The sequence below is a fragment of the Algoriphagus yeomjeoni genome (genome assembly GCF_049821175.1).
GTDB classification, from domain to species: domain Bacteria; phylum Bacteroidota; class Bacteroidia; order Cytophagales; family Cyclobacteriaceae; genus Algoriphagus; species Algoriphagus yeomjeoni_A.
On record NZ_CP187512.1, the window covers coordinates 3,935,244 to 3,992,334 of the forward strand.

Below are 57,091 nucleotides of genomic sequence, written 5' to 3' on the forward strand. Positions count from 1 at the left end.
AAGCATGATCGCATTGCTCTCGTAAATGGATCCGGGCCTCAGTGGACTTCCTGCCTCCTGAAGCTCATTTCCTGTGACGATCAGCGTAATTTTGGGTTTGCTAATGACTAAAACCTCTGTGATTCCAAAACTGGTCAAAAAACCAATTATGGATTCATTGATCCTCGTCCCAGCTGGCAATACTTGGTCGCCAGCTTGAATTTGTTCGCCTACTTCCCGCACATTTGTGGATTTTTCAGGCATCTTTTGAATGGATATTTTCCCACCATTCACTTCCACATGCTCCTGTATGATTACTGTATCTGCCTGATCAGGCACACGGGCTCCCGTGAAAATGCGCACCGCTTGATTCTCTCGAATCTCAAACTCAGTCGCATCTCCTGCCTTACACTCACCGATCACTTCTAGCTCTTCTATTTCTCCTTTTCGAAAGGCATAGCCATCCATGGCAGACTGCCTAAATGAAGGTAAACTAATCGGAGCTAAAATTTCCTCCGCCAAATAACTGCCATAAGAATCCCTAAGGGGCCTTTTTACGCTTGGTAGTTGGTTTGCGTGAGTTTTGATTAAATCTAAAGCTTCAGAAACTGTAATCATCTTGCTGTGTAATCTTGGCTAAACTTATGAAAAAATACGTATAAATACTTACTTTTCTACGTATTTTATTGTCTGATCAAGTGTTTTTATGGTTAAAAGCACTAGCTACAATGAAGCTCAGGTAATTTTCTCGCAAAAAAAAACGCTAATCAAAGCGTTTTTTTAAAATATCAATTTCTATCCTTACCAACTTCCACCAGCTCCTCCGCCTCCGAAGCCGCCTCCTCCGAAACCACCGAAGCCGCCTCCACCTCCGCCGCTAAATCCTCCACCGCCACCGAAGCCACCAGAGGATCTACCGCCGCCACCAAGCATGTTGGCAAGCATAATCGTAGTCCAGAGATCTACTCCTCCACCTCTTCCACCCATGTGATTGTTGTTGTCGTTTCTATTTTTCAACAATGGAAGAATTACAAAAATGAAAATGAGGAACAAGATCATGAAAATTGCTCCTCCACTATTTCCAGTTGATTCAATATCCTCAGCCTTGTATTCTCCTGAAGCGAGTTTGAAAATCATATCTGTAGCCTCATTGAGACCTTCATAATAGGCTTCTCTCCTGAAATTAGGCAGGATCAAGTTTTCCACAATTCGTTTTGCCAAGGCATCAGGCACCGCTCCTTCCATTCCATATCCGGTAGCTATGAAGACCTTGCGATCGTCCATAGCAGCCAGAATCAAGATCCCGTTATTATTATCTGCCCCACCAATTGTCCATGCCTGAGCTAAGCGAATGGCGTAATCAGAAATGTCATATTGCCCCACAGATCGCATCATTACAATGGCTATCTGAGTGGATGTGCTGTCATTGTATGCGACTAATTTATTTTCCAACTGCCCAAGCTCGGATGCAGAAAGCGTGTTGGTAAAATCAGTCACTAACCGTGGCGGATTAGGAACAGGAGGGAAATCCTGCGCCTGAAGTCCAAGTGTGAATAAAAGGTAAAGTAAAGTGATTGGTAGGATCTTATGATCCAAAAGAAATCTCATCAGGAAGTTCGTTTATGTCTGAATCCCCCTGATAGGGGAAATGCTTTCCAAGTTGCTTGCCGGTCATTTGGATGCCGTCAATCAGACCTTGTGTAAATTGACCTTGCTTGAATAAGCCAGTCATGTGATCTTTTATTTTTTCCCAGAAATCCTCTGGCACTACTTCGTTGATGCCTTTATCACCTAAAATCGCAAAGCGATGATCAACTACTGCGAGGTAAAATAAAACCCCGTTTCGATCTTTGGTCTGATGCATTTTCAGCGTGTCAAACACCTTCACCGCACGATCGAGTACCTCGCCTTTGCAGCGACTTTCTATATGAACTTGAATTTCTCCAGAGGTGGAAACTTCAGCAGACCGGATCGCATTAACTATAGCTTCCCGATCTGCTGTTGAGAATAATTTCTCAGCCATGATGGATTGAATTAAAATTGAACTGAAGGTGCATTTTCGGCTCCTGCGGATGCCTCAAAGTAGCCTTTCTGCTCAAATCCGTACCAACCCGCAAAGATGTTGTTCGGGAAAGTTCGAAGATTTGAATTGTAATCCTGAACGGACTGATTGAAATTACGTCTGGCGACAGCAATTCTATTTTCTGTACCTTCCAATTGAGCTTGAAGCTCTAGGAAGTTTTGGTTTGCTTTCAATTCAGGGTAGCGTTCTACACTTACCAATAGTCGTCCCAAAGCTCCTGAAAGTTGATCTTGTGCACCTTGGAATTCGGCAAGTTTATCAGGTGTCAGATTAGAAGCATCCACGTTCATGGAAGTGGCCTTAGCTCTCGCTTCAATTACTGCAGTCAAGGTCTCTTGCTCAAAATCTGCATAGCCTTTCACTGTGTTTACCAAGTTAGGAATGAGGTCAGAACGACGCTGATATTGGGTCTCTACTTCAGCCCATTGGCCATTGATTACTTCTTCTGTTTGCACAAAAGTATTGTAGGTTCCTACGGCCTTAGTGTAAATGAAAATACCGAGCACCAAAAGGATACCAATAGGAATAAGAAACTTTTTCATGTGTTTATAATTTGATTTTTAAGGTCACATGGAATCTCGCATGGATATAATCATCGTAGTGTGTGACGTTTTTCGTCATGCTCGATTTCATCTGTTTATAATTGTTTTTTAGAACTTGAATACTCACGTAATTGTGATCAGGAGGTTTGATTTTTTCGCCTTCCCTCCTCCAAAATTACCGCTTTTATCTTACCGCAACCAAATGAGTTCTTAAATCTGCTGTTTAAGAGTCAGCGTGAACTTTAGATCTTTGTATTTAGTAAGATCATCGGACTCGTATCTACGAATCTCTAATTCGATTTTCTTTCCAGGTTCAGACCTGAGCATTTTGTTAATTTCTGAGAGTTCCCAGATGAAAGTTGGAACTTTATTAATAACAAGTATTTCATCATAGACTTCTATGCCGGCTCGCTGGGCTGGAGATCCGGCCCGAACTTCAGAGATATAAATTCGATTATCATCATCAAGAATTTTTTTCAGCGCCATTCCACTCATGTCATATTGAAAAGGCGCATAAAAATTACCTGCTTTCCGAACCATTAAGCGCTCTCTTGGATAATCAAAAATAAGCTTAGTGCGACCTAGTACTTCAGCTCCCAAGCTTCCCATGCGTCCAGATTCTTTAATCACATAGCTGTATGGAGTTTCATCAGGGTAGGAGGTGAGTACCTCATCCATTTTGAAATTCGCCAATTTCAAGAAATCTACTCTGCCAATGTATCCGTACAGAACGCCGCCTAGACTTTGCCCTAAAGCAGATTCTATAAAAAGAGGTGGCATGGTAATGTCATCTGAAGTCTCCCGGTTTAGCAATAAGCCATGATTGGCACCAGTATCGATCAGGAGTTTTGGATTGAGGATTGATCCATCTTTCTGCTTTACGGTAATATTTATATAGGGCTTATTTTCAAATACCTGCATGTTTACCTTTCTGTAAAAAGGGGGCTTCCACTTTAGCGCTTCAGACTTATAAAAAGTTAATTTTCCATTGTCATAATCAATTTTTACTGGATTATACTTGAAAAACTCATAGCCAATAATCCCATAAACCGGTACGCCTAACACTGATTCCAGTTCTACGAATTCTTCCTCCAAAACAAGTAAACTTTGAAATATTCCCTCGACAGGCCCTAAGTCAAACGAATTGATGGGAGAGACGGAAGCCATTAGATCATCGGCACCATCTGCGCCTACCAATTTTATCCTACGTGTATATTCCAGGTTTATCGCGTCGCCAAGCGTTTTACTAAATAGTATGTTCGATCGAACCCCTGTATCTACCAAAAAATTTAATGGAGTACTTCCATTAATCGATACTGGAAGTATGATCAAGCTGTTCGAAGAATAAAAAGGAATATTGACTTTGCGTTTATCCTCCTTCATAAAGAATCCAGGCACCTGACCATTGCACAGAAGCTGCGCAGCAAGAAAAAATAAAAGGAATAGGGGTAAGCGTTTGTACATAGATTATTGAAAACCCGGATCGTTCTAATAAGTTAATCTGTTTTGTGAATATTATAAGGAAACTTACAAAAACAACCAATCTCACTAGGTCTGTTTACGAATTAAATTGATTTTGTTTTAATTAGACTGAAACCAAATTACTGACTTTAGTTAATCCAGTTTGCCAAAAAAATGAGAATGACTCATCTTTATTTTAAATTATTTTGACCCCATGGCAGACAAGGCCCTCATAGAAAAGGCTAAAAAAATCTTCGAAAATTTCCTCACCAAGCAAGGAAGCAGGAAAACCCCGGAAAGATTTTCAGTAATAGATGAATTGTACTCCCTACCAGAAGATGAGCATATGGACGTGGAGGGGCTATTTCTCAGCATGAGAAATAAGGGATATACCATTAGCCGAGCTACCATTTACAATACCTTGGATCTATTGGTGGAAAGCGGACTTGCCGTCAAGCATCAGTTCAAAGATAAAGTTGCGCTGTACGAGCAAGCGCTTACCTATAAGCACCATGATCATCATGTGTGTAATCAATGCCGTAAGATCAGAGAATTCTCCGACCCTAAAATCAACGAGATCAAAGAGACAATAGGTAAATCTTTCCAATCATCCATCAAAAGCCACTCACTGGTACTTTATGGGGATTGTGAGATAGAGAACTGCGAAAATCTTCAGGTGATTTAAGCGAAAATCTTTTTGTAGATGGGTTTTCGATACAAAAACTGCAAATAAATCGCCGGGTATAAAAGTATAGTAGCCAATCCAAAAGGAGCTGAAAAATCGATTTCATCCCTGATGATAGTCTGATTTCCATTCTTGATTATTCTATGCTTGTGCCTCCATTTTTTTAGGAAAAAGGGAAGAATGGTTCCTATATCTACAAAGTAGTATTCTGATTCAGTAGTATTACTCTCAGAGATTTCGCTTGTCCATTTTTGCTTGAAAAATATAAAATTCAACTCCAATGATACCAAATCACCAACTTCTGATCCGTCAAATCTCGCCAGTTTCACCGGTGGGAAAGGAGGGCTTAGCTTAGTAAACAGCGTCTCGTCAAAGCCATTTTTTACTGACAGATAGTCTTGGTTGACCTGCGTAGATAGATTGATTTTCATTAGTTATTAGAAGCTAAGGACAAATAATAGGAAGAGAATCAGCCAGATACCATCCATAAAATGCCAGTAAAAGGTGAATAAACGAACCCGCATCTTCTCAAAAGGATTCGTGTGAAGGATTAGCCGTTGCACTACATCTTTTCTGCTTTTGTCCAGCTGAAAATAGAGAATCAAACCAAAAATCATCGCACCCAACAGGTGGAAAATATGAATGCCACTGAGGACATACAGGAAACTGCCACTTGGAATTCCTGTGAATTCTATGCCTTTACCCTTCAGTTCGTACCATCCAATTACTTGCAAGACTGTAAATGCCAAGCCAAGTATAACAGTGTTTCTCAGAGTGTTGAGTAGTTTGTCCGTATTTTCTTCTTGGTAAGCAATCCGAATAGATGTAGCCGAAAATCCACTGACTACCAACAAAAAGGTAGAAATAAGGAAAGCAGTAGGCACAGATTGATTCATACCTGCCAGGAGCTTTCTGGAGGAGACCAAAAAAGCAAAAGTTATAAACAAAAATATCAATCCACTACCAAGCATGCCCAGATAGAGCATAGTCTCATAGGGATGAAGTCGTTCAATCCGTTGGAAAAGGGTTAGCCGTTCGTTTTGCTGGGTCATCAATCAGAAAACAGTGAATGGAGTCGAAGGTTCAGAAAATTTTAAAACAACATGATTTTTATCGCGTGGGTATCACCCTTGCCTCCGTTCGTGTAGACACGAACATTGGCGTCGGTAAGGGATTATTTCTACCACAGAGCACGCTGAGATAACGCAGAGCGCACAATCCTTGCTTTATTGGAATTAGTTCAATTCCCTAGCCTCCGTTCGTGTCTCACGAACGGATGGTTGATGTTCGTGAGACACGAACATTGGCGGCGATTATATATCTATTCATTTTCGAAGCTTGGCTTTAATCGGATAAACGCAAGCTGATTCTCTTTTTTCAGATAAGAATAGATTGAGCCGTTGTGCACGAAGGTTTTTTCTTCGAAGTATTTACCAATAATAGGTATGTTATTGTCTAGCTTTTGCTCATGAATTTGATCGAGTTTTTCGTCAAAAACCGTTAGCACATAGAGATACTTGGGTCTTTGTGGATCGCTTTTGTCTAGCTCTCGGCTGTACCGGTAAAACCGCTGAGCATTTTGATCTTTGAGTAGTGGACCAAAGGTTACCTCGTCATTTTTGCGTTTGACCCAATACATAAAGAGACGTTGATCGGTAATGTCTTGTCTGTATTTTCCAGATTTCTTATCCGAAGTGATTTGGCTGTGGTATTTTTTATTGGTGACCGTGCCGCTCTCCGAATCGTAATACCACAATTCATTGCTGGCAGAAGTGGACAAAATGATATCTGGACCATTCAAGAGTAAAAACTTCAACTCAGGCGAACTGTTTCTCTTGCCGATATCATAATCTACCGTGATGGTATATTGCTTCAATTGGTCCCAAAAGTCAATCGGAATAAGCTTTAAAGACCTATCCACAAGACTTACTTTGGCTATCCCCAGTACGTTCCCCCCAATTTTGAAATTGCCATAGAAGCTTGCCAAATAGGAGCCGTCTGTCGCTATTTCTCCCAGGCCATCGATCTCAGTGTCAAAAGGCAAGCGATCTCCGGATAGTTCTCTGTTAATGAGTTCGTAGCTATCTATCTTCTTACCCTCCGAATTGAGCTTGTGGATTACTTTATATTCTTTAAAAAATGTATTGCCAAATAAGGTTTTCTTGAGGCCAAAGGGGAAATATTGCTTAACGCTATTGGGACCGTTGATCTTGTAATTGATTATACTGTCAAGTTCCAAGGTCTCCATGTTGATCACTTCCACTCTGGCGGTTTCTGGAGTTAGGTTGTACAGAACACCCTCTCTTGCAGAGTAATCTGACATGTTGAGGTCCATTTCCAAATAAATCTGCTCTTCCCCAGCATCGATAAAAACGGTATCGAGTACATAATTAAACTCAGGAGAGACATTGGCTACAGCAAGTTGCACTTCTACAGGTTTTTCCTCGCAGGAGGCAAGGAGGAGAAAAAAACCTAAGAGGTGGTGTAGCTTCATACGCTAAAAAGTAAGGTCAAAATTCCATAACACCAACTAAAAAGACATGATTGGTTGAGATCTATAGTGAAAGAGTGAATAATTGAAAAGATGTGATATTAGTTGATAATCACCACAGTAATATTTTTATCGTTAGCAATTAAATTTTCGGCTACACTTCCCAATAATAAATCCGAATCATCGGACTTCCCTTTCTTAGAAATGATAATCAAATCTGCCTTATACTCTTTGGCTTTTTTGAAAATGGCAGTACCTATAGGTTCGCTTTCTACCAGAAATGTTTCGAGCTGAGCAGATAGATTTACTTTTTTCTTGAGTTTTTCAAATTTTGAATGTGCTTCGCTCTCTAAGCTTTTTTGGATTTTTTTCTCACCACCTAGAAAAGGAAAATAGTGAATGCCAATCCTAAGCACATGAATAGGGATCAATACAGCATCCGTATTGCTTGCGATGAGTTTCGATATCTCAAGAACCTGGCTCGAATAGGAAGAAAAATCAATAGGTGAAAGGATTTTGCTAATTGTCGGCTTGGCAGTTTCAGGTACCAAAATCAAATTACATTGAAGAAGGCGAACCATCTTGCTACTGAATACGCCCGAACCTTCCAGCCCCATCTTTTTCCCCAAAAAGAAAAGGTCAAAGTTACTTTTGTTGATCCACTGAACCAGCTCGCTAAAGTCTGGTCTTGGGTGAATATAAATATGAATGTTACTGTTACCTGACCCAAAAATAGTATCAACACTGGATTGGATTTCTTTGTGAATCAACTCTACAAGCGTCATATTCTTTTTGTCCAATACGGCTTGCAATTCCGAAGAGACCGCTTCGATTTCTATTTGGTGGATGATACAAAGCTCATCAAAGTCAAAAAGTTTATCATACCCTTTTATAAACTGTAGGATCGTCTCATCCATTTCAGTCAAGTCTGCAGCTAAGGCTATTCTTTTTAGATTTTTCATCTCAAATTAATTTTATCATTGACAGATGCTGGAAATTTCAATGCTATTTCGGCTCTTGAGATTTCTCTTCGCTTTTTTTGATGCTTTTCTCGATTTTTTTCTCGTACCGTTGTTTATCAGTTGGTTTTTCAAGTTGTTCCATTTTCTGATACTCTGATTTTAATCCCTTATTTAAAGAATACACCATAAATAAGAGTATCACCAAAAACGGTAGGCCAGTCGTGATAGTCGCAGTCTGCAACGCACCCAATCCACCACCAACTAGTAACACTGCTGCAACTGCCCCCTCTGTTGTAGCCCAAAAAACCCGTTGTGCAACCGGGGACTCTAACTTACCTCCTGATGTAATGTTGTCAATGACTAAAGACCCTGAATCCGAGGAAGTAACGAAGAATGAAGCCACTAGAAATAAACTGATAATAGAACCCACAATACTCAAAGGGAACTGGTTAATAAATACAAAGAGCGCGGTGGAAGTATCTGAAACAATCTCATTGGCCAATAGATGGTTTCCCGATTGGGAATCCAAGTAAATGGCGGATCCACCCATGGCTGTCATCCATAAAAACGTGAGCAAAGAAGGGATCAGCAATACGCCAAAAATAAACTCCCGAATTGTTCTTCCTTTGGATACTCTGGCGATAAACATCCCAACAAAAGGAGACCAGGATATCCACCAAGCCCAGTAAAACACCGTCCAATCTCCTTGCCATCCTTCATCTATGAAGGCTTCTGTCCAGGTAGACACGGAGATGAAATCACTCAAATACGTTCCTACATTTTGCGGAAAGCCTCTCAAAATATAAAGTGTGGGACCAAAAATTAAAATGAAAAGAAGGAAAATTGCTGCAATTCTAATATTCCATTCACTCAAAAACTTGACTCCCTTATCTATCCCAGAAACTACTGAAATCGTGGCTATGGAAGTGACGGCTGCAATTAATAATACTTGAGTTGTGGATGTGTTTGGCAACCCAAAAAGGTAAAAAAGACCTCCACTAAGTTGTTGTACTCCAAATCCAAGTGAAGTGGCCAGGCCGAATAGCGTTGCCAAAACTGCAAAAACATCAATTACGTCTCCGATCCAACCATTGATTCTATCACCCAAAAGGGGATAAAATACAGATCTGATCGTAAGAGGTAACTTCTTGTTGTAGCAGAAAAATGCCAATGCTAACGCTACGATGGCATAAATAGCCCAAGCATGTAGTCCCCAGTGGAGGAAGGTCAAGTTCATCGCACTTTGCGCAGCTTCTACACTGTAGTTTTCGGAAGTCGGCGAGTTTGCATAATGACTAACTGGCTCGGCGACGCCCCAAAATAATAAGCCAATACCCATTCCGGCACTGAACAGCATGGCAAACCAGGCTGAAGTGGAAAATTCAGGTTGAGCATCTTTTCCCCCAAGCCTGATCTTACCGTATTTACTAAATCCTACGTAGATGCAAAAAAGGATGAACAGATTGACGGCCAAGATAAATAGCCAGCCCGTCTGATCTGTGATGAAATCTTTGATGCTGAGAAAGATTTGCTCCATAGGTTCCCCAACCCAAAGCGTAAGGGTAATGAAAAAGAATATGAGAAAGGTGGCCGGCCAAAAAACAGGTGGGTGGATATCGAAGTATTTGTTTTTCATGTGAAATGGTTTTAGAAATAATAACCGAGGTTAATGTTTAGTCTAGTGTTCCAAGGAGGATTGCGGTCAATGGGATTCGTATCACTGATGGGGTCTTGATAATTAATTCCTCTACCTGTCCCGATCGAGTTTCCTCCAAATGAATCAGTAAGCCAAGGCTGGTTGACTCCTTGGGCAACATCAAAATAGCAATATATTTTGCCTGCACTTACCAGAGCTCCGGGAACAAGCATATGCGTGGGAGCAAAGCGCTGGGTTTCTCCATTTAGGCGGATTTCACCGAATTTTTGCATGTAGGTATAGTCGCTGTAAAGCTGAACATTTCTGATAGGGCCCCAGTTTACAGGGATATCATAAGAAACTCCAATGGTGTACATCGCTGCCTCTGCGGCTACGTCGTAGGTACCAAAACCATATGCCCCCATTTGGACAAAATCCAGAATGGTACCGTTGTCGTCTTGGACATTTTTGAAATTATAATATAAGGCTTGAGTCTTTAAATTCCACTTCCCCCAGTTATTTTCAAAATGAATAGCCCCTGCGAATTGCCGACCAGTGTGCGTGGTTTGCTGATTGTAAATTTCATGGGATTGAAAGGAAAGGCCGATTTCACCGGATTTAAGGAGCTTTGCTGCTCTTAAGTTGATTTGCCTCCGCTCGATATTCCTATTTCCTGGGACTGGGACTACATCGTATGAATACCTGGCAGAAGCAGGGACGCCGAAACTCAGTTCGTTGGTTCCTCTTGGCTCTGATAGTAAAAAGTATGCGATATTAAATCGCCAGTTTTCAAACTCTTTAGTAAAGTTAAATCCGATTTGATGATCATCCTCCAGTCCAACATAGTAAGGGGTCGTAAACCACCAGCTGTGGGAGGCGTAGGTCAGTAGGCCAAAAGGTACTTGGGTAATACCTACCTGTAAGTTGGTCGTAGGATTGAAACGGTAACCTATCCATCCATATTTGATGAAGTGGGTATTGAACGTAGGGTAAAAGCGGTATTCAAAAGAAAGCTGCAGGCCATCACTATAGGAGTCTACATTGATTCGCCAGGTATCCCAAGTCCAATCGTTCCTGAGCTCTGTGCCCAAAGGGAAGGTTTTTCCCTCATAGTGTGCGTAAATGGTATTTAATCGTAGGGCTCCCCCTATTTTCAGCCAGGAAGTATCTTTTTTGGTTTCTTGGGCTGCAAAGTTTGCAAACTCCAGCGTGGCTTTGGAATGGCCATAATCCTTCTTAAAAATGTTTGATAATGTATATTCCCTCTTGACAGAATCTTCAGGTATATCTCTTGCCAAGATGGAAGTGGATACAAGTACAAGTTGAAAAAGTAAAAAGAAGCGCATCATTGATTGTAGATTTTCTTCCTTCAAAAGAAGTTGGTCTAAATTGCTGATTAGTAAGAGTTAATCGAAGAGTTTTAAATGAATGAAATCTAAAAACTCTTTGAACAACCTTTTTTAAAATAGCATTCAGCAAACGGATCTCCTAATACATGCTGATATTTTTTTACCAAAACCTAATTTTCTAGGACCATATAGCTGCTCATTTGGATCAAATTTCAGTTTCAACTTTGCTTTGGAAAATTTATTTTTCGGAGCTATTTCCAAATCGAGAAAGTAGGAATCTATAGTCCTAATCAAAGGTTGGTTTCAACCTCACAAAAGCCATTTCGTCATCGATGTTTAGAAACTGGTAGATAGCACCGTCTAGGAAAAAGGTATTGTTTCCGATTTCTAATTCCTCTTCGATCTGGGTTTCACCCAGCATATTCAGATCTTGGTCAAAGACGGTCAAAACTTTTGTTTTTCCTTCTATAGTGGTGCGCCAAAACACCTTTCTTGCGGGATCATGCATCAGCGGGTTGAATGCGACTTCACTTGATTTTTTCTTCCCTTCTTCTTGAAATCTCTCCATGGATTCTGTGGTGCGTTCATAATTTCCGGACTTGGCATTTGAGGTGAGTTTACTCTCGTAGACTTTATTTGTCAGACTATCGGTATCCAAATCATACATCCAAACTTCATTTTTTGCAGAAGTATTGATAATTAGCTTGTTAGCATGAAACTGCATTTTATGCTGCTCAGGAAAGGACATCCGCGTTCTTCCATCTTGAACCATGTAAATTTCCAAGTCCTTTAGGTATTGCAGGAAATCCGTTGGATGTAGACTCAATTCTTCGGTATCGACATTTAGCAATGCCAGTCCCAAGTAATTTCCTTTTGCTCCTACCTCTTGGTAGAGAGATGCTATCAAATTTCCCTCCTCAGAAATTGCCGCATCGATATCAATCATTGCTTCTGCCGGTAATCCTTGATTGCTCAGGTTTTCACCTTCGAACAGGATTTTCTTGATTTTCGTGAAATCAGGCGAGAGCTGGAAGATACCCGTTACATCGAAAAGAAATAGATTTCCATTCGATGGTTTGTCAAGGCCGATTACGAATCCTCCACCTACGCCGTTAGGGCCTTCTTTTTCCAGCTGCACGAGCTCCTTGAGCTCCAGCTTTTCTAAATCAATCACTTCAAGGCGTAGAGATTCTGGATTGAGATTGTAGAGAAGTTTACTTTCGGTATCGACATCAGAGATGCCTAACCGCCAATTCAAAAACAAGAACTCATCTTTCGCATCTACGAGTACTGTGTCGATGGAATAGGAGATTTCGACATTTTTTGTGGGCTCTTCTTGAGTTTCCTTCTCCGAAGAGCAGCTTGCAAAAGCTAGGACTGCTAGTAAATAACTTAGTTTTTTCATCTGTTAACAGTTGGTGTTAATACTTCAAATGCCATCTCGTCTTCAATATTTATGAAGCGATAGATTTTGCCGTCTCGGATGAATTTTCTCCCTAAATATCTCCCCATTCCTTCTTCTTCGTGAAGTAAGTTGAACTCTTCATCAAAAATGGATAGCACTCCTTTCCAATCGATATTTCCGTCAGGATTAAGGTCTTTCAAAAAGCTGATCCTGTAATAAAGATTATTCTCGGGATCATACATAAAATCCCCAAAAAGTGGCTCTTTGCTTCGTTGCGTTGAGGCCTCCTGAAAAGCTTCCATAGTCGCCACCTTTCGCTGGAAATTCCCCGGTTTGGCGGCGGGCAAAAGTTCTGTCTGATAATCGTAAGTCACTAAAGTGTCTTTTACCAAATCATAAACAGAAATACCGTTTATTGAACCCTGTGATATGATAAGTTTGGAGTCATTTAACAGCAAGTCATAACTATCACCTGAAGTGGTCTTCATTCCATCAATATCGAGTTCAATTTTAAATTCCTTGAGTGCGGAGAGCTTAGGAACTTCGATGCTTTTCAATTCTAAACTTTTTAGGTCAATAATTGCTAACCCATCCGCCATACTGGACCCGCCTCTTCCCTCAGCAGAGTAGGTTCCATAGAATTTGGACCCATCCCGGGAAATAATTCCATCAAAACTAATCAGCTTTCCTGTACCCAATTGATCTTGGATGCGCTCCTCGTTATCCCAGTTTATGAATCTTTTTAGATTCCCACTAGCATCCATTTGTCTCAGGCCGGTGAAAGATGAAAAGTAAAAATCACCTGATTCGGTAAGATTGATCATGTTTATCCCAAGTGCCCCTATTCCATTTGGCCCCTCCACTTCAAACTTCACGGTGTCTTTCAGTTGCTTTTTATCCAGATCAATAATTTCTAAACGTAACTGGGGACGATTAAAAATATAGAGTTCACCACTTTGACTCAAAGTAGAACCACTAAGTCCATTATTAAGAAAAAAGAATTCACCCTTAGAGTCGATATGTATCGTGTCCAATTCATAGGAAAACTGGAAATTTCCGATTTTTCCGTCGTTTTTTCTTTCAGTGGAGCAGCCGGCAAACGCAAGGAGTAGGAGTATAAGGAAGTGCTTATTCATAGGACATTGTTGGTTTGAGTCTCACAAAGGCCACTTCGTCTTCGATATTCAGAAAGGAATAGATCATACCGTCACGTATGAAGTATTTATAAGTTAGGATATATTCCGCTGGTAGGAGTGTTTCAGAAAGCTGATCAAAATTCTGGTCAAAGGCCGTGAGTACTGTTTTGTGCACGATGGTATCCCCTTTCATGCGATCCATTTCCTTAGTAAACCGCCAATAAACTTCCTGCTTTTCATCGAAAATCAACGGGCCGTAGCGTACATTTTTCTGGGTTTCCTTAACTAAATCCCTGTATTCCGCCTCCGAGTCCACACGCTCAGGAAAAGTTCTAGTGATCTCAAAACTGGTGTATTGACTGGAATAGGCTTTGGAGCTGAGAGAATCCGTCTTTAAATTATAGAAAAACAGTTCATTTGAGCCGCTATTGGATAGGATCAGGGTATCGTTCTTCGGCATTAGTTCAAAGTTTGAAAACATTGCTCCTACAGGATTATTATCTATGTAATAATTGATACGGTATTTCTCCATCTCCTTCAATGCCGGCAAGGGTTTATAAGAAAACTGCTCTTTTTCGAGGTCAAAAACCGCGATCCCGAGTGGTGCTTTCTCCAGCTTTTGGTCAGCATATAGGGTAAGTACACGCCTATTATCCCGATCAAGGACCTGGTCGAGACCTATACGAAATTCCTCAGGTAGATTTTCTCCCTCAAACTCATGATTTGCAAAAGTGAGCGATGAGAGTTTGGTTCCTTCTTGGTCAAATAGATACAATTCGTAACTATCAGAAAGATAAAATCTGCCATCAGGCAGCGAATACACATCGGACATATAGGGAGACCGGATTGCATTTGGTCCATCCATGCTCATGGGGATAACTCGTTCTAGCTTGAGGTTTTCTAGGTCTATGATCTCCAAACCGGGTTCATTGGATCCTGTTTTGAAGTTGTAGAAATACTTTTCGTCAGGGGATATATCCGAAGTGGTCAACTTCCAGTTTATGTAAATAAATTTATCGCTGGCATCTACCATCACGGTATCCAGTTCATATGAGATCTTTCCGGATGCGGAGGAAGTAGATTCACCACTTTCTTTAGTGCTGCAACTGGCTAAAACTGCCAGAATAATCGGGGTAAGAAGTTTGATTTTATTCATAGGTAGGTTTGATTCTGACGAAGCCAAGTTCGTCTTCCAGGTTGATGTAGGAATAGAGTGAGCCGTCTTTGAAGAAGGTGAGCGAACCGGTTTCTGAATAATCCACCTTTTCCTCGTGAAGCTGGGTGAGGTTCTGGTCAAAAATAGTTAGCACAATATTGTAGGTAGCTGAATCGCCAATCATGCGATCCAGAGTTGTACTGAATCTCCAGAATTTCTCATTATGATCATCGTAGTGAAACTTGAGGAAACTCACCTCTTTCACCTTCTCCTTTGCGTGGTCGAACAACTCTTTCTGTGAGCCTGCAGTTTTCTGATAATTGCCTTTCTTGGCATCAGGGGTAAGCTCAGAGTGAAACGATTTTTTCTCTACTGTGCCATCAGAAATGTCCACTAGATAGATTTCATTAAAGGCGCTGGTTGAAATATAAACCTTGTCCTCAATCGAATCAAAAAAGACTGTCTCTGTAACCGACATTTTGCTATTGCCATCAGGACTAAATACTATTTCAAATTTTTCGATTTTTTCAAAAATGTCTAATGGGACTTTTTTCAATTCCATAGAATTCAGATTGATCATTGCCAGCCCACTTTTTGCGCTATTATCCTGAGCACCATAAGCGCCAAAGTAGAAATCCTTATTATTTGACATAAACCCTTCAGGATATATTATTTCCAGTTCTGACAGAGCATCTGCCTCCAATGAATCTGGCGTAAACCAATACCTGGACATTTGATCACGGGTAGCATTTAGTTTGATCATGTAGCTAATCGTATTCAGGAAGAGTTCACCGCTGTCAGATACATCCATCATGGGTATGTAAGAGGTCGCTGCGTTAATTCCTGTAGGACCTTCATTCTCCAGCTTGATTACTTCCTTAATTGACAAATCATCAAGGTCTATTACTTCCAGTTCGGGTACGGTGGGGTTGAAATTATAAAGCGTTTTTTTGTCCGAGCTGAGGGAGGAAGAACGTAAAAATTTAGCCAGGTAAATAAAATGATCATCTCCGGGATCTACCTGCACAGTGTCTATTTCTACTGTGAAGTTTAAATTACTGGAGTTGGAGGATTCTGAATCAGTTTTCTCGGAGCAGGAAGCTATTAGGATTAGGAGGGAGGCAAAATATAGTGGTTTTTTCATTCTAGGAATATCGTTATAAATAGGCAATAGTTTTGGAACTAATATCGATTTGAATTAAAAATCAAAAGTGAAAACCGCGAAGCCCAATTCGTCTTCGACATTGACATAAGACCAGAGTTTGCCGTCTTTGAAGAAACCAGCTCTTGGGATAGTTTCAAGATTATCTAGTTTTGCTTCGCCTTTGAGGGTTAGCTCCTTGTCATAGACAAATAGGAAGTGTTCATATTTTTTTGGAGAATCAACGTTTGCCCTAGGAATTCCTATACTTGCAAAGCGAAAGTATCGCTCTGTTTTTTCATCCCAGTAGAATCCCCAATAGTCTATTTGGGTATGAAACTTTTCTCTTTCCGCTTCCAGCTCCTTGGGACTTTGCACTACATTTTTGACGTTTACGTCTTTTTCCAAGGGGGTTAATTCATGAGGGAATTCTTGATACATCAAGCTGTCCAGTTCTGGATTGTGGATATAAATACCATTTCCTACGGTAGAGGAAATTAAAACCAGATCATTTGGTTGCTCAAGTCTTACTAGTTCCCCTCTTCCATCACCTCCATCTCTACCGCTATTATATTCAACTTTATATTTTTCTATTTTATCAAACTCAGGGAGTTCAATTATTTTTTCTGTCTGACCCGAGGAATCCATCACAGCAAAATGTTTCCCCTCAACTTTAAATAAAAGTGGCAACGAATAGAGCTTTTTTCGCTCGAAATCCACTTGAAGCTCATATGTTAGATTTAGACCGAGAGGGAAGTCTTTCAAAAGCTCCTCTTCGTTAAACTCAAACTTTTTAATTCTTTTTCCAGTCTTGGAAAAAACCGAAGTAGATCCTAATAAATCCTGAACCCAAAAATTTCCATTCGGAAGACTTTTAAAATGATAAACAAACCTTCCTATTCCATCGGGTCCCTCTTCCTCAAAGGGATAATTATTGACTAATTTTAGGGAATTCAGATCAATTTCATGAAGGATGAATCTAGAGCGATCAAAGAAGTAAAACTGGTTTTTACTTGGTGAAAGTGAAACATAAATAGAGTTTAAATGCTTCAAATTAATAATCTCATCGCCAGGATCAACTACCACCGTGTCGATTGAATAAGTCAGATTCTCAAGAATATTCTTGGGCTCTTCTACGTCTGAAACTTCTTCGGAAATAGGCTTTTCACCACAAGCTGAAAGTAGAACAAGAAATGAAATCGCAAGAAGTTTTTTCATAGCCATCTAGAAATCAAAGGTGAATACTGCGAAGCCTAGCTCATCTTCGACATTGACATAAGACCAGAGCTTGCCGTCTTTGAAGAAGGGGTCTGATGGTTGGGACCTTAGACTTGGAAGTGATTTTTCACCGATTAGATTAAGGTCTGGGTCAAAGGCAAATAAATAGACATCGCTTTTTGTTTCTTCCTCCTCCGAAGATTTAGATTTTACAATTGAGGCAAACCTGTAGTATTGATTGGTTTTTTCATCTTTAAAAATCTTTCCAAAAGAAATATCCTCGCTGGTTTCTTTGGCAACTCTTCGAAACTCCTCCATAGATGTTAAATCATTGGTCACTGGTACCTTTTTGGAGTTGGGTACCAAATCAAACTGGTATGATTTGAAAGCTAAAGAATCAGTTTCAGGCAGGTAGATGTATAGACTGTTGGTAGCATTGGAGTGAATGATTGTTCGTCCTTCCTCTACATTGAGAACTATACTTCCGGTATTTGCGCCAGAATAGGAATTGCCTTCTCTATAAATAAGTGAGAATTTTGATAAAGGCTCAAATTCCGGTAAAGCGATAACTTTTCCCTTCAAATCTACTAAAGAGCCGACCGCTAGGCTTGTTACTCTGGTGGAGTCATTGACTGGCAGAGAATAAAGCTTTTGATATTTAAATGAAGGTGTGAGAGCGTATGAAATGGAATACTCACTGACCTTTTCTGTGTCTTCATATCCATCGATAGAAATTTTTAAGTCCCTTAATTTTTCTCCATCAAGATTATAAACCCCTGTGATTCTAAATCCATGAATAAATAGTTCATTTTCATTTAAAACTTTCAACGTTTGTGGAAAGTCAGGAACAGCATTTGGGCCTTCCTTGGCTAATGTTTGTTGTGATATCAACTTCAACTGATCCAGATCTATAACAGAAAAAACCGACGATGAAGGCTGAAGATGGTACAGGTATTTTTGATCCCTGGAAATATCTGATTTGATGATTCCATATTTCAAATCAATCAACTCTTCTCCAGGGTCCACTACCACCGTATCCACCAAATAAGTAAGGTTTTCGAGGATGTTTTTTTGTTCTGGAGATTCGGATTCTTTTGCGCCACAGGCAGCAAGAAGTGCTAGAAGGGAAATGGTAAGTAGCCTTTTCATAATTTTTAAAAATCAAAAGTGAATACTGCAAAGCCGAGCTCGTCTTCTACATTGACATAGGAATAGAGCTTGCCGTCTTTGAAGAAGGGAGATTCGAGTCTAAAATCAATTTGATCGAGTTTTGTCTCTCCAAGTAGATTTAAGTCTTCGTCATAGGCGAAGAGGAAAACCTCAGATTTTTTTTCCAATTCAGGGGTTTCTTGTGGGATTAAATTATATCCCAATCGGAAATATTGTTGTCGCTTTTTATCCCATAAGAAATCATCAAAGCTTGTTTGATATTTGAATTTGGCCCATTCGGCAAAAAATTCACTTTCATCCCCGACCTCATTTTTTACTTCTGCTGATTTTCTTAGAGAAACTAGTTGGTGAGGAAATTCATATAAACTAAGCGAGTCATTTTGATAGTCGTACACATAGGTATCTGAATTTGCACTGCTAGTGATGAAAAGCTTATCATTCAAACTCTTTACATAAATGGCCTCCTTTACTCCCAAATAATTCCCTCCTTGCTGCATATCTATCTTAAACCTTAAGGTTGAGACCATATTAGGCATGGAAATAGTTTTTCCTGTTTTGGTTTCTGGATCTATAATTATTAGCCTTACATCCGAACTTGTTTTGTAAGGACTGGTTAATGCAAAGAGGTACTTTTCATCATGAGAGATATGGGCTTGATAAGTGATCAGGCTTTCTTCATCGATGTCAAGACCCTCTATTTCCCTAAAATTGAATTTTAGACTTTTCTCCTTTTCTCCATTCATGTTGTAGATTCCGACATTGATACCAGAGGAAACAAATAAAAACCTGTCATCGCTCAATGGCTGGATGGTGGGAGGATTGAAACCTATAGAATTTGGACCCTCTTTTGAAAATTGATACCTATCTGTCAATTCTAATTTCTGAAGATCGATCTCGTTGATTACAGTTTTTTTATAGTCGTAATGGTAAAATTTCTTTTCGTCTAGTGAAACAGCAGAAAACCGTGTCCCGTGTGCTAAGTCAATAATTTCCTCACCTGGATCTACTACCACGGTATCCACCGAATAAGTGAGGTTTTCGAGGATATTTCCAGATTCGCTGGATTCAGAAGTTCCTTTTTCACCGCATGCAGCGAAAAGGACGAGGGATAGAAGAGGTAGTAGTTTTTTCATACTTAATTAAAAATCAAAAGTGAATACAGCGAAGCCGAGCTCATCTTCTACATTGACATAGGAGTAGAGCTTGCCGTCTTTGAAGAATTTCTTAGAAAAGGGATCTACAGAAACTTCAGTCTCTGCAAGCTGATTTAGGTCTTTGTCAAAGACCGTAAGTACATTTCTGAAAATCAATGAGTCTCCGATTTCTCTGTCAAGTTCACGAGAAAACCTCCAAAACTTCTCGTTATTCTTATCAAAATAAATAGGGCCGAACTTGACACTTTTTGAAGTTTCCTTCCTGATCGTCTCCATTTCATTGATGGTTTCGGCGGATGTTTTAGGAGGAATAGCCGTTTGGTCTTGGGTCAGTTCTGAATGGAAGGTTTTAGTATAGACTGTTTCACTTGCTAGGTCAAAAATAATCGCCTCGTTAAAATAGGCAGTGGAGATAATGAGTTGGTTATTTGCCAGTTCCAAATGGATGGGTTCATATGCTTTGTTGCTCAACCTTCCTTGTACAAAAAGCGAAAAGGTGAAAGGGTGGATTTTTTCAGCCAAATTGAGCTCGAATTTTTTCACATTTCTATTTTCCAAAGAAATGACCGCAAGCCCTTGAGGTACTTGTTCGAGTGTTTCATAAATGCCATAGAGTAGGTTACCATTCGTAATTTTTGGATTAAATGGAGCCAGTTTATGCGGCTTGAGACCTGTCAATGCATCTTCCGAAAGAGAATACTTCATCATAGAATTAAGGTCTGTCGGAAAGATTCTTACTTCCATAAATCCATAAAAAATAAAATTTCCCTTTTGATCCACCTGAATGGCGTAAGGCCATCCAGTGCCGAGATCTCCTTCTATTTCGGTGACGATCTTTTTAGACAAGCTGAGTTTATCCAGATCAATAATTTCTAACTCACTCTTTGGAGAAAAATTATATAATTTCTTCTGATCCTCAGAAAGTGTGGAGTGACTTAAGTCACTTTGAAGAAAGAGTATTTCCTCACCCGAGTCCACCATGACCGTATCTATCCGATAAGTAAAATTAAACTCTTCCTGATTGGATTGATCTGTTGGTTTACCGCAGGCCAGACAAATACTGAGTAAAAAAAGAGGAGTCAGTTTTTTCATACTTAATTAAAAATCAAAAGTGAATACAGCGAAGCCGAGCTCATCTTCTACATTGACATAGGAGTAGAGCTTGCCGTCTTTGAAGAAGGGAGAGGAAGGGATTTTGTCCACGTCTTCCAAAAATTTCTCGCCGATCAACTGTAAATCAGCATCGTAGGCGAAGAGGTAAACCTCTGCTTTTGAAGGGGATTCCTCATTTTCTTTTGGGAGGACTTTTCTACCAAACCTGAAAAATCTTTGGCTACTATCGTCCCAAAGCAATTTTTCGAAGCCTATCTGGCTGGAAGCTTTTTCCATTTCGCTTCTCCACTCATCTTCTGATGACACTTTGTTTTTGATAGTACCTGTCTTGGCTGTTGGGACTAACTGATGCGGGAAGGTGAACAGTTGTAACGTGTCTCTCTGGTAGTCGTAGCGGTAGATATCCGAGGTGACCGATGTGCTGATATACAGTTGTTCCTCGATCTCCTGAAGACGCACTTCCTCTATGTAGATAGACATCATTTTGTCACTTTGGAGCAAAATCCTGAATTCCGATGCTTTATCCATTGCGGGTATATCAAGGATTTTTCCTGAGCCATTTGCTGGGTCTAGGACCGCCAAGTCCCTGGATCCTTCCATAAAATTCCCTGGGAGCGAGAAAAGTAAGTTCCCATCAGCTGCCATGGTTAGGTTGTTAATCATAGGTGATTCATCTTCTATCTCTATCCCTTCGAAATCAGCAGGCTTGAGCTTGAGATCTTTGATTTTCAATCCATTTCTGTCATAAATCCCCGAGGTCTGAAAACTTGAAAACAAGAACTTTTCACCTTCCAGTTTCTGCATGGTTCCCACGTATTGACCAATTCCATTCGGGCCTTCCACTTCAAAGGGGAGAAACTCGTTTAGCTTCAGTCCATCCAGATCGATCACTGCGATTTTATGGTCTTTTTGGCCAAATAAAAAGAGCTTCTTCGAGTCTTCAGACAGACTGGAAAGCCTAAGTCCTCCAGACAAATCAATGATCTCTTCACCTGGATTTACCACCAGGGTATCGATGGAGTAGGTCAGATTTTCGAGGATGTTTCCTTGTTTAGTGGATTCGGAGTTGCCATTCTCACCGCATGAAGCGAGAAGGGTCAGAGCTAGAAGAGGAAGTAGTTTTTTCATATCGGTTTAGAAATTAAAAGTGTAAACAATAAAGGCGGGATTTTCATCGACCACCCACTCCATATAGAGTTTGTTGTCTCGGGCAAATCCGTAAGTAGGCATGAAATCAAGACCCTGAACTTCGGTTTCTCCAGTCAGATTAAAATCTTTATCATAGGTAAAGAGGTAAGTGTCAGACGAGTATCTTTTAGTTGCTTCGTTCAATTCCCTATTCATTTCACCCATTCTGAAATAAATCTGTTGGTTTTCATTCCAGAATAATTGAGAAAAGGATATTTGCTTTCGAATGTCATTTAGCACTTCTCTACGTCTTTCATTGGAATCAACTTCAGAAGGAAATTCTCCTGTCTTTGCCTTTGGTACCAGTTGATGAGGAAAGGTCACTAGTCGTAAGGAATCGCTGGCTTGATCATAGATATAGAGATCCGAGGTTGCTCCGCTATCTATGATAAATTGCCCGTTGATCATATAAAGTCTCTGGTTTTCACCTGAGGAAACGGCTCCATTTCCTTGTTTGAAAAGCACCCGGAAATTTTTGGTCATTTCTAAGGCTGGAAGCTTGAGAAACTTGGCACTCATTCCTTCCAAATTCAGAATTGCAAGACCCTCTGCTGTTCCCAAATTCTCATTAGGTAAAGTCAATACAGTTTTTTGGTCAGGACTGATTTGTATGGAGTTTCCCAGCACATAAGGAAATTCAGGATCAAGGCCAGAGTAATCTTCAGGTTTTAGAGAGATAGATTTTACTTTTTCTCCAGTCTTTTTGAATATTCCTGCTTGAAAAGAGTTCGCGAAAAATAATTCCGTTTCATTGAGATTCTGCATGTAGTTTAAATACATGGGTATCATATTTGGCCCGTCCTTTTCGAATTTGTGACGCTTCACAAGTTTCATCGCATTTAGATCGATCTCGTGGACCTCAAACTCTGGCTCAAAGTAGGTGAACACCTGATCGCCATCATCACTTAACTCAAACTTGTAATAAGCTCCCGGCATGAAAATTTCTTCTCCAACGTCCACCGTTACAGTGTCAACAGAGAAAGAGAAGTTTTCAAGTAAGTTCGGGGTGGCGGAGGATTCTGAGTTGTTTTTGGTTTCGCAGGAAGAAAACGAAACGATCAATGCTACAAAAAAAAATAGTCTCTTCATTTACAGTAGTGTTAGCTATAAAACTAAAAAATCTGTAATTGAAAACCGACCCTTATATGTTAAATAATCAAAAAATTAGTAGGGAATAGCAATAAATAAGTTGAAGATAGTTGGGTTTCAAAGCCAGGTTAATGGTGTTTTGAAGGAGCAAAATTTTCTTGATGATTGCTTGAGAAAGGAGTCTCAAGCTCAAATAGTCCTATCAGGTAGTTTGTACTAGTTTCGACCATTCTGGGCTTTTGAAAATCTCCTTAATTCTTTAACCCCGCACTTTGGTACGGGGTTATGAATGGTTCCGCTCCTGCAGAGCTACCTTCTTCCTTAATCCACCGATTCCATCAGCGTCCTGAATGGCATTGCTTTTTCACCATACCTTGCCTGGGTTTCGTACCGAAGTTCTTTTGCAAAACGGCTTTCGTATTCAATGAGCTTGCGGGTGTTTTCAGCAAAAAACTGGACAGAATAATTCGTAACACTATCGTCAGGACTGTTGAGTAAGCGGAAAAACTTGTGCTCTATAAATAAGCCAGTAGCAAAAATATCCGGGATGTGTGTGCCTTTCATCCAGCCTACAAAATCCTCTTCTATCTCATTTGATACGGTAAAAGTGATGTTGTAAAGAATCATATCAGGGGATTTTGGCTGGAATTTCGTTTTTTTGCAAACAGATTTGCGATTACAAAGTTAGGAATCCAAACCCGAAAAAGTGAATAATTATACATCAAAGCACCTTAATAAATGCATAAAATAGCCAAGGCACCCCCAAAGGCACAAAATAAGAGAGTGATTATTGCGAAGGTTGTAGTGGTAGCATTATATCTAGTAGGTGCTATAGGATTAAGCTTGCCGGAATACCGAGACTATTTCCTGATGCTTACTCCTGCACAGCTTTTAATTACGCTGTTGCTGGTTTTGGGCTTCCATAGAGGTTGGTCTGATGCTTTTCCGATTTTTGCTGCTGCAGCGTTTTGGATAGGCTTTGGAGCAGAACTTATAGGAATTCATACAGGATATATTTTCGGGGATTATGTCTATGGAGCGACGTTAGGCCCTATGCTTTGGCAGGTTCCTATAGTGATAGGAATTAATTGGTTTTTACTGGTTTACCTCACAGGAGCTGTCTTTTATAAGCTAACTGACAATGATTTCTTTGCTGCTTTGCTTGGAGCGGGAGCGATGACGGTGGTTGATTACATTATGGAACCAGTAGCAGTGGAGCTGGATTTTTGGTATTGGAATTCAGATACTATTCCTTCAAGTAACTACCTGACTTGGTTTATGGTAGCCTTTTTGATTCATTTGATTTATAGAAAAGGAAATTTCGAAAAGGGAAATCCACTAGCTGCGTTGATACTTACTGCGATGATACTTTTTTTCACCGTTCTTAATTTCACGTTGGGTGTTTAATTTTTCTATCGAAAAAGCCGTTTATTTTGATTTATCCTTAAACAAAATTTCACCACTTAGGTTAACAGAAAGATGATTGTAGCGATAGGGTTCAGCATTTTGGGATTTGTCTTGATGGAGCTGTCAGGTTGGGCAATCCACAAGTACCTAATGCACGGTCCGCTGTGGTCGATCCACAAAACACACCATGAGCATTCAGATTCATTTTTTGAGTTGAATGATCTTTTTTCTCTACTGTTTGGAAGCATAGCTATCGTATTGATTTTCCTTGGAGTTGGAGAGTTGGACTTTAGGTTTTGGATCGGGATAGGAATTAGCACTTATGGGATGTTGTATTTCTTTCTTCATGATGTGCTTATCCATCGCAGATTGAAATGGCTTGATCGGCCAAGGAGCGGATTTTTAAAAGGGATCTTTGCTGCTCACCAAGCTCATCATCACAGTAGGAAAAAGGACGGGGCAGTTTCGTTTGGGCTGTTTCTAGTTCCGAAAAAATATTTTAAGAAATAAGAAAGGTGAGCAACTACTCGATAAAAGATTTAGAGCAACTATCAGGGATTAAAGCGCATACGCTAAGAATCTGGGAGCAGCGATATAGCCTAGTCACTCCCAAAAGGACTGATACAAATATTCGTTACTATGACGATGAAGATCTCAAGCGGATTTTAAATGTTGCGATGCTAAACGCCCATGGCGTGAAAATCAGCAAAATCGCCGCGATGACCTCTAATGAGGTCAGTGAAGAAATCATCAGGCTGACAGATCAATCATTGGATCACAACGATCAAATCCAGGCCCTCACTATTTGCATGATAGAAATGGATGAGGATAGATTTGAGAAAGTCCTTACCACGAGTATTATCAAGTTAGGTTTCGAGGACACGATTTTGAAAGTTGTCTACCCTTTCCTTACCAAAATCGGAATTCTTTGGCTTACCGGAGCGATTACCCCAGCACAAGAACATTTCATCTCTAATTTGATCAGACAAAAGCTGATCGTCGCTATAGATGGAGAAGTGGGGAATAATACTGGGAAAACTTTTATGCTCTTTCTCCCAGAAGGTGAGTTGCACGAAATTTCCCTTCTATTCAGTACCTACCTGATCAAAAAGCATGGACATAAAGTGATCTACCTTGGTCAAAATACTCCTGATGCAGACTTGATTTCCGTATATAATATGCAGCGCCCGGATTATTTACTCACCGTGATTACCACTTCTCCATCTGGAGAAAAAGTGCAAGAGTATGTGGATATGCTTGGGACTGAATTTGCAGAGGCAAAGGTTTTTGTAGCAGGGCTAAATGCAGCAGAAAACACAATTTCTATTCCTTCCAATATCTGTTTACTAGCATATGCTAAAGAGATCAAGCGCTTTTTAGTCCAAATGGAAGAGCATATTGTTTAGAATTTATTTAAATAGATTAAACAAAAGTATTCCTTGTGAATACTTTTTTTATGCCCAAATATTACCTGAATGCTCTCTAAAGCCTGATTTATGTCTTATTGTAAGGGGTTTGAGCGTAGGACTGTTTAAGTATTAATAAAAATAATTAAACAAAGACTTGCAATTCTGTTTAATCAATGTTAGGTTTGTTTAAACAAAAAGAGCAAGACCATGACTTCAATTGAATTCAGTTACTCATTAAATCAGCTTTCAGGAGTATTAAAGCCATTTGCGCTTAAATTGACTCGAGACCTTGACGATGCAAATGATTTGCTTCAGGATACAATGGTGAAAGCATATACGAATCAGGACAAATTTGCTGAAGGTACTAATCTGAAGGCATGGCTTTACACTATCATGAAGAACACCTTCATTACCAATTATCAAAAAATGGTAAGAAGAGCTACTTTCGTTGATACAACTGATAATCTACACTTCATTAATTCCAGTGGAGCTTTAATAGAAAATTCAGCGTATGGAGATTTTGCGATGGATGATATCTACGAAGCAATTGACAAATTAGACGAGATCTTCAGCACTCCGTTTTTGTTGTACTATCGAGGATTTAAGTATCATGAAATTGCTGATCGCTTGAATATTCCGATTGGAACTGTTAAAAATCGAATTCATATTGCTCGTAAATACCTCAAAGAGGATTTAACAGTTTATAAGCACGTAAATTAAACAGATGAATCAAAAACATGCGGTGGTGATAGGGTCTGGATTTGCAGGCCTTTCTGCTGCAACCCATCTTGCTTCCAATAATTACAGTGTAACACTTCTGGAGAAAAATGAATCTCCAGGAGGGAGGGCAAGGAAATTTGCAAGTCATGGATTTACCTTCGATATGGGTCCGAGTTGGTATTGGATGCCTGATGTCTTCGAAGATTATTTTTCACATTTTGGTAAAAAGCCGTCTGATTATTATGATTTAATTCGACTTGACCCATCCTATGCGGTGGTCTATGGACAAGATGATATCTTAGATATTCCTGCAAACTTAGATGAATTCAAGGCAAAGCTTGAAGAGATAGAGCCAGGGTCTGCCAATCAGTTGGACGAGTTTTTAGCGCAGGCGAAATATAAATATCAGGTCGGTATTCACGATTTGGTAAAAAAGCCAAGTCGTTCCCTTTTAGAATTTACTTCCTTATCGCTTTTAAAGGATATCATGCGCATGGATGTTTTTCAATCCATGTCAGCTCATGTTCGAAAGTTTTTTAAATCTGACAAAATCATTCGTCTAATGGAGTTCCCCGTGCTTTTCCTTGGAGAAACGGCGGAGAATATTCCGGCACTTTATAGTTTGATGAATTACGCAGATATAGCGTTGGGAACATGGTATCCAAAAAAAGGGATGCATGAAATCATAGCTGGGATGGTCTCTTTGGCTGAAGAGAAAGGTGTGAAGATTAGATATGATGCAGAAGTAGAGGAAATAGAAATTGCAGATGGACTTGCGAAAGGTGTGCGGTTGAAATCAGGAGAAAAAGTATCTGCTGATGTTGTGATTGCCGGTGCAGATTACCATCATGTGGATAAGCATTTGATCAATCCGAAATACAGTAATTACAGTGAGGAATATTGGGATAAGCGGGTAATGGCGCCTTCCAGTCTATTGTTTTACTTAGGAGTTGACAAGAAACTAGAGAATCTTCGCCATCACAATTTGTTTTTTGATGAGCCGCTAGGTCCTCATGCCGATGCTATATACACTAAACCTAGATGGCCAGAAGCTCCATTGTTTTACGCATGTGTTCCTTCGGTCACTGATAAAACAGTCGCCCCAGAAGGTATGGAAAATCTCTTTCTTCTAATTCCACTCGCACCTGATTTGGAAGATTCTGAAGAGACCAGAGAAAAATATTATAATATAATCATGGATCGATTGGAAAAAATTTCCGGTCAGGAGATTCGTTCCCATGTTATATTTAAGAGGTCATATGCTCATTCTGATTTTAAGGCTGACTACCACGCCTATAAAGGAAATGCTTATGGATTGGCTAATACCTTGAAGCAAACGGCGATTCTGAAACCTTCGCTAAAAAACAAAAAGGTAAATAACCTGTTTTACACAGGTCAGCTTACAGTCCCGGGGCCAGGTGTTCCACCATCTTTGATTTCAGGCTATGTTGTTGCTAAAGAGGTCATTCGGGAAAATTCGTAATTAATAAGTATATTCAATTTCATGGACGCAAAGGAATTATTTGACCAAACTAGCTTGGAATGTGGCAAGCTTATCACGCAGCGCTACAGTACCAGCTTTACTCTTGGTATTCAAACGTTGGACAAGAAATTCCATCAGTCTATCTATGCTATATATGGATTTGTGCGTTTTGCGGATGAGATCGTTGATACCTTTCATACTCATGATAAAGCCAAACTATTGGCTGAATTCAGACAGGAAACTTACAAGTCTATAGAGTTGGGGCTTTCTCTGAATCCTGTTCTGCACGGCTTTCAGATGATCGTAAATAAATTTGACATTGATCATGAGCTGATTGAATCTTTTTTTCGTAGCATGGCAATGGATCTGGATTTCAATACCTATAATGATGATAGGTATCTGGAATATATCTATGGCTCTGCAGAGGTAGTTGGACTTATGTGCCTTAAAGTGTTTGTAGATGGAGATGAAGCGACCTATCAACGACTAAAGAGACCCGCCCAAATGTTGGGATCGGCTTTTCAGAAAGTAAATTTCTTGCGTGATATCAAAAGTGATTTTGAGGAGCGGGGAAGAGTTTATTTTCCGGGAGTAGCTTTTGAGCAATTTGATAAATCTGCCAAAGTATTGATCGAAGAAGATATACAGAAGGATTTTGATGAAGCCTTAGTTGGAATCGCTCAACTTCCAGATGGGGCAAAGCTGGGAGTAAAAGTTGCTTACCTATATTATCAGAAACTTTTCGATAAAATCAAGGGTCTTTCGGCAGCAAAAATCACCCATGAGCGTATCAGAATACCGAATTCCCAAAAATTTAGCCTCCTCATTGGTACCTATTTCGGTAGTAAACTAGGCTTGAGTTGATAATGGAAAACTACCTCTATTTGGCGGTAAATCTGTTCGCAATCTCTTTTCCCCTCATTCGATCTTTTGAATCAAGAGTCAAGTTTGCTTCCAAGTGGTACGCTTTATTCCCGGCAATATTCATCACTGCGATTTTCTTTTTGGTCTGGGACCATTGGTTTACAGTGATAGGAGTATGGGAGTTTAACCCAAAATATATCCTTGGCATTTACATTTTTGAGCTTCCAATAGAAGAATGGCTTTTCTTCTTCACGGTGCCCTACGCCTGTATGTTTATTTATGAAGTATTGATCTATTTTTTCCCAAAGGACTATTTCAAACCTATCGGTAAGTATTTCATTATCATCATGATACCGCTTTTGCTGCTTTTGGCATTTATCAATTTTGATAAAATGTATACGGCTGTTAATTTTAGTGTAGGTGCAGTAGCACTTGCTGTCCATTGGTTGATATTTAAGGATAAATACATGGGCAGGTTCTTATTTACTTATTTGGTTCACCTTATTCCTTTTATCCTTTGTAATGGTGTATTAACTGGAGGTCTCACCCCAGAACCTGTGGTTATTTATAATAATGCTGAAAATCTGGGTATTCGAATCTGGACAGTACCTATAGAGGATACGATTTATTCTATGACAATGCTTCTCATGAATGTTTCGTTTTTTGAATTTTTCAGAAAGAAAAAAACAATTCAATAAGCTTTAAGTTATTTGGTTATGAAGAATCTTCACGTTCAAATTGATGCGCATTCAGGCTTCTGCTTTGGGGTAGTATATGCTATCGAAATGGCTGAAGATATCCTTGATGAATCTGGACATTTGTATTGTCTTGGAGACATTGTCCATAATGACGAAGAAGTAAACCGGCTCAAAAGAAAAGGATTGAAAATTATTGATCACGAAGTTTTAAAAGATTTACGTGATGAAAATGTGCTCATAAGAGCTCACGGTGAGCCCCCGGCTACCTATGAGTTGGCAATCAAAAATAATCTCACTTTGATCGATGCGAGTTGCCCGGTTGTGTTGAAGCTGCAGCATAGGATCAAAAATTCTTTTGACAAGGGAGATTCCATTTATATCTATGGTAAGCATGCTCATGCTGAAGTGATAGGGCTTCTTGGACAAACAAATAATGAAGCAGTAGTTTTTCAGGATATTTCTGAATTGGATTTGGAAACACTTCCCAAAAACATTACCCTTTACAGCCAAACCACTAAAAGCACGGACAAATTCTACGAGATAAATAATGTGCTCAAGGACAATGGCATTTCGGTTAATACCAATGACACCATCTGCAGACAAGTCTCAAACCGTGACAAAGAACTTCGGGATTTTGCCACAAAGTTTGATAAAATCGTTTTTGTAAGTGGCACTAAATCTTCCAATGGAAAAGTGCTTTTCAATGTCTGTAAAGACACCAATCCAAATACTTATTTTGTTTCCAACTCCGACCAAATAGAAAGCGATTGGTTCACCGAAAATGATCAAGTTGGAATCTGTGGAGCAACCTCGACGCCCATGTGGCTCATGGAGCAGGTGAAAGAAAGAATCCTGACTTTTTGAGAAAACATTCCCAACTTGCGGTTATGAATTCGGAAATCACACGTTCCTCTGTTGACCCGAAAGGTGTTTTGATTGCCTTGTTGATTATAGTGCTGTGGTTTTCCAGTTTGCTATTTCTTCTTAATTACCAGATTTCTTGGTCAGATCCTCTTGTTTACCTTGGGGTTTTAATTCAAATGCACCTCTACACTGGACTTTTTATCACCGCACATGATGCGATGCATGGTTTGGTTTCGTCCGACAAAAAGCTTAACAAAGCGATAGGTTGGTTTACAGCCTTACTCTTTTCATATAATTTTTACAGCAAACTCTTTCCAAAGCATCACGAACATCATCGATTTGTAGCTACGGATCAAGATCCAGATTACCATGATTCTGATAATTTCTTTGCCTGGTATTTCAGCTTCATCAAGCAATACGTAACCATTTGGCAAGTGCTTTTGATGGCTGCGACGTTTAATATTCTTAAGTTATTTCTTCCAACAGAGAATTTGATCGTTTTTTGGATGCTTCCAGCGGTTTTGTCTACACTTCAGCTTTTTTACTTTGGTACGTATTTGCCACATCGTGGAGAGAATGAAAATAAACATCACTCGACCACACAGTCTAAAAATCACCTTTGGGCATTTATCACCTGCTATTTCTTTGGCTATCATTACGAGCACCATGATTCGCCAGGAACTCCTTGGTGGCGGCTTTGGCGGGTAAAAGAATCTCAAAGCATCGAAAACGGCTAATTCCACATATCTTATCTAACAACCTAAATGAGGATATTTCTACTTGTCTTATCTCTTTTTTTCCTCTCTACGATAGCTTTCTCCCAAGGAATAATCCGAGGTATAATCACTAATCCAGTAAATAATGAGCCAGTTGCTTTCGCTAATGTGCTGATTTTAAATACGGAGTTTGGAGCAATTTCTGATGAGGAAGGTTTTTACGAAATCTCAAATGTGCCTCCTGGATTGTATAATGTGCGAGCCAGTTTTGTTGGGTTCAAAACCAAAACACAATTCGAAATTCAAGTCACGTTGGCTCGCCCAGTTCAATTGGATTTTGACCTTGTGGAGGATGCTTCAGAGCTAAGCGAAGTAGTAGTTAGTTCGGAATTCTCACGATCTGAGGAAACACCACTTTCCGTGCGAAAACTTAATTCAAATGAAATAGAGCGCTATCCTGGAGGAAATAGAGATATTTCAAGAGTAATACAGTCTTTGCCAGGTGTGGCAAGTACTCCGAGTTTCAGAAATGATATTTTGATCCGTGGAGGTGCGCCCAATGAGAATAAATTTTTTGTGGATGAGATAGAAGTTCCAGTTATCAATCACTTTGCTACTCAAGGCTCCTCTGGCGGACCAGTTGGCATATTGAATGTCAATCTGATCAAAAATGTAGATCTGATAGCTGGTGGATTTCCTGCCAATCGAATGAATGCGCTTAGTTCTTTTTTCGAGTTTCAACTAAAAGAAGGGCGCAGAGACAAAATGGCAACTCAGCTGACTGTAGGTGCGTCAGAATTGACTTTATCCAATGAAGGACCGATAGGAGAAAAAACAACTTACCTACTTTCCGCCCGCCGTTCTTATTTACAGGGGCTTTTCAAGCTGATTGGTTTACCTTTTCTCCCAACCTTCAATGACTTTCAATTAAAAACTACTACTAAAATCAACGAGAAAACTGAGCTCACTTTTATAGGTGTGGGGGCAATTGATAAGTTTGTTTTGAATGAAGATATCCCTGATGATGAGACTGAAGAAGAGCGTGAAAACCGCCTTTATCTATTGGATGTTCTTCCTGTCCAAAATCAATGGAATTATGCGACAGGAGTTAAACTAAAGAGATTTCGTGAAAATGGTTTCTGGACTTTTGTGCTTAGCAGAAATATGCTCAATAATCAGTCTGTGAAGTATGCCGGTAATGATGAGAGCAATGCGGATAATTTGCTGTATAACTACCTCTCCCAAGAGTCTGAGAATAAATTCCGTGCTGAAAACAGTATTTTCAAAAATGGATATACCTTGAAATATGGTGTTAACTATGAATACGCTAGGTACTTCATCAAGAATTTTGACCGTGCGACACTCGCAGGTAGTGGACAACTGATTTCTATTGAATCAACTAGCAATTATAACATGTATGGTGGCTTTTTATCAGCCAGTAAAACGCTGTATGATGAGCGATTCTTGATCACAGGAGGAGTGAGGATGGATGGGGCAGATTTTGGAGAAACTGCTCAAAACCCGTTTAATCAATTAAGTCCACGTGTTTCTTTTTCTTATCAATTGAAGCCAAATCTTTTTGCTACAGCGAATGCAGGGATTTATTATCAGAAGCCTTCTTACACTGTTTTGGGATTTCAAGACGAAAATGGTGAGCTAGTCAATCAACAAAATGATGTGCTTTTTATTAGAAATTCTCAGTTGATCGGTGGAGTTGAGTGGTTAATTCCTGAGAAAAACCGTCGATTAACCGCCGAGGTATTCTATAAGAAATACAGTAATTATCCTTCCTCGCTTCGAAATGGTATTTCTCTGGCAAATCTAGGTGCTGACTTTGGTGTGATTGGAAATGAGCCTGTGGAGTCAAATTCAGAAGGGAGAGCCTATGGATTGGAGATGCTAGCTCAGCAGCGTCTTTTCAATAATTTCTATGGAATAGCAGCGCTGACATTGGTTCGAAGTGAGTTTACTAATCCTAATACAGATGGCTATGTGCCATCTTCATGGGACAATCGATTCATAGTCAGTTTGACAGCTGGAAAGCGGTTTGGGAAGGACTGGGAGGTTGGTGCTCGATGGAGGTTCTTAGGTGGTACACCTTACACTCCCTATGACTACGAAGAATCAAGTCTTATCAGCAATTGGGATTTGAGAAATCAACCTATTTTGGATTACTCGCAAATCAATTCGGTTCGATTAGAAGGATTCCATCAGCTAGATCTGAGATTGGATAAGAAGTATTATTTCAAAAAATGGAGTCTGAATTGGTATTTGGATATACAGAATGCGTATAATTTCCAAGCTGAACAACCGCCGCTATTGGTGCCAACGCGCGATGCAGAAGGAAATATCTTGGTAGACCCTAGCGATCCTAACAGATACCAATTGAAATTCATCAACAATCCTGCAGGCACGATTTTGCCAACAGTTGGATTAATTGTTGAATTTTAAGTTGAACCTAGGTGATAGAGTAATTTGATAATTCTATCAGATCTGTCTTCTATCTTATCACTGCTGTAGATGAATTCTATCCATTCCTTTTGCTCAGCTTGATTCAGCTTCTGAAAGAGGTCATATTTTCCAGGATCGTCTTGTAAGCAGTCTATGAGTTCCTGTGGGATTTCTTCAGGGATTCCTTCCCTATACAATTTCACTGAAACTACATCACCTTCATTCTTGCCGATTTTTGTTCGGATAGGTTTAGCTACTGGAAGGAAGATATAGCCATTTCCCATAGGCATGAGATGCTTTCCTTCAAAGGTAAAATCATCAATACTACCTGAGACTTTCATCATTCCAAAAGCTTTACCCGAAGAAAAAATAGTGAGTGGGAGTTTGATATAAGTCCAACCACCCTTCCCGGGAAACCTTTCCATTAAAAACTCACCCGATACGATCTGTTCCATAAAAAAAGCCGACTAATCTAGACTAGTCGGCCAAAAGTTATGGATTATTAGTGTATTTATTTTAATCTCCAGCGCACATTTAGTCCAAATCCTGCGCGAAATTCCGTCTCTTCGATCAAGAACAAATAGGGCCTGAAGTCCAGTCCAATCGTGATGGGAACTTCTGAGAATGCATACTCAGCTCCTACTTCGCCGGCAGCTCCAAAGCGGAAGTTGTCGCCAAGATATATCGCTGGACCAAATCCTGCATACCATTGCAAATCGGTATCAGGAATATCATCATAGATTGGATTCCAAAGCGCATCAATTCCCAATCCATTTCCTCCAAAACTGACATCAGCATGGATCCTGCTGAATTCACCCAGGGCAAAAACCCCATCAATGGCGACATTATTGCCATAGAAATCTCCAAACCTGATACCCACTTCTTGTGCATTACTCTCAAGTGAGGCTGCTATTCCAAAAAACAATACAAGAGTGAAAATCTTTAAATACTTCATATAAATATGGGATATGTTATAAATAGAAAATGCTACCCACAAAGATTCACTTTTTTCCGAAATTAATCATTTGGTAAAAGTTATTTATACGCGCGCTCTGCTAATTCTTCGCCTTGACCTCTGATGATTTTGCTAACATTGCCTTCAGCAATATGCATCAATAGGTTAACTTTCTAAGGTCTTTAGTTTTTCAGGAAGATAGGCCTTAAAGCGTTTTAAAGAGCTGACCTCGTGTGTATTTGCAGGGAAATTTATCCGCTTAAAATCCAGCCTGCTTGTCGTTGAGTTATAGATCGCATTATCATTTAATATACTAAATAAGTTAGGCGCAAGCAGTTAGCTGAAACACTAAAGATTCAAACCATTTTCAAAGAATCATTTTTGCTGGCCCGAAATGTGAGCTAAACTTCTGCCTATCTTACATCGATTAGCAAAAGAAATATGAAAATTTTTGAATGTGGTAATTGTGCCCATCCCTTATATTTTGAAAACGACAGTTGTGAAAAGTGTGGACACCTTGCAGGCTATCATGATGAAAGTTTGAAAATGTTGACTTTTGAGCCGGCTACTTCCAGTTTGATTTCTGATAGAAATGGAAAAGCTTATAAATATTGCCAGAATAAGGAATATGGAGTCTGTAATTGGCTAATTCCTGCATCGAAAGAAAATCATTTTTGTAATGCTTGTGCCCTCAATAGAACTATTCCTGATTTGTCTGACCAAAGTAATTTTCCTAAATGGCAAAAATTGGAAATTGCCAAGCATCGTTTGGTTTATCAGTTGCAGCGGCTTGGGCTTGCTATTTTGCCCAAGGAAAATCATCCGGAAATAGGTCTCTCATTTGATTTTATTTCTAAGCAGAATGATCCTCAAATTATGACGGGTCATGCAGCTGGATTGATTACTATTTTACTTTCAGAGGCGGATTCTGTGTTTAGAGAGAAAATGAGGAAGCAGATGGCAGAACCATACAGAACCCTAATTGGTCACTTTAGACACGAAGTAGGACATTATTTTTGGGATAGATTAGTCGCTACAAATCAAGGTTTTTCGAATGAATTTCGGAATATTTTTGGTGATGAAAGTGCTGATTATGGAAAGTCGTTGAAAAAACATTATCAAAAAGGCGCTCCTGAAAATTGGCAGAATAATTTTATCAGTGAATACGCAACATCACATCCATGGGAAGATTGGGCTGAGACGTGGGCACATTATTTACACATCATGGATATGACAGAGACAGGATATTATTTTGGTATGTCAGTCGAGCCAATTATTAAGGACAAAAGCCTCAGTGGATCTGTTAAATTTGATCCGTATGAGATCAAAGACTTTATGATAATTTACGGAACCTGGGCACCCATGTCTTTTGCCATCAATAGCCTCAATCGCTCTATGGGTATTCCTGATGCCTATCCATTTGTAGTTAGTGCCGCTGTGGTAGAAAAGATGAAGTTTATTCACAAACTACTGTTTGACCAGTAAATAGTCCGTGTTTAATCTATCATCTTACCGTTCACTTTCACGTTTTTGACTTCAAAGCCATCTACGAAAGAATGGTTAAAATCTGCATTCTTAGCCTTAATAGTTAGATTTTCGAAGGTAAAGTCTGAAAGCCGGTCATTCTCGGTAATTGCTACGTCGAAAAATATATCGCATTCCAAATCGATGTTTCTCATGGTGATATTATCTGAATAAGAAAGTGGCACCTCTTCTTTGCCTTTCAAGTCAAAAAACTGGGTCCAGGGCTTCACATAGATAAAACTGCGAACTTGTCCCGTAATATTCTCCACAGTAATGTATTCGTAATGCTGTGGTGTGTCAGGGCGCATTTTTAGCCAAAGTAGGCGTACCGCATCCTGAACTTTTATATTCCGCATGATTATATTCTTATTGTGGATCGACTCGCTACCATTGGTAAGCGCGCCATGGCAAAAGCCAAATTCGCTGTCCTCTATGATGATGTTGGTGTTTTCCCCGTTGTTTGGATCCTCATCTGCCCAAGGTCCTTTACCGCCTTTCAGTGCTATTGCATCGTCATTCACTGCGAGGTAGCATCCTTTGATCAACACGTTTGATACCACATCCAGATCAATTGCGTCGGTACTTGGAGCCTTTACCGGCTCATGTGGAGAGGTGATCGTGAGATCTAGTAATTTGATGTTTTTGCATTGATAGTAATGACTACTCCAAAATCCTGCATTGATGAGGCTTACATCTTGGACCTGCACATCGTTACTCCTCCAAATAAATACTAAGCGCGGTCGAGAAACCTCTAGGTTGGTACAGTTGGGGTCTTCTTTTCTCCGCTGCCAGAAAGCCTCCCAGAATTTCAAGCCATTGCCATTGATCGTGCCATGCCCAGAAATCGTAAATCCATCTACTACATATGCATTGACCAAAGCGGCATAATAGTCCAAGTTTTGACCCTCCATGCGTGAAGGAATCTTGGGATAATTGGCAATGTCGTCCGAGCCTTTCAATACTGCGCCTTCTACTACATGCAAATGGGTTTTGGGTTTGAAGAAAAGTGCTCCACTGAGAAATGTGCCCTTTGGGACGATCACCACTCCGCCAGTTTGCGCAGCTAGATCAATGACTGCTTGGATTTGCTGCGTTTGTAAAATGCTGCTATCATTCTTTACCCCATAATCAGTGAGCACATATTGCTTTCCTAAGTCTTCCAATTTGATTTTGCTATAATCATGAAACCAAGGCGAAATTGGGGTTCCATCTGGCCATTTTTCATTGGTTTCTTGTTGTGAAAAAGCGGTTTGAACTATTAGAAGGAAATAAAAACAAGTAGAAAATAGCGTTCGCATGCAGATCTGGGTTGGTTCGATTAGTTGATTACAAAGATTAAGTCCATTTACAAGTCTATTGAAAGATAGGCGCAAACCCAACAGGTAGTGTCCTGTAGCAATTTAATTCCAAAAAGTGCGGCATGAAAGATTTGCTCAATGGGAGAGCCCCAAGTCACCTAAAACCCCACTTTTGGTCGGATTCATGCAGAAGTTTTTACGAGTGCCAATCAACTATTGGCCTATAGAGTTATCAAATGAGTGTCGGTAAGATGGTGTGGTTTTTCAGAGCTAATTTAGCATCTCTCCCTTTTCATTAAATAATTTGAAGCTCTTATAGCTCTTGCGCAGAAATCCATCTGATGTAGTAGTAACCAACTCATCAAAGCCATATCCGGGTAAAGTAAAACCCTCTGGTATTCCCAAAACTAGAACAGAGTTATTTTCCAAAAGGATGAATCTTACATATTGTCTATTAGAAAAGGTAATATAAAACGAAAGTGCATTTTCAAACGACTCACTTTCTTTTATTTTTTCAGGAATATCCTCTAAAACCCTATCCTTATAATTTGCAAATGATCGATCATCTGTAAAGTTTATATAAATCTTATTAGAGTGGTTTTGCCTCGCTATTTTTTGGATGAAATCATGAGTTTCTACTCTCCGCTTGAGTTCAGGCATGTTTTTCATGAAATCACTAAATGGAGTAATTTCGTCCCTTATTGGCATGGTGAGATTATATATAATATTACTATCCTCGTCTTTTTCTACTACATCTGCCATCCAGCAATCTCCACCGTAGCTATAGGAATAGATGTTGCCTATGTTGGAATCAAGGATTTCAAATTTTTCTAATGTCTTAGCTTCAATATGAAGCAGTTCGGTCAATTGTTTATTTGGATTCTCTATTCTGGATTTTATGGTAACGGGTAAATAAGGCGTAAGCGAATTTATTTCATCCGCAATTCTTAGAGAGTCGTCCGTCTTTCTTTGAAAATATTGATAATTGAGTAAAGTGTTGTAGAGGTGAAGTTTATTAAAGGCGTCCAAAGAATTGTCTTGGATCATACCTACCACTGTGTTTTCAAAATACGCTTGATCATTCTCCTCTAGGTTGGCAATAGCCTGGGCGATCTTGCTTCCATCTGCAAAGTAATGTGCCTTGCCTTTGTTGTTTATTTTAAGATTCGACCCAAGCAGAATTTTGTGAATATTAATGTCCAGTTTTTTTAATTCTTGGACATAGGTAGGACGAGACTCAGAAGCCATAGAATTGTCAGCTATTCTAGAGACTTGGTCATTCATCACGTTTAGGAAGGATTTGATAAATAGGCTCCAATCATGGGTCTCTGATGCAAGCCGTGCGATTCGCTTTTGTTGTTCCAAAGGACCATTATCGAAACTGCAGGTACCTACTTGCTGATTAAGCCTCATGAGATCTAAGGCACGCTCTTTTGATAGTAGATGTGCTGTAAAATCTTCTAAATCTCCATTCGTCACTTTGGAATTTTCGGCAAAAGTCAACGCACTATCCAGGAGGGTTTTGAAATATTTATCATTTTCATAAATCTCACCTAGGTTTTGATGCCTCTTTGATCTCCAGGTTTCCAAAGCATCTCTATACCCTTTCAAATTACCAGGGTCTTTAGGGTAAGTTGGCTTTTCTGTCTTTACTTCAAAATACGAAACCAATGAGTCAATGACTGTTTTCTCAAAACTCGGAAAGTCAGTCATTGTATTACTTTCACTGGTGAAAATCTTCTCCTCAGGCTGAACTAGTACATCCCCATAAAAAAGCCAGTCTGCGTACTTCTCAGGAATTTTATACGATTGGAAATCATCTTCTAAAAAAAATCCTGAAATAGTAAAGAAATCTGATTTGTTGTCTTTGTAGGATTCGAAAAACTTTAATTGATGTTCGAGTGAATCAGCATATGGAATGACTACTTCATGACTTTTGCTGTTTTTTATTTGAAAGGTTTTGATGGCTAAAACCTCCTTGTCCTGATAATCTCTGTACTTATTTTTGACGGTAAGCAAATCTCTATCCACTATCAGTTGAGGATATGCTGCCATCAACTCCTCAGTGCTATTTACCTTGTGGAATACTTCTACAAAGCCTTTTAGGTCTTTGGTTTTTATCTCAAAATAATCAGAACTGGTCTGTGGCATGGAGAAATAATCAGGAATATTCCCATTTACATATTCCTCTTCCAGAGAATATATAATCGAGTCAAGTGCTGGGATATCCTTTGGTTTAATTATTTCATCTTGTCCAAAAACTGATTTGCAAGTCAACAAAAAAAAGATGGCCACTAATTTTCTCATGGGTTTGAAAGGAATTGTACCTTAAGATACTTCAATCCTCAGATTTAAACTATACAAAACCTGAAGTAATAGTTAAATAACCTAAACCCATTTATTGCCTTTCCAAGTTATTGCTTTTTGCGATGATGCTATGATTCCACTTGTCTTAACGATCTTATCTTTTTTATGCTATCGGGCACACTCAAGATATTTGTCACTGTTTTTCTTTAGGCCTACTCAGAGAAATCTAAATTTTTCGCAGAATCCCTATCAAGATACCAGATAAGTTCCTCGCTTGTTGGCTTGACCAGAGAAGCAGGGTATTTGGCATAATCACCTTCCAGCATCACTATTTCTTTCACTTTATCAGCTTTATTAGCGCCGGTAACTAAGAATGCCACAGACTTAGCATTGTTTACGATTTTGCCAGTAATCGTCACTCGCTTTTGACCAGAATCAGGATGAACAGCTACCACGCAGTTTTCTTTCGCATCCCACAAATCGATGTTGTATGGAAAGATAGAAACTGTGTGTCCATCATCACCCATGCCTAGCATGACCAAATCAAATTGTGGAATTCCGTTAACTATCGGCAATTCATCGGCTAGGACTTTACTATAGCGAATTGCTTCTTCTTCGGGATCATTTTCTCCTAAAACCCGAAAGATATTTTCCTCCGGCATATCAATTTTGGACAGCAAATGATCCACGGTCATCTTATAATTGCTTTCTGAATCGTCTGGTGGCACGCAACGCTCATCGCCCCAATAGAAATTGATGTTATCCCAAAAGATTTCTTCGCCAAGCTCCTCAGCGATGTAATCAAAAATAACTTTTGGAGTACTTCCACCCGAAAGGGCCACATGGATTTTTTCTCCTGTGTCAGACATGTCTTTGAGCATGTATGCAAATTCTTCTGCAAGGCTTTCCTTGGAACTTGAAACGATGATATTCATTTTGGGATAGTTTTCTTAAAAATACATTAATTCAAGGCTTTCATCTTACAGAATACAGAAGCCAGTTTCGTCAGTGAGACGTTTTCCTGGATTTCTCCAACCAAAATGGCCGTCAAACATTTCGTCTGAGTTTCTAGGTCCCCAAGTACCAGCCGCGTAGCCGTAGGTTGGCACATCTTCGTTTTGCCAGTAGTTAAGAATAGGGTCGACAAATTTCCAAGCTGCTTCCACTTCATCTGCCCTTGCATAAAGGGTCGCATCGCCCTGCATGGCATCCAAAAGCAATCGTTCATAAGCTTCCATAATCTCTGCAGAGTCAAGATCTGAATAGTAGAAATCCATATTTGCCTGCTCTACGTGGAAGCCGAGACCTGGAACTTTCACCCCAAACTTGATCAGAATTCCCTCATCAGGCTGAATACGAATGATGATTTTATTGTCTTTCTTATATGCATCCTGACTTTTGAACACTTCATGTGCAGGGGATTTAAAGTGGATCACAACTTCTGTCACTTTTGTAGGCATATACTTCGCTGTGCGTACATAGAATGGCACATCTTTCCATCGCCAGTTATCCACAAAAAACTTAACCGCAGCAAAAGTCTCCGTTTTAGAATCAGGATCAACTCCGTCCTCTTCTCGGTAACCTTTCACTTTTTTGCCATCGATAGTTGAAGCTACATATTGGCCCTTCATGGTGTGGGTGGCCAATTCTTCGTCACTGGTCATTATGCGAAGAGACTTCAAGGCCTTGACTTTTTCATCCCGGATTTCTTCAGCGCTTGAATTGATCGGTGGCTCCATCACGATAAGGGAAACGACTTGAAGTAAATGGCTTTGGAACATGTCCCGAAGCGCACCAGACTTATCGTAATAGCCTCCGCGCTTTTCTACACCTACTGTTTCAGCATTGGTGATTTCCACATGGTGAATGTATCGGCGATTCCAAGTAGGCTCGAAAAGAGAATTGGAAAAACGAGTCACAAGTAAATTCTGGACAGTTTCTTTGCCCAAATAATGATCAATTCTATAAACTTGTGGTTCGTTGAAATACTTGTGTAAACCTGCATTGAGCTCCTGAGCAGTAGCCAAACTATAGCCAAAAGGCTTTTCAACAATGATTCGCTTCCAGCCATTTTCTTCCGTAGTAAGACCCGCTTCGCAAAGATTCTTGGCGATTATTTCATACAAACTTGGGGGAGTGGATAGGTAGAAGATGTAATTTTCATCACAGCCCTTTTCCTTATTTAGCTTACCTATTCTCTTCGCCAGCCCATCATACTTGCTATCATAATCGTCACCCAAGTCCTCATAAAACATCTTTTCAGCAAAGTCTGCGATGTAGGCTTTCTCTTCTTTGCTGATTTTATCCTTCAAAAATTCACTTTCCTGAACTACTTTCTGACGAAATTCCTCGTCCGTCATCGCACTTCGGCTAGCACCCAAAACCACAAAATTTTCTGGAAGATGCTTACCCTTATAGAGGCTATATATTGCCGGAACCAGTTTTCGTGCTGTCAAATCACCTGACGCACCAAAAATTATTAGCATCTGGTTTTGTGTTTTCTTCATCAGTTTGGGCGTATTTTTATATTTTTTGTATCAAAACCCTGCTTTGGGCGGTCACAAATTTATCAATCTTACTAGAAAGCCAACCTTCAATCCATTAATTTTGGTGGCTATAGACGCAAAAATAACCCATATTTATTTCTAACCTTGCAAGCTATTAGGGTTAGAAGCAAATTTGAAAACAACAGAAAGAAACAATGGAGTACACGAATTATGATTTTGGATTAGTTGGCCTTGGAGTGATGGGGCGAAATTTTATTTTGAATGTCGCTGACAATAATTTTAGCGCTTTTGGATATGACCTTAGTGAGGCTCAGGTGAAGGCTATGGAAGTGGAAGCTGAGGGCATGGATAATGTGAAAGCTACCACAGATGTGAAAACTTTTATTCAAGCTTTATCTACTCCACGAAAAATTATGCTTCTAGTGCCCGCTGGAAAAATCGTAGATCATGCGATAGAAAACCTACTTCCGCTTTTAGACAAAGGTGATATCATTATAGATGGAGGAAATTCATTTTTCACTGATACCGACAGAAGAGAGGCTTATTTGAAAGAAAGAGGAATTCACTTCTTTGGTTCTGGAGTTTCAGGTGGAGCGGAAGGCGCAAGAAAAGGCCCTAGCATCATGCCAGGAGGCGACAAGGAAGCTTATGAGCATGTGAAGCCAATTTTTGAGGCAGTCTCTGCGAAATATAAAGGTGAACCTTGCGTGGCTTACCTAGGTCCAAAATCAGCTGGGAATTACGTAAAGATGGTGCACAATGGCATAGAATACGCCATGATGCAGCTGACTTCAGAGATTTACGATTTGCTGAAAAAATCCTGTAACCTATCGAATGAAGAACTTCATCAAGTGTATGACTCTTGGAATAAAGGTCAATTGCAATCTTTTTTGGTAGAAATCACAGCTGAGATTTTCACTCAAAAAGATGAGCTGACTTCTGCTGATTTGGTGGATATGATTCTGGATAAAGCCAAGCAAAAAGGAACTGGTAAATGGACTTCGCAGAATGCAATGGACTTAGGAATTCCTGTTCCGACGATTGATATGGCGGTTAGTATGCGTGAGATTTCTGCATTGAAAGACGAGCGGGTTCAGGCAGACGAATTATACACTAGACCAGAAGTTGCTCATATCGCAAAAGAAGAGTTGATCGCTCAAGCAGAGCAAGCGCTTTATTTCTCCTTTATCATCGCTTATGCGCAAGGATTGCATCAATTGATGTACGCTTCAAAGGATTATGGCTATGACCTCGATATGTCTACAATCGCCAAAATCTGGAGAGCCGGCTGTATTATCCGTGCAGGATTGTTGGCTGATATCGCAGAGGCTTACACAGCGGATAATTCCATTCCGAATTTGTTGCTGTCTCCTTCATTTGTACCTAAAGTTCAGGGCACTTTACCTGCAGTTCGTGAAGTAGTTGCTTTTGCAGCAAAAAATGGAATTCCTGTTCCGGGACTTTCTTCTGCATTGAGTTACTTTGATGCTTACACTTCTACTAAACTGCCTCTAAATCTGATCCAAGCGCAACGTGATCACTTCGGCTCGCATACCTACGAGCGTACTGATCGTGAGGGGATTTTTCATACGGAATGGGGGAAGTAGAAGAAGGCAGTAGTCAGTCTCAGTATTCAGGGATTTAGTAATACAAAGCTCGTCAGATTTACTGACGAGCTTTTGTGTTTAGGTATAATTAGAATCAGTGGTAAAAAGTTACACAAAGCTCTAAATCACCTTTGGCCCCGTCAGGGTTATTTATTTTATAGATGAAATTAGGGCCATAATAGTCAAAGGGCTCGGTTATAGTATCAATTTTTCCTGCAGGAAGTTGAAACTGATGTAGCGTAATATCCTTATCAATGGTACCTTTTATCCGTAAAGAAAAAGCGTTTACAGCATCAAATTTATCCAAACCACTTGCTATAGAATCAAGTTGTTTACCATCTGAAATAACTATTGATTTGCATGAAGGTTTGGATAATAAGTCACATGATGAAAGTGCAAAAATTATTAATATGACTGAAAGCTTATTTATAGACATGAGGAAGAGTTTATTGTTGCGGAATTTGAAGTTTTTCAAAATTCAAGTTTACCGAAGAGAAATATCAAAATCCAAATCCCCTTTTACTTCTCCTAGTGGAGAATACTTGAAAATAAATTCATTCGCATAGTAATCTGCGGTGATCAAAGTGTCTATTTTTCCGTTTCCTGAAAATTTATAGTATTCTAATAATAGGATATCTCCCTCCAATTCACCAGAAAAATGGAGCTGAAAATAATTCGGGTTTATATTACAAAAACTAAAATCCAAACTTTCCTCATATGGCAAGTTCAAATCAAATTTTTGAGTACTTAATTCACAATTATTTCTTCCAACACAGCCATATAGACTGAGCATCACAATAAAACAAGTTAATATCTTCATTCCAATTTTATTAAGTTACCCTCATCTGCCATCATATGTAATAAAAAGAGGTAAACAAGGGTAAGTAATACTAAGATAAAATTTAAGTCTTAGTGAAATGTTTCTGTGAAAAATTAAAAAACCTCCCGATTACTCAGGAGGTTTTTGCATTTATATACCGGACTATAATTTTTTAATAAATCACCTTCACCATACTTGTGATGACAGAAGCCATACGGATAGATTCGAAGATTCTTTCTTCGCTGGATCCTAATTCGATTAGGTGGTTTTCGTGAGACGCTACACACATTTGGCAGCCATTCACCGCAGACACTGCAGTGGAGATCAATTCGAAGAACTCTTTCCCTAACACAGGATTCATCATGATGTTCATACGAAGTCTTGCAGGAATTTGACCGTACTTTTCCTTTTCCACAAAGTGGCGGAATCTATACAATACATTATTGCTGCTAAGCAAAGAAGCACAGGCCACTGCTTCACCGATCTCGGCAATAGTAGCTTCGTTTTCCTCAGCTAATTTTCTAAAAAATACCTGAAGGGGGTTGTTTGCCGCGTTAGCTGCAAGCGCCAATCCCATTAAAGCTACTTCTTTTTGGTTTAGCTTATCGCCTTTGAGGATAGTCTTGAAGTTGAGTTTCAAATCCTTCACATATCTGGAATCTGAATCGCCCAGATTTCTCAAAGATTCATTCGTAAATTCTTCATTCAAGCCAACTACCTCTAATAGTTCGGCTACTGATTGATTAAGATTTAATACTTCCATGGTGTCAGATTAAGGTTTGAAAACAAGCAAAGGAGACCCTGGGATCTCCTTTGCTGTTATTAGGTTTGAGATCTGAATTAGTTCAGGTTCAAGGTAGCTTCTCCTTTTTCCCAGTTACACGGGCAAAGCTCGTCAGTTTGAAGCGCATCAAGCACTCTCAATACTTCCTCTACATTTCTACCTACAGAAAGATCGTATGCAGATACCCAACGAACGATTCCTTGAGGATCGATGATGAAAGTAGCTCTGTAAGCGATTTTCTCAGATGCTTCCAGAATACCAAGTTCTTCTGCAAGAGACTTAGAAGTATCAGCTAGCATAGGGAAAGTAAGGTCACGAAGATCTTCGTGGTTGTTTCTCCAAGCCAAGTGAACGAATTCAGAATCAGTAGAAGCTCCTACCAATACTGTATCTCTGTCTGCAAATTCACCTGCATTCTTGTTGAATTCAGCGATTTCAGTTGGGCAAACAAAAGTAAAATCCTTTGGCCACCAGAACATCACCATCCATTTGCCGTCGGCAGTGTGGATATTGTTGCTGATCGTCTGGAATTCTTGTCCTTTTTCTCTAGAAACTACTGCGGTTTTTTCGAAAGCTGGGAATTCAGCACCCAAGCCAAGCATTCTGCTGCTCATAATATTGTAAGGTTTAGTTTTCAAAATTGTTACACAAAGTTGTCCATGAATTTCTCATCAATCAAATTAATAATTGTTATCTCTTTATAACTTTGAGTTATATGACCCTGTATCAATTAGAGTATATCGTTGCCTTGGATAATCACCGCCATTTTGTGAAAGCTGCTGAAAGTTGCCATGTCTCTCAGCCAAACTTGACAACGCAGATCAAAAAATTGGAAGAAGAGATCGGTGTCAAAATTTTTGATCGTGACGCCAAGCCGGTAAAACCCACCCTAGCCGGGGAGCAAATCCTGCTAAAGGCCCGACAAATTCTTCGGGAAGTGGCCGATTTAAATGAGTTTGTCCAAGATGAAAAGGAATCGTTGGACGGAACGTTTACTATTGGAGTGATTCCTACCATTGCTCCCTATTTACTTTCCTTGTTTTTGCCAGAATTTGTACGAGCAAATCCTAAGACGAAACTGAAGATTAGGGAACTTCAAACTATGGAAATCATCTCAGAACTTCAAAAAGGCACATTGGACATCGGGATCTTGGTCACTCCAGTTGAGGAGAAATCCATACGGGAGATTTCACTTTTCAATGAGCCTTTCTTGCTCTATTTACCAAAAGATCATCCGCTTTGTAAAAAATGGCATATCACCCCGTCAGTTTTGGATCCAAACCAAATGCTAGTTTTGGATGAGGGACATTGCTTTAGAGAGCAGACCTTGGCGATCTGCGAAAGTGATAGAACCAGAAATAACTTTGGTTTTGAATATCAAAGTGGATCGATTGAGTCTTTGATTCGATTAGTGGACAAAGGGGTTGGGTATACACTTGTCCCTGAGATGGCGGTGCTTTCAGAATTTGGGAATGAAAGAATCCGAAGGTTTGACTCTCCGGAGCCTGTTCGTGAAATCAGTCTCGTTGTACACAGTAGCTTTACAAAGGAAGCTCTGATTGAAGTGTTGCGAGCAAGTATTCTCAAGTCTATTCCAGAGAGATTTCAGAAAATTGATGAATACATCAAAGTAAAATGGCGTTGAAACAGCAAATTTAATTTACCCAACTTTCAGGCGAAGTTCCCCTTGTCTTTTTACCACTTTCAATTCGAAGTGCTGATTGATAAAAGCTTTGCAGTGATTTTCAGCCCATTCAGCACGGGACTCGGTATCAAAAAGTATGGTCATTCTCAGCATCGTTTTCACGTATTGCTCGTAAATCCCCAAATCCCGGACATAGGCGACCAATGCAGCGGACCAATCTTCCTGAAACTTCTCCAGATGAGTTCTTCCATCAAAAAGCATTTCCAATTGATTGTCACCATGCTTGTAGCGATAGATGCCACAAAGCTGACGGTATATCAAACGAACCCGATCTCTAGGAAATTCGAAGCAGTCAAGTATTTGAGCATAAGTCTCATCCATTAATTGAAGCGGGTTGTACAATGAAGTATAAGAGCGCTTCAATTCAAAAACCATTCGATCAATTAGTTCTTCTTCAAGCACGGATTGTGCCTGTCGAAGAATGTAATTTTTGTCTAATGGAAAGAGTTTTTGGATCATGCTTCGCAAAAATACGAAATTATCTTTTTAGGATGGTTTTAAATTATGTTTTATGTCAGGTGTCGGATGCCCGGTGCCTTTCCGAAACTTCATCATTCGAACTTCAACATTTTAAACACTTATTATTAACTGAGGGATAACTTTCTACTTTGGGTTTCTAAACTGAATATTGAGACTGAGACTAAAAACTGAACACTTTTCACCCCCAATCCGCCGGCCTTCTCGCCTCATATTTTTCGATCTTATCGAGCAAATCCACAGGATCATCAGAAATGATCAACAATTCCTCCTGCTCAGGATACATAAATCCCTCCTTCATGGCATGTTCTAAAAATGCAATCAGTTTATCAAAGTACCCATTCACATTATAGAGTGCCAGTGGTTTTTGTATATAATGAAGCTGGTTTAGCGTCATGATTTCAAAAAGCTCTTCCAAAGTCCCGATTCCTCCAGGCATTGCAATAAATGCGTCACCTCTCTCAGCCATCAGCCATTTTCGATCACGCATGGTCTCCACGATGATCAGTTCAGTACAGCCACGGTGTGCTACTTCCCGATCCACGAGTTTCTGTGGAATGATTCCCAGAACTTCCTTTCCAGCTTCCAGCATTTCATCAGCGATCACGCCCATCAATCCCACTCTTCCGGCTCCATATACCAGCGAGTGATCCCGTTTGATCATCTCCTGAGCCAATGCTCGGGCACCTTCCTCATAAACTGAACTATCGCCTTTTCTGGAACCGCAATAAATGGTAATTTTCTTCATGACTTTAAATCAAAAGTGGAATTCTAAATTACAGGTTTCTATTTTTTAATGCACAGGCATATGGAAGGTTTTACAAAAGCTTAATGGTTCTGGAAGAAATGGTGTTTCGTATAAGAATGAAATATAAAAGGTGTAAAAAGTATTTTTAAATGCTCCTTCATGCATGCTAAACACTCCTATTGAGGCCGCTGCAGCTTGTCCCGTCTATGGTCTTCTAGCCTTTAATCAAGAGAATTATATGTAATAGCTTCATGGCAAGTATTCATTATCCACTATTTTTGAACTATGAAAATCTGCTTTGCTACAAACAACCCGAAGAAAATTGAAGAAGTAAAAGCTGCACTGGGTGATAGCTTTGAAATTGTTTCATTGAAAGATATTGGTTGCTCCGAAGAGCTTCCAGAGACAGGCGACACGCTGGAGCATAATGCGTTTCAGAAAGCCAAGTATGTTAAGGAGCATTTTGGAGTGGATTGCTTCGCTGATGACACAGGGTTGGAGGTTGATGCATTGGAAGGGGAGCCTGGAGTTTATTCTGGACGGTACGCTGGCGAACCTAGAAGTGACCAGCGAAATATTGATTTATTATTAAAAAATATTGGAGATACTTCCCTTCGCACCGCACGATTTAAAACTGTTATTGCCCTGTTGCTTGGTGAGGAAGAGTACAAATTTGAAGGTGTGGCAGAAGGTGAGATTTTGAGAAGTAGAACGGGAGATGGAGGCTTTGGATATGACCCTGTCTTTCTTCCTAAGGGACATTCTAAGTCTTTTGCTGAATTGAGTATGGTAGAGAAAAATCAAATCTCCCATAGAGGAAAAGCTGTCAGCGAGTTAATAACCTTCCTAAGCCATAGATAATTCTGTATAAAGTAGAAAATCAGTTTAACTTTGCCTCATGCAAAAACCATTCATCGTCGGTATCACGGGAGGATCTGCTTCGGGAAAAACACTTTTTTTAGAGCGGTTGCTCAGTTCATTTGAAGAAGGTGAAGTTTGCCTGATCTCTCAGGATAATTACTACAAGCCGAGGGAGATGCAGCCGATAGATGATCATGGAGTTCATAATTTTGATCGACCGGAAAGTATAGATTTTGAAGAGTACGCGGCAGATATCCGTAAAATCCAAGCTGGAGAAACGGTCTACAGAGAGGAATACACCTTCAACAATGCAGCGAAAACACCAAAAATGTTAACTTTTTCTTCTGCTCCTGTAGTAGTGGTGGAGGGAATCTTCGTGCTTTACTATCCAGAGTTGGCGAACCTTCTTGACCTGAAGGTTTTTATTGATGCGAAGGATCACATCAAGTTGAAAAGAAGAATCATTCGGGACAAAGTAGAACGTGGCTATGACCTGGACGATGTGCTATATCGCTATGAGCAGCACGTGATGCCTACTTATGAGAAATATATCAAGCCGTTTATGAATGATGCAGATCTGATCGTTCCCAATAATCATAATTTCGATAAAGCGCTTGAAGTAATCCGCACTTACTTACGAGTGAGGACCTCTTAATACTTCTGTTAATACTCTGATTTATATCATTTTATTTTGAATTTAGAGTCCACGATCAGAAATTCTAAGATGAGAAATGGTCAATTTAAATAATTGGCTATATTTGCGCCGCATGAAAGCAACAAAACGAAATAGCAACTTATTCCAACAGCGCATTACTGTGATGCTGGCATTGCTATTCTGTTTATTTATTTCAAGCGTAGAATATGTTCCTGAAAATGGAGAATCGGTTAAAGTCGAAAAGCAAGACAAAACTACTTCAAATGATCAGGATCAGACTTTTTTAAATGTGGCAGTAGATGCCGTGGTACCGTTTGTGGTTCATGTTTCCCACAGCTTACTTTACCTAATTCAGGACATTGTAAGATTTGATGGTTCCACCTTCATCACCGAATCCACCTCAGTTTTTCAACCAAATCAGCTCGTAGAAATACTTTTTGAGCGAATAATATCCACCAAAGGACCCTGATTTCAAATAATTCCCGAATCATCCAAGCGCTTACCTTTTATTGGTTAAGCCATAAATCTGTATTTACAATCAATTAATAATTTTAATTTCTCATGCAAAACAAAGGTGTCATTGTGTTTTTGACAGTGATCGTTACAGCATTATGCTTGTACTATCTGTCATTCACATTTGTATCAAACAATATCCAAAACGAGGCCCAGGAATATGCAACTGATGCTGCTGGCAACGTGGATTTTTCTAAAAGACAAAGCTACCTAGACTCTATCTGGAGAGCTCCTGTGTACAGCTTCTTAGGGGCTGATTATACTTTCCAGGAAGTAAAGGAAACCGAACTTGGTCTGGGTCTTGACCTTCAAGGCGGTATGCACGTGACTTTGGCTGTCTCTCCAGTGGAGATTGTAAAAGGACTTGCTGGCAACCCAAAAGATGTAGCTTTCAATAAATCTGTAGAAGAAGCTCGTGAAGAAGCTAAAACTTCTACCGCTAAGTATGTGGATTTATTCTATGCTGCATTCCAGAGAAATAGCCCAAATCAAAAGCTTAGTAGTATTTTCGCTACAGCAGCCAATAGAGGTCGGATTTCTTTGGAATCCTCTGATTCTGAAATTCTTGAAATTATAGACAACGAGATTGAAAATGCTATCGAGCGTTCTTTTAATATCCTTAGAACTCGTATCGATAGATTCGGGACTTCTCAGCCAAACATTCAGAGAATCCAAGGTTCTGGTCGTATTCAGATCGAATTACCGGGTGTAGACAATCAGGAAAGAGTAAGAAACTTACTTCAGGGTGTAGCAAAACTACAGTTCTGGGAAGTAGCTGAATCAAATGAAATCGGTGCAGCTCTAGAAGCTGTAAACAGTGCCTGGGTAGCTGCAAATCAATCAGCTGAACCTGCTAGTGAGGATACGGTATCTACTGAGAATCTTACAGGTGATGATTCACTGAGAAATGCTTTAGAAAAACAACTGGCTGAAATCGATCCTTCTAGATCTGGTGATAACAGTATCTCCCCATTATTCAGCTTGTTAAAACCTAATTATGGTCTTGCATATGAGCTTCGTGATACCATGGCAATCAACCGTATCATCAAAAATGAGGATTACAAAAGTCTATTGCCAAGAGATATTAAGCTGCTTTGGGGTGTGAAGCCTTTCGAAGCTGAAGATGGTACTGAAACGTTGGAGCTTTTTGCAATTAAAACTGAAAGAGGAACGGACGAAGCTCCACTTGAAGGTGATGTAGTGACTGATGCTCGTCAGACATTGGACCAAACGTCTAGGCCTGCAGTTTCCATGCAAATGAATGCAGATGGTGCAAGAAAATGGAGAAAGTTAACCGCTGAGAATATCGGTAGAAGAATTGCGGTAGTATTGGATGACTATGTTTATACAGCTCCGGTTGTAAACGGAGAGATTCCTTCTGGTCAATCAGAAATTGCCGGAAACTTCTCACTTCAGGAGGCACAGGATTTGGCTAACATTCTTAAGTCAGGTTCTCTTCCTGCTCCTACGCAGATCGTGGAAGAAAGCATCATCGGCCCTACTTTGGGTAGAGAAGCATTGAACCAAGGTTTGATCTCCATGGTAGCTGGTTTGGCTATTGTGGTTCTTTTCATGATGGCTTACTATTCAAAAGGTGGCCTGGTAGCTATTGCTGCATTAGTGTTCAACATCTTCTTTATCCTGGGTATTTTGGCCCAGTTAGGTACAGCCTTGACCTTGCCAGGTATTGCTGGTATCGTGTTGACAATAGGTATGTCTATTGATGCGAACGTATTGATTTTTGAGCGTATCAAAGAGGAGCTTCGCAATGGAGTTGGCTTATTAGCTGCGATCAATGCAGGTTACAATAAGGCTTTCTCAGCCATTCTCGATTCGAACGTAACGACTTTCCTTACAGGTGCTATTCTTTATGCATTAGGTCAAGGTCCAGTAAAAGGATTTGCAATTGTGTTGATGATAGGTATTGCTTCTTCCTTCTTCTCCGCAGTATTTATCACTCGAGTGATTGTATCCTGGATGAGTAAGAAAGGAGATAAGAGCTCGATTAGTTTCGCCACTCCATTTGCTAAAAATTCATTGAGCTCATTGAATCTTGATTTCTTGGGTAAAAGAAAAGTTGCTTATCTTATTTCCACTTCCATCATTGTGATTGGTTTGGGAATAGCTGCTGTGAATGGCTTGAAATTCGGAGTTGACTTTACAGGTGGACGTTCTTACATCGTTGCATTTGATGAGCCTATGGCTGCTTCTGATTTAAAATCAGGTTTGGATAGGGAGTTTGATGGATCGGTAGAAGTAAAAACTTACGGGTCTAACAATGTACTAAAGGTTACCACTTCTTATTTAGTAAATGAAGATGATGCTGAATCTAACCTTGAGGTAGAAAGTAAAGTAAAAGAAGGAATTGCTACGGTTACTGGATTAGCATTCACTGACGACGCAGAAACGTTAGCTTCTGGTCAATTTGCCATCACAGGCTCTTCTAAAGTTGGTGCTACAGTAGCGGATGATATTAAAGCATCTTCCGTTGAAGCAATGGTTGTAGCTTTGGTCGCTATTTTCCTTTATATCTTATTGAGATTCCGTAAGTGGCAATTCTCCCTGGCATCTATTATTGCCTTGATTCACGATACGCTATTTGTGATTGCAGCCTTTGCTATCGCGAGTGCATTTGGAGCTACTTTTGAGATCGACCAAGTATTTATTGCTGCGGTATTGACAGTGATTGGTTACTCCATTAACGATACTGTGATCGTGTTTGACCGTATTCGTGAGAATATCGAAAGCAGAGGAACGCATAAGTTGGTGAAAGTATTCAATGACGCCATCAACCAGACCTTAGGACGTACATTGATTACTTCATTTACTACGTTGATCGTTGTGATTGTATTACTAATATTCGGCGGTGAAGTATTGAGAGGATTCTCTTTTGCCCTATTTATTGGTGTATTGGTGGGTACTTATTCTTCGATCTACATCGCAACACCGATTGTTGTGGATTTGATGAAAAGAGAGATTGACAATGAGAATGCAAATAAAGAGGCTAAAAAGCTTGCATAAATATCGGTATTAATAGAATTATAAAAGGAGCGGGTAGTGATACCCGCTCCTTTTTTATTGTCTTGAGGACTATAAAACCCTTATCTTTTGGGGGAATTATTTCTACAGTGTTTAATCAATTTCAAATTTTTAAAAAATAGATCTTACATGAAAATTTCAAAGAAAGACTTCGAGAGCATGAAAGCCAAATATGACAAAGAAGTCAAAAAAGGCAAACCTGCTAAAGGAGCAAAAGGGAAAGATAAAGATAACCAGTTGAACTGGGTGTTTTTTGACAGGGGGACACTGGAAAGCCTGCTGGCAAAAGTCGATGAAGATCCAAAAGTAGGTGGGATTCAATTCTACATTACAGAATACACTGAAGAAACAGCGAACCTGGTTTACCCAAATCAAGCCGCCGCATACGAAGGTCAGCTTACGATAGTGATGCGTGCTGCCAATCTAAAAGATAGTCAGCTGCTTTTCGTAGACGAAGATGGTGGAGGCTTTGAAGGAGGAGGTGTGGAGTGTCCGTTTAAATGTGAGCCAGACCCTACGGGTAATTAAGAAAAAGTATGGATAGTAGATTGTTACTAGCTTTTTCTGATTGGTTTACTATTAGCACCAATTTACTATTGATAATCGGTGTAGTTTTTTTCATCATGTTACCAAAAGAAAAGAGAGCCAATATTCAGTATTGGCTTCCTTTTTTGATTTTAACATTTACCGTGTTTTATGAAAATTTTGGAGCTTATACGAATTATAATTATGACTTAAAAAAAGCTGTAAATGCCTACCTGGGAAATACTGAATATCCTCAGTTTAACCTTTGGCTCTTCAATATTGCCAGAAGGCAGGTAGGTGTGATCCTGTATTTAGTATTGATCAAGACTTGGCTCCCGCCATCTAAAAAGAAATACATCAACTGGATGATTATCGTTTTCATATCGATGGCATGTGCACTTCAGTTTTCAGGTATAGAACCGCTGTATTATAATCAGCCTATAATCTTTGCGCTTGGAGCTAATTTGATCTTGATAGGGAGCGGGTTATATTTTATTGGAATGATTACGCAAGACCAATTTTTAGAAAGCAATCCACTTAGGTTAGTATCATTTTGGCAAATGACTGTAATAATGTTCACGTTTTCATTGAATTATATATCCTCTGTAGCCCTGCTTTATCTATTTGCTGTCAATCCAGTATTAGGAAGTGGTTTACAGCAGTTTTCCTATTTCATGTGGATTTGTACTTTGGGAGTTCTAACAGTGACTATTGCCTCGCCATTGATTCCAAAAGTCTTTGAAAATGAACCATTTTATAAATCTTATGGCTCGTAAAATTTGATCCATCAAACCAAATTCAGGACTAGTCATGTGGCGAATAAAATCATTATCTTTTGGGGAATTATTTCTACAGCTTACAATCATCTAAAATTTTTACAAACTTAATTTTCATGAAAATTTCTAAAGAAGACTTCGAGAGCATGAAGTTAAAGTACAGCAAGGAAGTGAAGAAGGGTAAGCCTGCTAAAGACAAAAAAGGCAAGGATAAAATCGATCAGACAAATTGGATTTTTTTTGATAGAGAAACCTTGGAAGGCTTGCTAGTAAAAGCTGACAAGGATCCCAAAAAAGGAGGTATTCAGTTTTATATCACTGAATATACGGAAGAAGTAGCTGCTAAATATCACCCAAACGAAGTGGATCAATTAACCGGCGCGTTAACTGTAGTCATGAGAGCAGCTAACCTAAACGAAAACCAAATTACTTTTTCAAATCCAGAAGAGGATTATCAAAATGTAGGAGCGATGTGTCCCCCATTCTGTGATCCTGAGCCGACTGTCTCTTAAAGATGGAAAGTAGGTTTTACCAAATATTTACCGATTGGTATCTAATAGCAATATCTTTCCTATTGATTGTAGGCATTTTCTATTTCCTAAAATTACCGAAACATCTTAAGGCTGATAAATTCTTCTGGTTTCCGTTTTTAATTTTAGCATTTACGGTGTTATATGAGAATATGGGGGGTTATTTAAAGTACAATTTTGAATTTAATAAATTGGTAAATGCCGCATTGGGTAATGTGGAGAACCCAACATACAATGTTTGGCTATTTAATATTGGTTATTATCAAATAGGTACTATTCTGTATCTTTTTTTAATCAAAAATTGGCTTGTACCCTCCAAAAAGAAATACATCAACTGGCTGGTCTTTGTATTCATTGTCCTGGTAATAGCAATACAGCTCCTCGGTATAGAGCCTATTTACACAAACCAACCCATCATTTTTGCAATAGGAGCTAATATGATTTTAGTAGGTAGTGGCCTTTATTTTATCGGTTTAATTACCGAAGACAATTATCTCAATTCCAACCCATTTAAATTATTGTCTTTTTGGCAAATGACTTTTATACTATTCACCTATTCCCTTACTTATATCAACTCTGTCGCCTTATTGTATTTGTGGAACATAAACAAAGAATTAGCCATTTCCCTCATGCAGATTAATAGAGTTTTAGGGGTTATTAATCTTTCCATACTTGTATTGTGGGTGGCATCACCAAGTCTGACTAAAATATTTGAAATAGAACCGTACTCTCATGGAAGCATCTGAAGATCAGATTTATGTAATAATATTTGCAACAATATTCCTTGGAGGAATCATGTCCACTTTCGTGGTGTCCATGGTTTTTATCCACAGACAGCGGCAGGCACAAAACCGTCAAAAAATGGATCAGATCAAATCTGAACATGAAAAAACCTTGCTGAATATTGAAAATGAAATCCAGCAGGAAACCTTAACCTATATCGGAAGAGAGCTTCATGATAACATAGGACAGTTACTTTCACTTGCTAAGCTGAATTTTGGATCAATAAAGCCAGAGAAACAATCCGAGGGAAAGGAAATTCTTAGTCAGGCAATCCAGGAGGTGCGTGGACTCTCCAAGCAATTGAATCTTGATTGGGTAGAAACACTTAGCATCAATGAATTTGTTGCTCAACAATTGGCAAGAATTCAAAATACTGGCTTTTGTGAAACCTCACTAGAGGCAGATTTTGAATTACTGGATTTGCCTAAAGACCAAAAACTTGTATTAATTAGGGTAATCCAAGAGTCTCTCAATAACGCTATCAAGCATGCATCTCCTGAAACTATTCAAATTAGAATACATGAAAGTGGGAATGTCAAACGCATTTTGATCAAAGATGATGGCAGGGGATTTGTCGCATCCCAAGACTCTCAGGGTAGTGGGATGTTCAATCTCCGCAAGAGAATGGAGACGATTGGAGGTCAATTTGAACTGAGTTCTGCTATTGGCAAAGGAACAGAAATCACTTTAACCTTGCCAAATTAGATTTTAGGGTATAATTTGAAGTGAAATTACCCTGAAGTACTAATCTCCCTTACCAATGATCAGGATTGCCCTGGCTGATGACCATAAATTATTTGCAAAAGGAATTGAAGGAATTCTCGAGGAAGAGGATGACCTTTTGGTTACCGACGTATTTGCTAACGGAAAAGAGCTATGTGACTATCTCGCAGATAATGAGGTAGATGTGGTGCTTACCGATCTGAATATGCCCATAATGGATGGCTTTGGAGTATTGGATCATTGCAAAGAAAACTTCTCCAACCTAAAGGTAATTGTACTCTCTATGTACGATGAGGAGAAGATCTATAAGAAATGTATCGATCAGAGAGCTGATGCTTTTATCCTAAAAGATGCTGATCCTGACGAGTTGATTTTTACCATTCG

58 protein-coding genes (2 of these 58 only partly in view) are annotated in these 57,091 nt (G+C 39.5%); 24 read left to right on the forward strand and 34 right to left on the reverse strand.

Annotated elements, in window-relative coordinates; all coding sequences use genetic code 11:
* The 5 genes from glp to ACPUEN_RS15910 form a co-directional block, all read right to left on the reverse strand.
* On the reverse strand, positions 1 to 597 hold the 5' portion of the coding sequence (gene glp, locus ACPUEN_RS15890) for a gephyrin-like molybdotransferase Glp (protein WP_425636879.1). Its footprint begins 579 nt before the window's first position; only the first 597 of its 1,176 coding nucleotides appear in the window; the start codon lies at positions 595 to 597; the stop codon falls past the left edge of the window.
* Between the two features lie 183 nt (positions 598 to 780).
* On the reverse strand, positions 781 to 1,587 hold the full coding sequence (locus tag ACPUEN_RS15895) for a TPM domain-containing protein (protein ID WP_425636880.1): 807 nt from the start codon (positions 1,585 to 1,587) through the stop codon (positions 781 to 783).
* Positions 1,565 to 2,002, reverse strand: coding sequence for a TPM domain-containing protein (locus tag ACPUEN_RS15900; RefSeq protein ID WP_425636881.1), 438 nt, complete (start codon positions 2,000 to 2,002; stop codon positions 1,565 to 1,567). The genes ACPUEN_RS15895 and ACPUEN_RS15900 overlap by 23 nt, the downstream gene beginning before the upstream one ends.
* Positions 2,003 to 2,013: 11 nt before the next feature.
* Complete coding sequence (locus tag ACPUEN_RS15905; RefSeq protein WP_111609841.1) at positions 2,014 to 2,604, reverse strand: LemA family protein; 591 nt, start codon at positions 2,602 to 2,604, stop codon at positions 2,014 to 2,016.
* 210 nt (positions 2,605 to 2,814) lie between these two features.
* The gene (locus ACPUEN_RS15910; RefSeq protein ID WP_425636882.1) at positions 2,815 to 4,068 is read right to left on the reverse strand and encodes an aspartyl protease family protein; all 1,254 of its coding nucleotides are present in this window, start codon (positions 4,066 to 4,068) and stop codon (positions 2,815 to 2,817) included.
* 211 nt (positions 4,069 to 4,279) lie between these two features.
* Between ACPUEN_RS15910 and ACPUEN_RS15915 the strand changes: the two genes are divergently transcribed.
* Positions 4,280 to 4,750, forward strand: coding sequence for a Fur family transcriptional regulator (locus tag ACPUEN_RS15915; RefSeq protein WP_425636883.1), 471 nt, complete (start codon positions 4,280 to 4,282; stop codon positions 4,748 to 4,750).
* Here the strand turns inward: ACPUEN_RS15915 and ACPUEN_RS15920 are convergent.
* The 17 genes from ACPUEN_RS15920 to ACPUEN_RS16000 form a co-directional block, all read right to left on the reverse strand.
* Positions 4,747 to 5,181 (reverse strand): SRPBCC family protein, encoded by a 435-nt coding sequence (locus tag ACPUEN_RS15920; RefSeq protein ID WP_425636884.1) that lies wholly within the window; start codon positions 5,179 to 5,181, stop codon positions 4,747 to 4,749. The genes ACPUEN_RS15915 and ACPUEN_RS15920 overlap by 4 nt on opposite strands.
* A gap of 6 nt (positions 5,182 to 5,187) precedes the next feature.
* The gene (locus tag ACPUEN_RS15925) at positions 5,188 to 5,802 is read right to left on the reverse strand and encodes a cytochrome c oxidase subunit 3 (RefSeq protein ID WP_425636885.1); all 615 of its coding nucleotides are present in this window, start codon (positions 5,800 to 5,802) and stop codon (positions 5,188 to 5,190) included.
* A gap of 269 nt (positions 5,803 to 6,071) precedes the next feature.
* Positions 6,072 to 7,244, reverse strand: coding sequence for a DUF4221 family protein (locus ACPUEN_RS15930; protein ID WP_425636886.1), 1,173 nt, complete (start codon positions 7,242 to 7,244; stop codon positions 6,072 to 6,074).
* A 98-nt stretch (positions 7,245 to 7,342) separates the two neighbouring features.
* Positions 7,343 to 8,203, reverse strand: a complete 861-nt coding sequence (locus ACPUEN_RS15935) for a universal stress protein (protein WP_425636887.1) — start codon at positions 8,201 to 8,203, stop codon at positions 7,343 to 7,345.
* 43 nt (positions 8,204 to 8,246) lie between these two features.
* A complete protein-coding gene (locus ACPUEN_RS15940; protein ID WP_425636888.1) occupies positions 8,247 to 9,839 on the reverse strand; it encodes a BCCT family transporter in 1,593 nt (530 codons plus the stop codon).
* A gap of 11 nt (positions 9,840 to 9,850) precedes the next feature.
* Positions 9,851 to 11,188, reverse strand: a complete 1,338-nt coding sequence (locus tag ACPUEN_RS15945) for a porin (protein ID WP_425636889.1) — start codon at positions 11,186 to 11,188, stop codon at positions 9,851 to 9,853.
* Between the two features lie 286 nt (positions 11,189 to 11,474).
* Entirely contained in the window at positions 11,475 to 12,593 is a 1,119-nt protein-coding gene (locus tag ACPUEN_RS15950) for a DUF4221 family protein (protein ID WP_425636890.1), read from the reverse strand.
* Complete coding sequence (locus ACPUEN_RS15955; RefSeq protein WP_425636891.1) at positions 12,590 to 13,729, reverse strand: DUF4221 family protein; 1,140 nt, start codon at positions 13,727 to 13,729, stop codon at positions 12,590 to 12,592. Before ACPUEN_RS15955 ends, ACPUEN_RS15950 begins: the two co-directional genes overlap by 4 nt.
* Entirely contained in the window at positions 13,722 to 14,885 is a 1,164-nt protein-coding gene (locus tag ACPUEN_RS15960; protein ID WP_425636892.1) for a DUF4221 family protein, read from the reverse strand. Before ACPUEN_RS15960 ends, ACPUEN_RS15955 begins: the two co-directional genes overlap by 8 nt.
* Positions 14,878 to 16,029, reverse strand: a complete 1,152-nt coding sequence (locus tag ACPUEN_RS15965) for a DUF4221 family protein (protein ID WP_425636893.1) — start codon at positions 16,027 to 16,029, stop codon at positions 14,878 to 14,880. Before ACPUEN_RS15965 ends, ACPUEN_RS15960 begins: the two co-directional genes overlap by 8 nt.
* 54 nt (positions 16,030 to 16,083) lie before the next feature.
* Positions 16,084 to 17,244 carry a DUF4221 family protein gene (locus tag ACPUEN_RS15970; protein WP_425636894.1) on the reverse strand — a complete coding sequence of 387 codons (1,161 nt, stop codon included), beginning with the start codon at positions 17,242 to 17,244 and terminating at the stop codon, positions 16,084 to 16,086.
* Between the two features lie 6 nt (positions 17,245 to 17,250).
* The gene (locus ACPUEN_RS15975; RefSeq protein ID WP_425636895.1) at positions 17,251 to 18,393 is read right to left on the reverse strand and encodes a DUF4221 family protein; all 1,143 of its coding nucleotides are present in this window, start codon (positions 18,391 to 18,393) and stop codon (positions 17,251 to 17,253) included.
* Between the two features lie 5 nt (positions 18,394 to 18,398).
* A complete protein-coding gene (locus tag ACPUEN_RS15980) occupies positions 18,399 to 19,547 on the reverse strand; it encodes a DUF4221 family protein (RefSeq protein WP_425636896.1) in 1,149 nt (382 codons plus the stop codon).
* A 6-nt stretch (positions 19,548 to 19,553) separates the two neighbouring features.
* Positions 19,554 to 20,660 carry a DUF4221 family protein gene (locus ACPUEN_RS15985; protein WP_425636897.1) on the reverse strand — a complete coding sequence of 369 codons (1,107 nt, stop codon included), beginning with the start codon at positions 20,658 to 20,660 and terminating at the stop codon, positions 19,554 to 19,556.
* 6 nt (positions 20,661 to 20,666) lie between these two features.
* Complete coding sequence (locus tag ACPUEN_RS15990; protein ID WP_425636898.1) at positions 20,667 to 21,809, reverse strand: DUF4221 family protein; 1,143 nt, start codon at positions 21,807 to 21,809, stop codon at positions 20,667 to 20,669.
* 6 nt (positions 21,810 to 21,815) lie between these two features.
* Entirely contained in the window at positions 21,816 to 22,958 is a 1,143-nt protein-coding gene (locus ACPUEN_RS15995) for a DUF4221 family protein (RefSeq protein WP_425636899.1), read from the reverse strand.
* A 321-nt stretch (positions 22,959 to 23,279) separates the two neighbouring features.
* Positions 23,280 to 23,585, reverse strand: a complete 306-nt coding sequence (locus tag ACPUEN_RS16000; protein WP_425636900.1) for a DUF4286 family protein — start codon at positions 23,583 to 23,585, stop codon at positions 23,280 to 23,282.
* A gap of 111 nt (positions 23,586 to 23,696) precedes the next feature.
* On the opposite strand from ACPUEN_RS16000, the gene ACPUEN_RS16005 reads away from it, so the two are divergent.
* The 10 genes from ACPUEN_RS16005 to ACPUEN_RS16050 all read left to right on the forward strand — a co-directional run bounded on the left by ACPUEN_RS16005 (position 23,697) and on the right by ACPUEN_RS16050 (position 33,570).
* Positions 23,697 to 24,365, forward strand: coding sequence for a carotenoid biosynthesis protein (locus ACPUEN_RS16005; protein WP_425636901.1), 669 nt, complete (start codon positions 23,697 to 23,699; stop codon positions 24,363 to 24,365).
* A gap of 72 nt (positions 24,366 to 24,437) precedes the next feature.
* Positions 24,438 to 24,875 (forward strand): sterol desaturase family protein, encoded by a 438-nt coding sequence (locus ACPUEN_RS16010; RefSeq protein ID WP_111609867.1) that lies wholly within the window; start codon positions 24,438 to 24,440, stop codon positions 24,873 to 24,875.
* Between the two features lie 5 nt (positions 24,876 to 24,880).
* Positions 24,881 to 25,771, forward strand: coding sequence for a MerR family transcriptional regulator (locus tag ACPUEN_RS16015; RefSeq protein ID WP_111609868.1), 891 nt, complete (start codon positions 24,881 to 24,883; stop codon positions 25,769 to 25,771).
* A 210-nt stretch (positions 25,772 to 25,981) separates the two neighbouring features.
* A complete protein-coding gene (locus ACPUEN_RS16020) occupies positions 25,982 to 26,494 on the forward strand; it encodes an RNA polymerase sigma factor (protein ID WP_111609869.1) in 513 nt (170 codons plus the stop codon).
* A 4-nt stretch (positions 26,495 to 26,498) separates the two neighbouring features.
* Complete coding sequence (locus ACPUEN_RS16025; RefSeq protein WP_425636902.1) at positions 26,499 to 27,977, forward strand: phytoene desaturase family protein; 1,479 nt, start codon at positions 26,499 to 26,501, stop codon at positions 27,975 to 27,977.
* 21 nt (positions 27,978 to 27,998) lie between these two features.
* Positions 27,999 to 28,841 (forward strand): phytoene/squalene synthase family protein, encoded by an 843-nt coding sequence (locus tag ACPUEN_RS16030; protein ID WP_425636903.1) that lies wholly within the window; start codon positions 27,999 to 28,001, stop codon positions 28,839 to 28,841.
* Between the two features lie 2 nt (positions 28,842 to 28,843).
* A complete protein-coding gene (locus tag ACPUEN_RS16035) occupies positions 28,844 to 29,539 on the forward strand; it encodes a lycopene cyclase domain-containing protein (protein WP_425636904.1) in 696 nt (231 codons plus the stop codon).
* Positions 29,540 to 29,557: 18 nt separating this feature from the next.
* Positions 29,558 to 30,403, forward strand: a complete 846-nt coding sequence (locus ACPUEN_RS16040; RefSeq protein WP_425636905.1) for a 4-hydroxy-3-methylbut-2-enyl diphosphate reductase — start codon at positions 29,558 to 29,560, stop codon at positions 30,401 to 30,403.
* 23 nt (positions 30,404 to 30,426) lie between these two features.
* Positions 30,427 to 31,140 (forward strand): fatty acid desaturase, encoded by a 714-nt coding sequence (locus ACPUEN_RS16045; protein ID WP_425636906.1) that lies wholly within the window; start codon positions 30,427 to 30,429, stop codon positions 31,138 to 31,140.
* A 27-nt stretch (positions 31,141 to 31,167) separates the two neighbouring features.
* Positions 31,168 to 33,570, forward strand: a complete 2,403-nt coding sequence (locus tag ACPUEN_RS16050; protein ID WP_425636907.1) for a TonB-dependent receptor — start codon at positions 31,168 to 31,170, stop codon at positions 33,568 to 33,570.
* On the opposite strand, the gene ACPUEN_RS16055 is transcribed toward ACPUEN_RS16050, so the two are convergent.
* Both ACPUEN_RS16055 and ACPUEN_RS16060 read right to left on the reverse strand, forming a co-directional pair.
* Positions 33,567 to 34,025, reverse strand: coding sequence for a YdeI/OmpD-associated family protein (locus ACPUEN_RS16055; protein WP_425636908.1), 459 nt, complete (start codon positions 34,023 to 34,025; stop codon positions 33,567 to 33,569). The two genes, ACPUEN_RS16050 and ACPUEN_RS16055, sit on opposite strands and share 4 nt — an antisense overlap.
* A 56-nt stretch (positions 34,026 to 34,081) precedes the next feature.
* Positions 34,082 to 34,525: an outer membrane insertion C- signal gene (locus tag ACPUEN_RS16060; RefSeq protein ID WP_425636909.1), complete on the reverse strand. Its 444-nt coding sequence runs from the start codon at positions 34,523 to 34,525 to the stop codon at positions 34,082 to 34,084.
* A 441-nt stretch (positions 34,526 to 34,966) separates the two neighbouring features.
* Between ACPUEN_RS16060 and ACPUEN_RS16065 the strand changes: the two genes are divergently transcribed.
* Positions 34,967 to 36,010, forward strand: a complete 1,044-nt coding sequence (locus ACPUEN_RS16065; protein ID WP_425636910.1) for a zinc-binding metallopeptidase family protein — start codon at positions 34,967 to 34,969, stop codon at positions 36,008 to 36,010.
* 11 nt (positions 36,011 to 36,021) lie between these two features.
* Here the strand turns inward: ACPUEN_RS16065 and ACPUEN_RS16070 are convergent, their stop codons facing one another.
* From ACPUEN_RS16070 to zwf, 4 genes are all read right to left on the reverse strand, one after another.
* Positions 36,022 to 37,347, reverse strand: coding sequence for a rhamnogalacturonidase (locus ACPUEN_RS16070; protein ID WP_425636911.1), 1,326 nt, complete (start codon positions 37,345 to 37,347; stop codon positions 36,022 to 36,024).
* Positions 37,348 to 37,617: 270 nt separating this feature from the next.
* On the reverse strand, positions 37,618 to 39,654 hold the full coding sequence (locus tag ACPUEN_RS16075) for a hypothetical protein (protein ID WP_425636912.1): 2,037 nt from the start codon (positions 39,652 to 39,654) through the stop codon (positions 37,618 to 37,620).
* Positions 39,655 to 39,866: 212 nt separating this feature from the next.
* Positions 39,867 to 40,589: a 6-phosphogluconolactonase gene (gene pgl / locus ACPUEN_RS16080; protein WP_425636913.1), complete on the reverse strand. Its 723-nt coding sequence runs from the start codon at positions 40,587 to 40,589 to the stop codon at positions 39,867 to 39,869.
* Positions 40,590 to 40,634: 45 nt separating this feature from the next.
* Complete coding sequence (gene zwf, locus ACPUEN_RS16085; protein WP_425636914.1) at positions 40,635 to 42,161, reverse strand: glucose-6-phosphate dehydrogenase; 1,527 nt, start codon at positions 42,159 to 42,161, stop codon at positions 40,635 to 40,637.
* Positions 42,162 to 42,355: 194 nt separating this feature from the next.
* Here zwf and gndA point away from each other — a divergent pair, with 194 nt between their 5' ends.
* Complete coding sequence (gene gndA / locus ACPUEN_RS16090) at positions 42,356 to 43,768, forward strand: NADP-dependent phosphogluconate dehydrogenase (RefSeq protein WP_425636915.1); 1,413 nt, start codon at positions 42,356 to 42,358, stop codon at positions 43,766 to 43,768.
* A 94-nt stretch (positions 43,769 to 43,862) separates the two neighbouring features.
* Here the strand turns inward: gndA and ACPUEN_RS16095 are convergent, their stop codons facing one another.
* The 4 genes from ACPUEN_RS16095 to ACPUEN_RS16110 form a co-directional block, all read right to left on the reverse strand.
* The gene (locus tag ACPUEN_RS16095; protein ID WP_425636916.1) at positions 43,863 to 44,204 is read right to left on the reverse strand and encodes a hypothetical protein; all 342 of its coding nucleotides are present in this window, start codon (positions 44,202 to 44,204) and stop codon (positions 43,863 to 43,865) included.
* A gap of 48 nt (positions 44,205 to 44,252) precedes the next feature.
* The gene (locus ACPUEN_RS16100; protein ID WP_425636917.1) at positions 44,253 to 44,588 is read right to left on the reverse strand and encodes a hypothetical protein; all 336 of its coding nucleotides are present in this window, start codon (positions 44,586 to 44,588) and stop codon (positions 44,253 to 44,255) included.
* Between the two features lie 172 nt (positions 44,589 to 44,760).
* The gene (locus ACPUEN_RS16105) at positions 44,761 to 45,351 is read right to left on the reverse strand and encodes a carboxymuconolactone decarboxylase family protein (RefSeq protein ID WP_425636919.1); all 591 of its coding nucleotides are present in this window, start codon (positions 45,349 to 45,351) and stop codon (positions 44,761 to 44,763) included.
* A gap of 77 nt (positions 45,352 to 45,428) precedes the next feature.
* Positions 45,429 to 45,986 carry a peroxiredoxin gene (locus ACPUEN_RS16110; protein WP_425636920.1) on the reverse strand — a complete coding sequence of 186 codons (558 nt, stop codon included), beginning with the start codon at positions 45,984 to 45,986 and terminating at the stop codon, positions 45,429 to 45,431.
* A gap of 101 nt (positions 45,987 to 46,087) precedes the next feature.
* Between ACPUEN_RS16110 and ACPUEN_RS16115 the strand changes: the two genes are divergently transcribed.
* The gene (locus ACPUEN_RS16115; protein ID WP_425636921.1) at positions 46,088 to 47,017 is read left to right on the forward strand and encodes a LysR substrate-binding domain-containing protein; all 930 of its coding nucleotides are present in this window, start codon (positions 46,088 to 46,090) and stop codon (positions 47,015 to 47,017) included.
* Positions 47,018 to 47,032: 15 nt separating this feature from the next.
* Here the strand turns inward: ACPUEN_RS16115 and ACPUEN_RS16120 are convergent, their stop codons facing one another.
* Both ACPUEN_RS16120 and ACPUEN_RS16125 read right to left on the reverse strand, forming a co-directional pair.
* Positions 47,033 to 47,536 (reverse strand): hypothetical protein, encoded by a 504-nt coding sequence (locus ACPUEN_RS16120; protein WP_111609889.1) that lies wholly within the window; start codon positions 47,534 to 47,536, stop codon positions 47,033 to 47,035.
* A gap of 199 nt (positions 47,537 to 47,735) precedes the next feature.
* Positions 47,736 to 48,302: a TIGR00730 family Rossman fold protein gene (locus ACPUEN_RS16125; protein ID WP_425636922.1), complete on the reverse strand. Its 567-nt coding sequence runs from the start codon at positions 48,300 to 48,302 to the stop codon at positions 47,736 to 47,738.
* Between the two features lie 285 nt (positions 48,303 to 48,587).
* Here ACPUEN_RS16125 and ACPUEN_RS16130 point away from each other — a divergent pair, with 285 nt between their 5' ends.
* The 10 genes from ACPUEN_RS16130 to ACPUEN_RS16175 form a co-directional block, all read left to right on the forward strand.
* Positions 48,588 to 49,163 carry a non-canonical purine NTP diphosphatase gene (locus tag ACPUEN_RS16130; protein ID WP_425636923.1) on the forward strand — a complete coding sequence of 192 codons (576 nt, stop codon included), beginning with the start codon at positions 48,588 to 48,590 and terminating at the stop codon, positions 49,161 to 49,163.
* A 37-nt stretch (positions 49,164 to 49,200) separates the two neighbouring features.
* The gene (locus ACPUEN_RS16135; protein WP_425636925.1) at positions 49,201 to 49,818 is read left to right on the forward strand and encodes a uridine kinase family protein; all 618 of its coding nucleotides are present in this window, start codon (positions 49,201 to 49,203) and stop codon (positions 49,816 to 49,818) included.
* A gap of 112 nt (positions 49,819 to 49,930) precedes the next feature.
* Positions 49,931 to 50,287 carry a hypothetical protein gene (locus tag ACPUEN_RS16140; protein ID WP_111609893.1) on the forward strand — a complete coding sequence of 119 codons (357 nt, stop codon included), beginning with the start codon at positions 49,931 to 49,933 and terminating at the stop codon, positions 50,285 to 50,287.
* Between the two features lie 92 nt (positions 50,288 to 50,379).
* Entirely contained in the window at positions 50,380 to 53,352 is a 2,973-nt protein-coding gene (gene secDF, locus ACPUEN_RS16145) for a protein translocase subunit SecDF (protein ID WP_425636926.1), read from the forward strand.
* A gap of 147 nt (positions 53,353 to 53,499) precedes the next feature.
* Positions 53,500 to 53,898, forward strand: a complete 399-nt coding sequence (locus ACPUEN_RS16150; RefSeq protein WP_425636927.1) for a molecular chaperone DnaK — start codon at positions 53,500 to 53,502, stop codon at positions 53,896 to 53,898.
* 8 nt (positions 53,899 to 53,906) lie between these two features.
* Complete coding sequence (locus ACPUEN_RS16155) at positions 53,907 to 54,671, forward strand: histidine kinase (protein ID WP_425636928.1); 765 nt, start codon at positions 53,907 to 53,909, stop codon at positions 54,669 to 54,671.
* Positions 54,672 to 54,787: 116 nt separating this feature from the next.
* On the forward strand, positions 54,788 to 55,183 hold the full coding sequence (locus ACPUEN_RS16160) for a molecular chaperone DnaK (RefSeq protein ID WP_425636929.1): 396 nt from the start codon (positions 54,788 to 54,790) through the stop codon (positions 55,181 to 55,183).
* 2 nt (positions 55,184 to 55,185) lie between these two features.
* Positions 55,186 to 55,947, forward strand: coding sequence for a histidine kinase (locus ACPUEN_RS16165; protein WP_425636931.1), 762 nt, complete (start codon positions 55,186 to 55,188; stop codon positions 55,945 to 55,947).
* A complete protein-coding gene (locus tag ACPUEN_RS16170; protein ID WP_425636932.1) occupies positions 55,934 to 56,689 on the forward strand; it encodes a sensor histidine kinase in 756 nt (251 codons plus the stop codon). Before ACPUEN_RS16165 ends, ACPUEN_RS16170 begins: the two co-directional genes overlap by 14 nt.
* Positions 56,690 to 56,744: 55 nt before the next feature.
* Positions 56,745 to 57,091: the 5' portion of a response regulator gene (locus ACPUEN_RS16175; protein ID WP_425636934.1), read on the forward strand. The gene runs 280 nt beyond the window's last position; only the first 347 of its 627 coding nucleotides appear in the window; the start codon lies at positions 56,745 to 56,747; the stop codon falls past the right edge of the window.

Excerpts from the sequence above, each read along its gene's own strand:
- ACPUEN_RS15900 (WP_425636881.1), bottom strand. The coding sequence starts at position 2,002 with ATGGCTGAGAAATTATTCTCAACAGCAGATCGGGAAGCTATAGTTAAT.
- ACPUEN_RS16140 (WP_111609893.1), top strand. The coding sequence starts at position 49,931 with ATGAAAGCAACAAAACGAAATAGCAACTTATTCCAACAGCGCATTACT.
- ACPUEN_RS16130 (WP_425636923.1), top strand. The coding sequence starts at position 48,588 with ATGAAAATCTGCTTTGCTACAAACAACCCGAAGAAAATTGAAGAAGTA.
- ACPUEN_RS15985 (WP_425636897.1), bottom strand. The coding sequence starts at position 20,660 with ATGAAAAAACTGACTCCTCTTTTTTTACTCAGTATTTGTCTGGCCTGC.
- ACPUEN_RS15955 (WP_425636891.1), bottom strand. The coding sequence starts at position 13,729 with ATGAATAAGCACTTCCTTATACTCCTACTCCTTGCGTTTGCCGGCTGC.
- ACPUEN_RS15940 (WP_425636888.1), bottom strand. The coding sequence starts at position 9,839 with ATGAAAAACAAATACTTCGATATCCACCCACCTGTTTTTTGGCCGGCC.
- gndA (WP_425636915.1), top strand. The coding sequence starts at position 42,356 with ATGGAGTACACGAATTATGATTTTGGATTAGTTGGCCTTGGAGTGATG.
- ACPUEN_RS16000 (WP_425636900.1), bottom strand. The coding sequence starts at position 23,585 with ATGATTCTTTACAACATCACTTTTACCGTATCAAATGAGATAGAAGAG.
- ACPUEN_RS16050 (WP_425636907.1), top strand. The coding sequence starts at position 31,168 with ATGAGGATATTTCTACTTGTCTTATCTCTTTTTTTCCTCTCTACGATA.
- ACPUEN_RS16070 (WP_425636911.1), bottom strand. The coding sequence starts at position 37,347 with ATGCGAACGCTATTTTCTACTTGTTTTTATTTCCTTCTAATAGTTCAA.
- ACPUEN_RS16005 (WP_425636901.1), top strand. The coding sequence starts at position 23,697 with ATGCATAAAATAGCCAAGGCACCCCCAAAGGCACAAAATAAGAGAGTG.
- ACPUEN_RS16160 (WP_425636929.1), top strand. The coding sequence starts at position 54,788 with ATGAAAATTTCTAAAGAAGACTTCGAGAGCATGAAGTTAAAGTACAGC.
- ACPUEN_RS15995 (WP_425636899.1), bottom strand. The coding sequence starts at position 22,958 with ATGAAGAGACTATTTTTTTTTGTAGCATTGATCGTTTCGTTTTCTTCC.
- ACPUEN_RS16170 (WP_425636932.1), top strand. The coding sequence starts at position 55,934 with ATGGAAGCATCTGAAGATCAGATTTATGTAATAATATTTGCAACAATA.
- ACPUEN_RS16065 (WP_425636910.1), top strand. The coding sequence starts at position 34,967 with ATGAAAATTTTTGAATGTGGTAATTGTGCCCATCCCTTATATTTTGAA.
- ACPUEN_RS16075 (WP_425636912.1), bottom strand. The coding sequence starts at position 39,654 with ATGAGAAAATTAGTGGCCATCTTTTTTTTGTTGACTTGCAAATCAGTT.
- zwf (WP_425636914.1), bottom strand. The coding sequence starts at position 42,161 with ATGAAGAAAACACAAAACCAGATGCTAATAATTTTTGGTGCGTCAGGT.
- ACPUEN_RS16100 (WP_425636917.1), bottom strand. The coding sequence starts at position 44,588 with ATGAAGATATTAACTTGTTTTATTGTGATGCTCAGTCTATATGGCTGT.
- ACPUEN_RS16010 (WP_111609867.1), top strand. The coding sequence starts at position 24,438 with ATGATTGTAGCGATAGGGTTCAGCATTTTGGGATTTGTCTTGATGGAG.
- ACPUEN_RS15960 (WP_425636892.1), bottom strand. The coding sequence starts at position 14,885 with ATGAATAAAATCAAACTTCTTACCCCGATTATTCTGGCAGTTTTAGCC.
- secDF (WP_425636926.1), top strand. The coding sequence starts at position 50,380 with ATGCAAAACAAAGGTGTCATTGTGTTTTTGACAGTGATCGTTACAGCA.
- ACPUEN_RS16030 (WP_425636903.1), top strand. The coding sequence starts at position 27,999 with ATGGACGCAAAGGAATTATTTGACCAAACTAGCTTGGAATGTGGCAAG.
- ACPUEN_RS15910 (WP_425636882.1), bottom strand. The coding sequence starts at position 4,068 with ATGTACAAACGCTTACCCCTATTCCTTTTATTTTTTCTTGCTGCGCAG.
- ACPUEN_RS16020 (WP_111609869.1), top strand. The coding sequence starts at position 25,982 with ATGACTTCAATTGAATTCAGTTACTCATTAAATCAGCTTTCAGGAGTA.
- ACPUEN_RS16040 (WP_425636905.1), top strand. The coding sequence starts at position 29,558 with ATGAAGAATCTTCACGTTCAAATTGATGCGCATTCAGGCTTCTGCTTT.
- ACPUEN_RS15920 (WP_425636884.1), bottom strand. The coding sequence starts at position 5,181 with ATGAAAATCAATCTATCTACGCAGGTCAACCAAGACTATCTGTCAGTA.
- ACPUEN_RS15975 (WP_425636895.1), bottom strand. The coding sequence starts at position 18,393 with ATGAAAAGGCTACTTACCATTTCCCTTCTAGCACTTCTTGCTGCCTGT.
- ACPUEN_RS16120 (WP_111609889.1), bottom strand. The coding sequence starts at position 47,536 with ATGATCCAAAAACTCTTTCCATTAGACAAAAATTACATTCTTCGACAG.
- ACPUEN_RS16155 (WP_425636928.1), top strand. The coding sequence starts at position 53,907 with ATGGATAGTAGATTGTTACTAGCTTTTTCTGATTGGTTTACTATTAGC.
- ACPUEN_RS16165 (WP_425636931.1), top strand. The coding sequence starts at position 55,186 with ATGGAAAGTAGGTTTTACCAAATATTTACCGATTGGTATCTAATAGCA.
- ACPUEN_RS16035 (WP_425636904.1), top strand. The coding sequence starts at position 28,844 with ATGGAAAACTACCTCTATTTGGCGGTAAATCTGTTCGCAATCTCTTTT.
- ACPUEN_RS16105 (WP_425636919.1), bottom strand. The coding sequence starts at position 45,351 with ATGGAAGTATTAAATCTTAATCAATCAGTAGCCGAACTATTAGAGGTA.
- ACPUEN_RS16095 (WP_425636916.1), bottom strand. The coding sequence starts at position 44,204 with ATGTCTATAAATAAGCTTTCAGTCATATTAATAATTTTTGCACTTTCA.
- ACPUEN_RS15950 (WP_425636890.1), bottom strand. The coding sequence starts at position 12,593 with ATGAAAAAACTAAGTTATTTACTAGCAGTCCTAGCTTTTGCAAGCTGC.
- ACPUEN_RS16025 (WP_425636902.1), top strand. The coding sequence starts at position 26,499 with ATGAATCAAAAACATGCGGTGGTGATAGGGTCTGGATTTGCAGGCCTT.
- ACPUEN_RS15945 (WP_425636889.1), bottom strand. The coding sequence starts at position 11,188 with ATGATGCGCTTCTTTTTACTTTTTCAACTTGTACTTGTATCCACTTCC.
- ACPUEN_RS16045 (WP_425636906.1), top strand. The coding sequence starts at position 30,427 with ATGAATTCGGAAATCACACGTTCCTCTGTTGACCCGAAAGGTGTTTTG.
- ACPUEN_RS15935 (WP_425636887.1), bottom strand. The coding sequence starts at position 8,203 with ATGAAAAATCTAAAAAGAATAGCCTTAGCTGCAGACTTGACTGAAATG.
- ACPUEN_RS16150 (WP_425636927.1), top strand. The coding sequence starts at position 53,500 with ATGAAAATTTCAAAGAAAGACTTCGAGAGCATGAAAGCCAAATATGAC.
- ACPUEN_RS16060 (WP_425636909.1), bottom strand. The coding sequence starts at position 34,525 with ATGAAGTATTTAAAGATTTTCACTCTTGTATTGTTTTTTGGAATAGCA.
- ACPUEN_RS16110 (WP_425636920.1), bottom strand. The coding sequence starts at position 45,986 with ATGAGCAGCAGAATGCTTGGCTTGGGTGCTGAATTCCCAGCTTTCGAA.
- ACPUEN_RS16055 (WP_425636908.1), bottom strand. The coding sequence starts at position 34,025 with ATGGAACAGATCGTATCGGGTGAGTTTTTAATGGAAAGGTTTCCCGGG.
- ACPUEN_RS15965 (WP_425636893.1), bottom strand. The coding sequence starts at position 16,029 with ATGAAAAAACCACTATATTTTGCCTCCCTCCTAATCCTAATAGCTTCC.
- ACPUEN_RS16135 (WP_425636925.1), top strand. The coding sequence starts at position 49,201 with ATGCAAAAACCATTCATCGTCGGTATCACGGGAGGATCTGCTTCGGGA.
- pgl (WP_425636913.1), bottom strand. The coding sequence starts at position 40,589 with ATGAATATCATCGTTTCAAGTTCCAAGGAAAGCCTTGCAGAAGAATTT.
- ACPUEN_RS15980 (WP_425636896.1), bottom strand. The coding sequence starts at position 19,547 with ATGAAAAAACTACTACCTCTTCTATCCCTCGTCCTTTTCGCTGCATGC.
- ACPUEN_RS15970 (WP_425636894.1), bottom strand. The coding sequence starts at position 17,244 with ATGAAAAAACTTCTTGCGATTTCATTTCTTGTTCTACTTTCAGCTTGT.
- ACPUEN_RS15905 (WP_111609841.1), bottom strand. The coding sequence starts at position 2,604 with ATGAAAAAGTTTCTTATTCCTATTGGTATCCTTTTGGTGCTCGGTATT.
- ACPUEN_RS15930 (WP_425636886.1), bottom strand. The coding sequence starts at position 7,244 with ATGAAGCTACACCACCTCTTAGGTTTTTTTCTCCTCCTTGCCTCCTGC.
- ACPUEN_RS15925 (WP_425636885.1), bottom strand. The coding sequence starts at position 5,802 with ATGACCCAGCAAAACGAACGGCTAACCCTTTTCCAACGGATTGAACGA.
- ACPUEN_RS16125 (WP_425636922.1), bottom strand. The coding sequence starts at position 48,302 with ATGAAGAAAATTACCATTTATTGCGGTTCCAGAAAAGGCGATAGTTCA.
- ACPUEN_RS15915 (WP_425636883.1), top strand. The coding sequence starts at position 4,280 with ATGGCAGACAAGGCCCTCATAGAAAAGGCTAAAAAAATCTTCGAAAAT.
- ACPUEN_RS16115 (WP_425636921.1), top strand. The coding sequence starts at position 46,088 with ATGACCCTGTATCAATTAGAGTATATCGTTGCCTTGGATAATCACCGC.
- ACPUEN_RS15895 (WP_425636880.1), bottom strand. The coding sequence starts at position 1,587 with ATGAGATTTCTTTTGGATCATAAGATCCTACCAATCACTTTACTTTAC.
- ACPUEN_RS15990 (WP_425636898.1), bottom strand. The coding sequence starts at position 21,809 with ATGAAAAAACTACTTCCTCTTCTAGCTCTGACCCTTCTCGCTTCATGC.